Below are 57,671 nucleotides of genomic sequence, written 5' to 3'. Positions count from 1 at the left end.
CAATGACGAGAACGACGATCGGAACGACGAGATCCCGGACTTTTCCGTTCGTATGTTCGTTGACCTCTTTTGCCATCCCCATCGGTGTTCCTTTTGAGGCATCAAAAAGTTCACCTTTCGCGGCACGGTGTTCATGTTGTTTCATCGGTCCGACAGAGACGCCAGAGTAAGCGATGTAAAGTGTTAACAGTAACGCGAAAATCGCATAGAAGTTCATTGGAACGATCATCATGAAGGCACTAAACGCTGAGTAATCCGTAATCGAGTGCGTCGTTAAGATACCGGCGATGATGGAGATGATAAATGCTCCCCAACTCGAAAGCGGACTGATGACACAAACAGGTGCAGCCGTTGAGTCAATCAAATAGGCAAGCTTTGCTCGTGAGACACCGCGGCGATCTGTTAACGGACGACTAACGTTTCCGACAGCGAGACTGTTGAAGTAATCATCGATGAAAATCAAGATACCGAGTCCGAAGGCAACTAAGCGTGCACCACGCGCCGTTTTGACGTGCGTAGCAGCCCATTCACCGAAGGCGCGAGCGCCACCTGATGTCTGAATCAATGTGGAAAGGACGCCAAGCAATAACAAGAAGACAAGTAATAAGACGTTCCACTCGTTCAAGGCACCGTCTGCCCAAAACAGGCTGAAGATGTTCTTGCCGAGATAGGTTACCGTATCGATCGGGTTAAAACGGTGGAGTAACAGGGCGCCGACGAGAATGCCGACACCTAACGAAAGAACGACCTTTCGCGTAAAGATGGCTAATAAGATAGCTAGTAAAGCAGGTACAAGGGCAATGATGGAATCTGAATAGTTGACCATGAAAAATATCCTCCTCTTTAATAAATGGCTTAAAGATGAGACCCTGCGGCACAAAAAAAGCAAGGGCACCGGCAACAAAGCCGACACCCTCGCTGGATGCGTCTTTCTTAGCCGAATTGGAGCGCTCCATACAATTGTTATGTATGGCAATCGATCGGGTGTTTCCCGAATCGACCAACGACGGCATGCTCGACACATACTGTCATTTCGGCGATGTCACCTTTCCTGTAGTCGTCTTCGTTGTCATCCTCGGACTAAGTACTAATTGAAATCGCGCCTCTACCTCATCGATAGAATAGTCATATTCTGTTCTTATGGACACTTTATCATGTATTTCAGAAGCGATTCAACCATATATTCTGATAATTTAAGATAAAGTTGTTTATTCGGCAAAATGTTGAATGAGCTGTTTCATCAAATAGGCTTGGTTTTCCTCGAATTGTTTTTTTCGATGACCGTTCGCGCCAGATGGGTGGGGGAAGCCGGAAAGAAGCTGATGCTGTTCGATTCGTCCATCATGAATCAATCCGCGGACTTGCGTCTCGACGACCCGACCAAGCGGAATCAATAGCGCCGGTTCGCGTAATTGATTGATTTCAGCGACGAAGTGTTCTTCCGCGTAGTGCCTCAATAAAGGGCTGCGATTGATCTTCGGTTGATGACCCGAGTAATTCTTTTCGCGATAAAAGACGGGTTGCTTTAACAGTGACGTCGGTTGCAATAATTTTTGATGTTGATGAAATAAGCTAGCCGTCGTCTCGATTCCGAGCAATGCTGGAAGTTCGAGTGTATCGAGCATCTGAACGAGGTTACGTCGCATCGTTCCAGCAAAGCTTGCTGTATATTTGACGAGGCGTGCCGTCTCTTCTAATGAAACACCATGATGGAGTGCGTCCGTCGCTTCTTCGAAAGCGATTCGCATCTGTTCAAAACCTGGTGTGATCCCGATGATGACGACTTTTGCTTCAGCATTGACATATTCTCCAATCGGAGAGTAATAGACGGTCAGTTCGTTCTCCTGTTGCAATAAAAAATCATCCGTCCATAATTCATCACGTCGTAACGTACGATCATCAGGTAAGCTACGAATGGCTTGTTCAAATATAGTTAATGAATTCATGAAGGACCCTCTCTCTCTGTAATGGCACTATGATAACAAATAATACCATTTGAGACAATTCAACCCTTTCACTATTTGTGTATAGGTATATAAAAAAGGACTCAAGACGAGTCCTTTTAGTAAATCATGCGCGTTCTTTGACCGAGGCAACTTCATAGGTCAGAATCTCGCTGCCGAGCATTGGCGATTCTCCTGCCTCACTACTCGCAGGTCGACTATGTGACGCTTTGAAATCGTCACTCTCCCGCCATGCTTGAAAACTCTTCATGTCTTCCCAGTACATGTTGACGTTCATCTCATCATGTTCTTCGATGTTTTGCGTCAATAAGACCTCGACGCGGATGAATCCGTCCATCGTATCAAGTCCACTTGGACGCGTAAAACGAGGAGCGAGAGCTGCAGCCATCCCTTTTTTGACTTTAATCCGGTTCGTAACGACGATCATCATGAAATCCCCTTTCAAAAAACGAGTAACGTACTTCTTCAGTATAGTACGATGAAGGCAAGAATGCCGGAAAGAAGGAACAAACGACAATGAATGAACAGGAATATGATCAACGATTACGAATCGAGACCATTGAGATGCAACACCTTTACGGTGTGTTTAGTCACTACAATCGATATGAACCAACGCCTTATGCGGCACTAGACGAATTATGCGAAACGTATCTGTTTCAAAAACAGGACACTGTCATTGATTTCGGGTGTGGGAAAGGGCGTTTGAACTTTTACTTACACGACCGATTCGATTGTTCCGTCATCGGAATCGAGATGAACGGACAATTTTATGAGGACGCGCTCCAGAATATGGTGAACTATCAAAGTCGACGGAAGCGACGTTCCGGAAGTGTACGATTTGAACAAGCGTATGCCGAGCAATACGTCATTCCGGAGGATGCGAACAAGTTTTATTTCTTTAATCCATTCTCTTCTCAAATTTTCATGAAAGTAGTCGATCACATCTTAAGTTCGGTCGAGCGGTCCTCGCGCTCGGTTGATCTCATCTTGTATTACCCGACCGATGAATACCGGGAATATTTAGAGCGACATACCGTATTCGAGCAAGTCGATGAGATTCGATTACGAGACCTCTATGAAAAAAATCATGACGAGCGGTTCGTCATCTATCGCTTTGATCCGAACAAACTGCTTCAAAACGGGTATGAATACAGTGATGAGAAAAATAGGGGATGAGGAGGTCGGATGATGATCCGTTTGGAGCATGTCACGAAAGAGTTTGCACCGGGGCGTGGGATATTTGATGTCAGTTTTACAGTTGATCCGGGTACGATATTCGGTTTCATCGGACCAAACGGATCTGGAAAATCAACGACACTCCGACATTTGATGGGACTACTGGCTGCGGACGATGGAAAGGCGACGATCGGTGGTTTTGATTGCTGGAAGCAAAGTAAAGAAGTGAAGCAATTGGTCGGTTATTTGCCGGGAGAAATTAGTTTGCCTGGAGACATGACGGGAGCAGACATGCTGGATTTGATGCAACGACTACACCGTAGCGATCCGGCACGGCGACAACTGTTGTTGAAACGCTTTCCCTTTGAGACGAAGACAAAAATCCGTAAGATGTCAAAAGGGATGAAACAAAAACTGGCACTTGTCGGTTGCTTTATGAAGGACGCACCCGTCTATCTCCTTGATGAGCCGACCAGTGGACTGGATCCTTTGATGCAGGAGCGTTTTTTAGAGTGGATCGAACAGGAGAAGCATGCTGGAAAAGCGATTCTGATGAGTTCACACCACTTTCCGGAGATGGAAAAATCGTGCGATCGAGCGGCTTTAATCAAAGCAGGGCGCATCATCGTCGAATCGGATATTCATGAGTTGGTTCGATCGAGTCGAAAGACATACACGATCGTCTTCCGAACGGAGGTGGAGGCGGCACAGTTCGCGATGCAAGTCGGTGTTGAATCGAAGCGGCTGGAAGTCAGTTTTCAAACGGACGAGACACTGAGCTTAAATCAGGCGATCGCTTATTTGACCCAGTATGATGTACGGCTGATTCGTCCGTCAGCAGATGATTTAGAACAGGTCTTCTTGCATTATTATGGAGAGGAGGAATCGTCGTGATAGTGCTGATCCGCTCTTTATTCAAGCAGGTCAGAAAGCCCGTGCTTGCTTACGCGATTGGAACGAGTCTCTACTTATTGATGCTTGCGTTGCTTTATCCATCGATGATGAAGACCGGTTTGCTAGAAGCGAAGCTAGAAGCGTTACCTCCGGAGGTCTTAAAAGCATTTCAATACGATAAGGTGACAGGATTCGATAATGTACTGGATCTGCTCGGTGGGAACTATTATGGACTGATTTTTCAAGTCATTGCGAGTCTATTCCTGCTCTCATTAGCAGCGCGCCTCGTTGCGCGACCGATCGACAACGGAGAGCTGATCGTCTATCTCGCAGCCCCGATCACACGGAATGCGTATACGTTTGCTGTCGCGATCGTCATGGGTATCGCAAGTATGGTTCTCGTAGGACTGAATGGACTTGTCTTGATGGTGGCTGACTGGTGGATGACAGATATTTCAATCAATGACGTCATCTTATGGCGGATTCAACTCAATGCGCTATTGTTACTCTTGGCGATCGGTGCCTTTACGTTATTCGTTGCGACGTTATTTGATGAAGAACGTCGTGCTTTTTCGCTTGCTGGTAGTGTACTGGTTCTATCGATCGTCTTGACGATTCTGTCGGAACTAAGTGACAAGACTGAGTGGCTCCGTTATCTATCCGTCTTCTCCTTATTCAACACGACGCAACTATTAGAAGGAACCGATCATTTTCTTCTTCACTCCATTCTTTTACTCATCCTCTGTCTCGTGTTCTTGACCGGGGCATTTGTTCAATTCGGGCGTCGGAGTCTGTCGATTTGATCGAAAGTGGCGTAAAAACTTTACAGAAAGTGAACATTTAGGATTTGAACGTTGCGTCACGCGCTGATTTTTACTAAGATAAAGGAATGTTGTAGTTCTGGAAAAAGAAATGAGGTCTTTCGAAATGAATAAACCATCCATTTATGGATTAACGCTTGAGCAGATGACAGAATGGTTATCGAATCAAGGGCACAAACCATTCCGTGCCAAACAAGTATGGGACTGGCTCTACCGTAAACGTGTCACGACTTTCGCGGAAATGACGAATGTCAACAAGGATTGCCTTGAGTTGTTAGATCAGAGTTTTACGATTGACTCGATGACAGAAGCGGTCAAGCAAGAATCAGCAGACGGAACAATCAAGTTCCTTTTCAAATTATATGATGGCAACTTGATTGAAACGGTTCTGATGCGTCATAAGTACGGTCTTTCTGTCTGTGTTACGACGCAGGTTGGCTGTAACATCGGCTGTAGCTTCTGTGCAAGTGGTCTCATCAAGAAGAGCCGTGACTTGTCAGCAGGCGAAATCGTCGAGCAGATCATGAACGTCCAGCATCACCTCGATGCCGTCGGTAACGAAGAACGTGTCAGCCACGTCGTCGTCATGGGTATCGGTGAACCGTTCGATAACTTCGACAACATGGTCGACTTCTTGAACGTCATCAAGGACCACAATGGTCTTGCGATCGGCGCGCGTCACATCACGGTTTCAACAAGTGGTTTGGCAGACAAGATCTACAAGTTTGCTGACTTGAAACTCCAAGTCAACTTAGCGATCTCACTTCACGCACCAAACAATGAATTGCGTACGCAAATCATGAAAATCAACCGGGCGATCCCGCTTGAGAAATTGATGCCAGCGATCGATTATTACGTTCAAACGACGAACCGTAAAATCACGATCGAGTACATCTTGCTTCGTGGCGTCAACGACCAAAAAGAACATGCAGTCGAACTCGCAAAACTGTTCGAAGACAAACGTCACCTGACGTATGTCAACTTGATTCCGTACAACCCAGTCGATGAGCACGGTCAATATCAGCGCAGTACGTCTGAAGATATCACGACGTTCTACGATACGTTGAAAAAGAACGGCTTGAACTGTGGTGTTCGTCTCGAGCACGGAACAGACATCGATGCGGCATGTGGTCAATTACGTAGTAAGCAAATCAAAAAAGATAAAGTAGCATCCAAATAATTCGTTGGGCTTCTCATCGTTTCGGTGGGAAGCTTTTTTTACGATAAGAAATGAGGACATTCTATGACACGTACACGATTCAATGATTTTAACTTAAGCACACCGATTCTCGATTCAATCGAGCAACTCGGCTACACGACACCAACCGAAGTTCAACAATCCGTCATTCCGGTCGTACTATCTGGAAAAGATGTCATCGTCAAATCACGGACGGGGAGCGGAAAGACGGCATCGTTTGCGATCCCACTGTGTGAACTCGTCGAGTGGGAAGAAAATAAACCACAAGTTTTAGTCTTGACGCCAACACGTGAGCTGGCTTTGCAGGTCAAAGAAGACATCATGAACATCGGTCGTTATAAGCGGATCAAAGCGACTGCCGTCTTCGGCAAGCAACCGTTCCGCGGGCAAGTCACGGAGCTCAAGCAAAAGACACACGTCGTCGTCGGTACACCGGGTCGCGTACGCGATCATATCGAGCGGGGCACGTTATCGCTTGAGAAAGTCCGTTACGTCGTCTTAGATGAAGCGGATGAAATGCTGAATATGGGCTTCTTAGATCAAGTCGATGCCATCTTGTCCGAGTTACCAAAAGAGCGGATGACACTATTGTTCTCTGCGACCTTCCCAGAAGACATCGAACAGTTGAGTGACCGTTACATGGAGGCACCAAAACGGATCGAAGCGGGTGAAACCGTCGTCTCAACGATTATGCATAGTTATATTCCGGTGACGGATAAGACGAAGTTCGCCATTTTAAAAGATGTCCTGGTCGCTGAAAACCCGGATCGTTGCATGATCTTCTGTCGGACGAAAGAACACGTTGATTTCGTCGCGAATGGTCTACGCGCACATGACTATCCGGTTGAAGCGATCCATGGTGGGATGGAACAAGACGATCGACTTGATGCGATGAAAGCCTTCCGTGCCGGGAAGTTCCGAATTCTCGTCGCAACAGACGTCGCAGCACGCGGCATCGATATTGAAAACATCACGCATGTCATCCAGTATGATCTCCCTGTCGAACGGGAAAGTTACGTGCACCGGACCGGTCGGACGGGACGTGCAGGAGCAGCAGGACAAGCGATCAGTCTCGTCACGCCGGCAGACGAACGTCGTCTCAAGGAAATCGAGCAGTATCACGGGAAGCTGACTCGTCGCCAAGCACCGACAGAAAAGGACTTGATGCGGACAGCGGATGCGTTCGAAGAGAAGATGGCGACGGAAGATACGCGTTCTTCGAAAACGGAGCAGCTTGATGCGGACATCATGAAATTGTTCTTTAACGGCGGGAAAAAGAAAAAACTCCGTGCCGTCGACTTCGTTGGAACGATCGCGAAGATTGAAGGCGTCACAGCAGACGACATCGGCATCATCTCGATTCAGGATACGTTGACGTATGTCGATATCCTCAACGGGAAAGGTCCGCTTGTCCTCCGGGCGATGAAGACGACGAAGGTCAAAGGGAAACAATTGAAAGTGTACGAAGCATTCAAGAAATAAGACAAGCCGGTCGTTCTCCGCTTAGGCGAAGAGGGACCGGCTGTTTTGTGTCAAGGCATGTCCGAGATGAATTCCGCTTGCGGCTGCTTGGGCAAGCGAGTGCGTTGCACCGGAACAATCCCCGATTGCATAGACACGGGGACATGTCGTCTCAAACGTTTCTGACGTCTCAAGCATAGGTGCGTAAAACTTACCATCTAATCCGTAAAGTAACGTATCTTCCGGAAGTTCCGTCTCAAGGAGTCGCTCAAGACGCTCCAAAAAACCGTCTAAGACGAGCAGGTCTTCCGCAGGCACTTCCACGTGTAAATCTCCAGGGGAAGCAACTAGCGAAGGGATGATTCCGTTATGAAGCAATTGATCCGTTGTCGTCGCTTGCGATTTTCGAAAATCACCGAGTCGTTGAACGAGAATGCGATCCTGTCCTTGATTGATTCCTCCGATAATGCACGTGGCATACGCATTCGCTTTCGCTAGTGTCGAAAAATAACGCGGGAGAAATAGTGTAAAGTTCAGATTTGTCGAACCGTCTGCCGACTCGTGGACATTTTGACCATCCGGCATGACGAGTCCTTCTTGATATTTGCGGATGATCCGTCCGCGCGGATTCATGCAATAGGTGACGGCTTGACCGTAAGGCGAGTCGTAACCGAGCTTCGTCTCGAACGTCTCCTGTAACAATGTCCGAAATAGTACTTCATCCGTCTCAATCCGCACCCCGAGATCAAGTCGAGTCCGCTGTGGGGTGACACCAAGCGTCGCTAATTGGTGCAACGTAAAGTCCGCACCAGAACGACCCGTCGCGAACACGATTCGTTGACTGACGAAAATCTCGTCCGCTGTTTTGATCGCAAACGGCTCCGATTTCGTAATTTGCTCGATCGTCGTTTCGAACCGGACATCGAGACGTGGTAATAAGGCGTCTTCAAACGCTGTGAAGACGGCAGCGGTTCGTGCCGTGCCTAAATGACGGACGGTCGTCTCGACCGTGTGCAGACCGGCGCGACGGGCACGAGACGCTACAGTAGGGGAATGCGTCGAGTATGTCTCGACTGTACCTCCACCATATGTACATAAGAGATCATCGACTTCTTGGAACAGTCGTCGTGTTGTCTCTTCACCGATTTTTGAGACGAGTTCGCCGCCGAATCCCGTCGCATAATTGAACTTTCCTTCTGATTTGCCAAGCCCTGCGAATCCAAGATACGCATCTTCTGTCGTTCGTTCACGGATTGGTTTTCCGGCGTCAATCAATAAGACGCGTTGCCCATCTTCAACAAGCTGATGGGCGAGGAAAATTCCTGCCACACCGGCTCCGATAATCGTCACATCATACATCACTGACAGCTCCTTTTCTTTGAGTATACAAAAAAGCCGGATTCCTATGAAAGGAATCCGGACTAGGTGATATCGCTTATTTCCACTCTGCGATGTCAGCGATTGGTAGACGAACCGATGGGTATCCTGCGTCCACTGCTTTACCGATTGAAAGCAACATGACTGGGAGATAACGCTCTTTTTCAAGACCGAATGCTTCTGCGATTTGGTCTTTCTCGTAACCACCGATTGGGTTTGTATCGTAACCGTGTGCACGAGCAACGAGCATCAATTGCATCGAAACGAGACCTGAGTCGATCAAGATGCTATCACGTAATGTTTCAACGTCTTCTGGACGGTAGAAACCTTTGATAGCTGGTACTTGGCGATCACGTACTTCTTGTGGCATAAGCCCTTTTTCAACAGCCATGTCGTAGATTGTCTCGATGCTGTCGACCGCGTTCATGTCACCGAAGACGGCGATGACAGCAGAAGATGTCTCGACTTGAACTTGGTTGAATTTCGCGAGTGGTGCGAGTTTCGCTTTACCTTCTTCGCTATCGATGACGAGGAAACGCCATGGTTGCATGTTAACTGAAGATGGAGCAAGTGTTGCTTCTTCAAGGATTTGTGTCATTTCTTCTTTTGAAATTTTTACGTTTGTGTCGTAGTTGCGAATCGAGCGGCGTCCTTTGACGATTTCCATGAAGTCCGTTGTTGTTTGAGTAGTCATAATTATTCAATCTCCCTTGTGTGTTTTCTCTTTTTTATAGTGTGAAAAACTTATTTCCAGTCTGCGATATCGTTGATTGGTAGGCGAACCGATGGATATCCAGCGTCGACTGCTTTACCGATCGATAGCAACATGACCGGTACATAGCGCTCTTTTTCAAGACCGAATGCTTCCGCGATTTGATCTTTCTCGTAACCACCGATTGGGTTTGTATCATAACCGTGTGCACGAGCGACTAGCATCAATTGCATCGAGACGAGACCCGAGTCGATCAAGATGCTGTCTTTCAAATCGTTCGCCGATACACTGCTGTACATCCCTTGGATCGCTGGTACTTGGCGATCGCGTACTTCTTGTGGCATGAGTCCTTTTGCAACAGCTGTATCGTAGATGTTCTCGAGTTGATCAACAGCGTTCATGTCGCCGAAGACGGCGATGACAGCAGAAGATGTCTCGACTTGAACTTGGTTGAATTTCGCGAGTGGTGCAAGTGTTGCTTTACCTTCTTCGCTATCGATGACGAGGAAACGCCATGGTTGCATGTTGACGGAAGAAGGTGCGAGTGTTGCTTCTTCAAGGATTTGTGTCATTTCTTCTTTTGAGATCTTCACGTCTGTATCGTAGTTACGAATCGAACGGCGTCCTTTGACGATTTCCATGAAGTCTGTTTGAGTTTGCGTTGCCATATTAAATCGACTCCTCTTTTAATTTAGGTAATGTGTCGGCGTTCGCTTCGATGCGTTGAATCATCTCAGCTAACGTCCGTTGTTCTTCAGCGGAGAATCCTTCGAGTAAGTTCTCGAGGAACTCATCTTTTTGTTCGCGTAATCGTGCGATGCGCGTCGCCCCTTGTTCCGTTAAGGAAACAAGAATCACCCGATTGTCAGCGGCTGAACGCTCACGAGCAATCATCCCGGTCGATTCTAGGTGTTTGAGGTGACGGGTCACCGCCGCGTGATCGACATTGACGCGTTTTTGCAATTCTTTTTGACTGATCGTTTGATCGACTTGTAGTTGAGCAAGTAGATCCATTCGCGTCTGACTGAAACCATCCGTACAGAGATCGAATTTTTGAGCAATCGTCTTATTGACGGAGACGAGTGCATAGATCAAACGTCCTTTTTCGTTGCAGGAAATACTCAATCCATCACATCCTTCCCTTCGTTCGAAGAAACCTTTGACGTATCAAAGATTGATATGTAAACGAATATAACGTGTTTATTTTGGTGACGCAACTTATCTGCTTCTGACATAAAAAAAGATATCATTCACGCAGAATGATATCGAGTCAGGCGACTTAACTAATTTGGCGTTCAGACGCTGAAAGTCCTTTTGCATCAATCGCTGCAATGATCCGGCGGAAATAGAACAACCAAAATTGCAGGAACGGTCCGATTAAGAAAATCGAGAGGACCGTACCGAAGAAAACAGGTCCCCCAAGCAACCAGCCAATGCCGCATGCCGTAACTTCCATGATCGTCCGCATCAGACGAATCGACGTTCCAAAGCGCTCTGCAAGTGTCAATGTCAACCCATCGCGTGGACCGGCCCCGTATCCGACAGCGACATACAGACCAGCGCCCATTCCAATGATAAAGATGCCGAAAATCAGCCAGAGTGTATTCAACCAGATCGATTCAAAAGACGGTAAGAGATGAGAACCAAGAACAAGATTCATGAAGACACCGACGAAAATCGCGTTGACGAGCGTTCCGATTTGCGGTGTGACACGGTCTAACGCGTATTTAACGAACACGAGTAAGAGACCAACAAGCAAGATGATCGTTCCGACGGATAGTGGTGTCTTCTTTTGAAGACCGAGATGCAACACGTCCCACGTCGAGACACCGAGTTCAGCCGTGATCATCATCGATGAGCCAAGAGCGAGTAAAAATAAACCGAGTAGGAAGAGTCCCCACTTTAACGTAGCGCGTAACAACCAGGAAGCGCGATGACGCGTCATGTCTGGCACCTCATTTCTTAAAAATAATTGATTCGTTAACTGTATCATGAGGAAAGTGGAAGAAGAAAGACGAAATTTTCCGTTTTTTCCATCTTAAGAAGGAGGGGAAGGTCAAAAGAGAAACGTATACTGAAGAAAAAGGAGGGATAGAATGAAAGCGATCCGGCACCTGATTCGTTTTACATATATAGAAGCCGTCTGTTGCGTCTTTCCCGTGATGATTTTCGCAGCGCTTGCTCTTTCACGTTATCTTCCTACTGAACCGGTTGCTCGATACGATCTCCTGTTGCTCTGGTGTATTCTCGTCCAAATCGTCTTACTCGTCACGCGTTATGAAACGATGGAAGAATTCAAACTGATCTTATTGTTTCACGTCATCGGTCTAGCACTTGAACTGTTCAAGGTGAACGTCGGGTCTTGGAGTTATCCGGAAGACGCTTTGACGAAAGTGGCTGGTGTTCCCTTATATGCAGGATTCATGTATGCAAGCGTCGCGAGCTATGTCTGCCAGGCGTTTCGGCGATTTCAATTACGATTCATAGCATTTCCTCCCCCGTGGCTTGCGATTAGCGTCGGCAGTCTCGTCTATCTCAACTTCTTCACCCACCACTGGATCTTCGATGCACGCTGGCTATTGATGGTCCTCGTCGTCCTTGTCTTCTATAAGTCTTGGGTTCATTTTACGATCGAGCAGACGATCTACCGGATGCCGCTCGTCCTGTCCTTTTTACTGATCGCCTTTTTCATTTGGATTGCAGAGAATATCGTGACGTTCTTTAAAGGCTGGGTCTATCCGCATCAAGAAGGAGGCTGGGCAGTCGTTGATCTTGGAAAATTGTCTTCTTGGTTCCTGCTTGTGATCATCACGGTTTTAATTGTCATCGTTGCAAAATATAAGCGTCAGGATCCGGCTGTGGAAATTCAGCAACGTACCTAAATAAAAAAACAACCCGGTTATTTTTTTGAACTACTTCCACGTTTTTTCGTTGCTATAGTGAAAAAAACGCAAAGGAAGTGGTTACGGATGATGCAACAGGTGTTGGAACGAGCAACTGAATTGGTACAGATGAAATTAGCAGTCGTGGAGCGGTATGAAGATTGGCAACTCTGGCTCGACGAAGTGAACGGAATCGATGAATGGGTCAAGATGTCAGCGTATTATGCACCGCGCGATGTTCAAGAAACACTAGTCATCGACGAAGTGAAACGAGAGAAGCAGACCGTCGTAATGCCACCACAAGTACCGATCGAGCCAGTACGCAAGCAACGTTATGCCTATACGTTTCAGCGGGGATTAAAAGGCGGTACTTTACTAGAGTGGTCCGGCAGTCATATTTCAGAACGAGACGTCCGCGATTGGAATCTCGAGCACGGCATGGAAGTTCGGGTCCGTGTCGATCATCAGGATGATCAAAAAACGATGTGCCGTGTTGAAGCCGTCGTCTCGACGGAGCGAATGAGAGAAAATCCGGAACGTGTCGTGTTTGAACAAGCCATCGTCAAGGCACATGGAATCATTGAGGAAACGGTGAATGGTCCACTGCAAGATGAGTCGGACAGACCGTTTTATTATGTCGTACCAGTAGAAGACATGCGCTATTTCCGACTAGAAGCAGGACAACTCGTCGATCTCGCCATGTGGCGCGGACGGAAAGATACACTAACGATTGCTTGGAAACATCCGTTCACGTATGAAGAGCCGATCGTCAACACATCATCAAACCGTCCATCTGAGGTCAAGCAACCGGTAGTGAAGACGCCTGTGACAACGAAAAAGTCAAATCGGTATGCACGAAAAATGAAACGACAAACGGTTCCGAAGGCTAAAAAAGTGCAGCGGCGCATTCGTGTTCAAAAAGAGCGAAAGATCGAACCAATCGTGACGACAGCTGTACCTGGACAATTGATGGATTTCGTCGATAAGACACCGCTTGATTTCACGCGCTTCACAGGTATGCGCCTCGTCATCGTTGGAAACGAACAACAAACGGCTGTTTATCGTGAGTTCTTTGCGCCAACAGGAATCGAATTGATTCATCTCGCAGGAGACGCACAGTCTGCGAAAAAGATTGCTTGTCTCTCCAAAAAGACGGATGCCATCGTCGTCGTGACGAGCCGTGTCTCTCATGCGGCGAGTGCACATGTCATTGCACAGGCGAAAAAACATGGTATTCCGTTCGCGATGGAACGCCTCGACGGTCGACGATCGCTATATACAGCGTGTGAACGACAACTTGAGCGTGCTTGGCTCAACCAGCAACGAGACGGGAAATTATTGAAAAAAGAGTGAAACATTAGAAGAATTCGACCGTAAAGTAAGGTGAGAACTTATTTTTCAAGGAGGACCTTACTCATGTCATCTCAATTAAAAAAAGCAGCGAAGGAGTCGCTCAGCGGTCGTTGGGGATTTGCAGTCCTAGCATTCCTGCTGTTTAGTATCATTCAGGGTGTTCCTAACTTATTTGGATCGGATATCGATGAGCCGTCAAATAGCATGGATCTCGTCGTAATGTTAATATCGATTTTACTGATTCCATTAGGAGTCGGTTGGACATGGATTGCCATGTCGATTGCTCGTGGAGAAGAAGCGAAAGTGACAGGTCTATTTGAGCCATACGGGATGTTCCTGAAAGTGGTCGGGCTCGCAATCGTTCAATTCATTTTCATTGCACTTTGGACGTTGCTCTTGATCATTCCAGGGATCATCAAATCGTTCTCTTACTTGTTGACGTTCTACATCCTTCGGGATGAACCATCGATTGGTATCCTCGAGGCAATCACACGCTCGCGTCAACTCATGGACGGTCATAAGATGGAAGCATTCTTACTCTTCCTATCATTCATTGGTTGGGCATTACTCGTGATCGTTACTCTTGGTCTTGCTATCCTGTGGGTCGGACCATACTTCAGCGTCACACTAGCCAAGTTCTATGATCGTGTTCGTGGTGAACAAGCACCAGAGCAGACATCAGATTTCGTCGCACCATATTAATACCGGATCCCGACACTACGTCGGGATTTTTTTATGCTCGAAATAATTCCGATTGGAAAAGACGGTTTAATGGTTGCTTTAGTTCAGTGAATTTTGTACGATGAATGCAACACATCTTATCTAGAGAAGTCGAGGGACTGGCCCGAAGACACTTCAGCAACCCCGCTGTGGCGGAAGGTGCTACTTCCAGGAAGGGATACCTTCTGAAGATAAGAGCGGACAGGACAAGATACCGTCGCTCTTTTCGAACTTCGAAAAGAGCGTTTTTTTATGATAAGGGGGACGATGGAGTGGAGTATGGTTTTTGGTTACCGATTTTTGGGGGATGGTTACGTAACGTCGAGGATGAACAGATGCCACCGACATTCGATTATGCAAAACAAGTCGCACAAACAGCAGAACGGATCGGCTTCTCGACGACGTTGATCGCGGAATTGAACTTGAACGACATCAAAGGCATCAAGGAACCGAGTCTTGAGGCATGGACGACGGCAGCTGCGATTGCTGCAACGACAGAACGCTTAGAAATCATGACAGCGGTTCGTCCTGGGTTCCATAATCCAGCGACGACGGCGAAGATGGCGGCAAACATCGATCAGTTGAGTGGTGGACGCTTTACGCTCAACGTCGTTTCGGCGTGGTGGGCAGAGGAAGCCAAACAATACAACGGTATCTTCACAGCACACGATGAACGCTATGCTCGGACGGAAGAATTCGTCACGGTCATGAAAGGATTATGGGCAGATGCGTCACCGTATAGCTTCTCCGGTAATCACTACACGATCGAGCAGGCGGAACTTCATCCGAAGCCCGTCCAGCGTCCAGGCATCAAGCTCTACGCTGGTGGAGAGAGTGAAGCTGGAAAGCGGACAATCGTCGAACACTGTGACGCTTATGTCATGCACGGGGGCACGGTCGAAGAAGTAGCCCATAAAATCAACGATATGAAAGTACGCCGGGAATCGACGGGACACGCACCGCTCGAGAGTTTCGGTCTTGCTGCCTACATCATTTGTCGGGATACGGAAGAAGAAGCGCTTCTTGAGTGGCAACGCATTACGGACGTCAAGGAAGACAGCGCCGGTTATGCCGGTTATCAGGATTTCATCAGTAAATCGCAACTGGAGCAACAGGTCGAGCGAAACGATTATTCCGTCTCGAACCGTGGTCTAAGACCGAACTTGATCGGAACACCAGAACAAATTGCGGAACGCATTCTAGCGTTCGAAGCCGTCGGTGTCACGTTACTCTTGTTACAATTCTCACCACAACTCGAAGAAATGGAACGCTTTGCTCGTGACGTAATGCCACTGGTCGAAGCGAAACGAAAGGTAGGTCAACAATCATGACAAAAATTCATATTCTCCACGAAAACCAAGAATGGACGGACCATCTCATCAAACGTCTCGAAGAACTTGAGTTACCGTATGAAGAGTGGCATCTAAATGAAGGAATCGTTCCACTCGATGAACTACCGCCAGAAGGCGTCTTTTACAGCCGGATGAGTGCCTCTTCGCATACACGCGGGCACCGTTACGCGCCGGAGTTGACGGAAGGGGTCCTTGCTTGGTTAGAAGAACACGACCGGACCGTCTTCAACGGAACGCGTGCGCTCCGCCTTGAAGTCAGCAAAGTCAATCAGTATACAGCACTACGTAAAGCAGGCATCCGTGTACCAAAGACGACGGCTGCAGTCGGACGTGATCAAATCGTGCAAGCGGCAAAAGAGATCGGCGTTTCGTCATTCATCACGAAACACAACCGTGCCGGGAAAGGTCTCGGCGTCCAGTTATTCCACTCAATTGAAGCACTTGAAGCCTACCTCGATGGTCCGACATTTGACGAACCAGTCGATGGCATCACGTTGATTCAAGAGTACATCCAAGCACCAGAACCGTATATCACGCGCTGTGAGTTCGTGGGTGGAAAATTCGTCTACGCGGTCCAAGTCGATACGTCGGAAGGATTCGAACTTTGCCCAGCGGATGCGTGTGTGATTGACGACCTGTTTTGCCCAGTTGGTGAAGAAGCACCGCAAACGCCGATGAAGTTCCAAATTGTTGAAGGCTTCGATGATCCGATCATCCAAAAGTATGAAGCCTTCCTCCAAGCGAACCAGATTGCGGTCGCAGGCATCGAGTTCATCAAGGATGCGTCAGGTACGATCTATACGTATGACGTCAATACGAATACGAACTATAATTCGGATGCTGAGGCAGCTGCAGGACGCTACGGTATGCTCGAACTGGCCAAGTTCCTCGGTGCAGCCCTTGAAACAAGCACAGTAAAATAAGAATCTGCTCCCGCCCTGTCACCGGACGTTACAAGACCGGATGACAGGGTATTTCTATAGAAAAGGGGGCGGATCTATGATTACGTGGAGAGAAGAAAGACAGCTCGACATCCCGATTGAGGAAGCATGGCACTTGTTTGATCACACGCGGCTGCAACGTCTGATTCCGAACGTCGTCCAGCACGAGGTAATCGAACGAAAACCGGGTGTGGTCGGTTCGACGTATCGTCAAACGTACATGCAGGGTAACCGACTTGAAACCTATATCGTGACCGATTTGGCTTATACGAACGAACCTGACTTCAAACAAAATACGATCGGATTTACGTTGGCTAAAATATTCAAGATCGAGATGACCTTTACACTCAAACCACTCGGACCTGATCGATGTCTGTTGATTTATACAGGGAAGAACGAAGGAGCCAATTTTGTTGGAAAGAGTCTGTTGTCGCTGGGAGGCGAGCGAGAGAATGAGAAAATCGTTCATGGGCTGTTGCAACGTGTCGAAGAAGAAGCGGCGAAACAAAAGAAGAACAACGCATGAAAAAACGGATTCCCGTGCCTGGGAATCCGTTTTAGCATCTTATCGATTCGTATATGATTTTTGACCGCTCGTTAAGCCGGATAGATGACCAATACGCATACCGATTCCATCTTTCATCGACTGTTCACGTACTTTTGGATCAACTAAAAGATCAGTTACCGACTGCTAATTTTAAATATAAGTATTGTGATTAAACTTTCGTTTCATCAAATGATTATATCGTTACGATAGTAGGCGCAAACGGGAAATCTGAGGATCATTTTGCATCTCATTCAGTGGTCGAAATCGAACAGCTCGTAATTCTTGTTGATCAAGTGGTAGTTCAGGATCAATCCCGAGTTGAAGTACAGAACTATTCGTGACACGTCGGACGAGAAAACACGTCTCCGTTCCTTGATCGATCGAAATCTCGTAGAGTTGTCGTTCGACCGTGACGTGAAGATGTGTCTCTTCTAATACTTCACGTACGATAGCTTCTTCTTTTGTTTCATTGCTCTCGACACCTCCGCCCGGTAACGTCCAAAATGTCCGGGAAGGCGTGTGTAACTCGACCATTAGGATCTGTTGCTCTTCAATCAACGCCGCGCATACGCGATGCCGCATATCGCATTCCTCCTTTAATGTGTTCAAAAAAAGAGACCGAAACGACAGTTCCGGTCTCTTTTAAAATCATTGCGCGTATAACGCTGTTAGTTGCTGTTGGATCGTATCATTGTTCAAGTACTCATCGTATGTCGTTTCTTTATCGACGATACCGTTTGGCGTCAACTCGATGATCCGGTTCGCGATTGTTTCGACGAACTGATGGTCATGCGAGCTGAAGAGCATTGCGCCTTTATAAGCGATCAAGCCATCGTTGAGTGCCGTAATTGATTCGAGATCCAAGTGGTTCGTTGGATCGTCGAGTACGAGGACGTTAGCACCGCTGAGCATTGCTTTTGAAAGCATACAACGGACTTTTTCGCCCCCAGATAAGACAGAAGCTTTCTTCATGACTTCTTCTCCTGAGAAGAGCATCCGACCGAGGAATCCACGGAGGAACGTATCGCTCTCATCTGCCGGCGAATACTGACGGAGCCAATCGAGAATCGTTTTATCCGAGCCTTCAAAGAATTCCGAGTTGTCTTTTGGCAAGTACGACTGCGAAGTCGTAACGCCCCATTTGAACGTACCGCTGTCCGGTTCCATCTCACCCATAAGGATTTTGAACAGTGTTGTGATTGCGATATCACTCTGGCTGATGAACGCGACCTTATCCGTTTTGTTCAATGAGAAACGAACGTTATCAAGGACTTTGACACCATCGATCGTCTTCGAGATACCGTCGACCATCAAGAGATCATTTCCGATTTCACGTTCCGGTGTGAAACCGACGAACGGATAACGGCGTGACGACGGACGAATGTCATCGAGTGTGATTTTATCAAGCAATTTCTTCCGTGACGTCGCTTGTTTCGCTTTCGAAGCGTTTGAGCTGAAACGCGCGATGAAGGCTTGAAGTTCTTTGATCTTCTCTTCTTTTTTCTTGTTTTGGTCACTTGCCATACGTGAAGCAAGCTGACTTGATTCATACCAGAAATCGTAGTTTCCGATATATAGTTGAATCTTACCGTAATCTAGATCCGCCATGTGCGTACAGACGTTGTTCAAGAAGTGACGGTCGTGGGAAATGACGATGACCGTATTCTCAAATCCGATTAGGAATTCCTCGAGCCATTTGACGGCTTTCAAATCAAGTCCGTTCGTCGGCTCATCGAGTAAGAGAATGTCTGGTTTACCGAACAACGCTTGGGCAAGCAAGACTTTGACCTTTTCCGATCCTGTCAGCTCAGCCATCGTTTTCGAATGAAGGTCTTCTTTAATGCCAAGTCCTTGAAGAAGCATTGCTGCTTCCGACTCCGCTTCCCAACCGTTCATTTCAGCGAATTCACCTTCGAGTTCAGCAGCACGCATGCCGTCCTCGTCTGAGAAGTCTTCTTTCATATAGATCGCATCTTTTTCTTTCATGACTTCGTAGAGACGTTTGTGTCCCATCATAACCGTTTCGATGACTTGGAATTCTTCGTATTCGTAATGGTTCTGACGGAGAACGCCTAACCGTTCGCCTGGTGTGATGATGACATCGCCTTGTTGTGCTTCGATATCACCAGCGAGAATTTTCAGGAATGTCGATTTACCGGCACCATTCGCGCCGATTAGACCATAACAGTTACCTGGTGTGAATTTGATGTTGACGTCTTCGAATAATTTTCGGTCTGCAAAGCGAAGACCGACGTTTTGTACTGTAATCATATAGAGATGAACCCTCGTTTCTAGTAAGTGATGTGCTCATTCGAGTGTACCACAAATCGTGATCTGTCGTAGAGCAGGCAAAGTTCCCTCCATATTAGGACAGAAATTAAAAATAAGCAACCAGACATTTTAAAAAATGAAACATTTTCCAGATGAATGCGTAGAACAAGATAAGGAATTCGTTAGAGGAGGGGTTAGATGGCCATCTTTTTCACATTATTGTTTTTCGCCCTCATCGTTTTGCTTGGCATGGAACTCTACCGCTATATCCAAGAAAAGATCGATAAAGGAGATTCAGAATGAGAGAAATCAAACCGAAGAAAAAAATTCGCCCATCGATGATCATCGCTGGTGTGCTCGTACTAGCGTTGCTTGCAACAACGCCGTTCATCGTTGAACAAATCGAACCTGGACAAGTTGGTGTCGTCTATACACCGTCAAGCGGTGTCAAAGATGAGACGTTATCGCAAGGCTGGCATGTTGTTTCACCGATCACACGAGTGACGGAGTATCCGATTCGGACACAGACAAAAGCACTTGAGAACATGACGCTTGCGACCAAGGACGGAAAGAACATCGTCGTTGACTTTACATACAGCTTCTCCGTCTCACCGGATAAGGTGACGAAAGTCTTCAATAAGTTCGGACCGATTGAAATCGATGAGATTGCAAAAGGGTATCTGAAACAACGTCTCTATGATGCATCGCGTGAGCAAATCTCGAAAGTTACTGTCCTTGAACTGTTCGGTGAAAAATCAGGGAATGTCTCGACGAGCATTCAGACGCAGTTTGCAGAAGACGTCAAGGACATCGGTTTTATCATCGAAGATGTCGCACTCAGTGCGCCGAAACCAGATGAAAAGACACAGGAAGCAATCGATGCGCGTGTCAAAGCGTCGCAGGAACTCGATAAAAAGAAAACGGATCTTGAAATCGCTAAAGCAGAAGCAGAGCGTCTTCGCGTAGAAGCGAAAGGAGCAGCAGATGCCCGTTTGATCGAAGCCCAAGGTTTAGCAAAAGCTCAAAAAGAACTACAGAAGACACTGACAGAAGAAATGATTCAATACGAAGCTGTCAAGAAATGGGACGGGAAGTCACCACTCGTCAGTGGATCGGGGAGTATGGTCCAACTACCGATTCCAGATGCTACAACAGAAGAAAAGAATTAAAACTCGATGTGCTTGGAGACAAGCACATCTTTTTATTTCATTATAATAAATCAACTGACTAAACCTTTATTGGTACTAAATTTTATTATATTAATAAATAACGATACATTTTTTATCTTTTAAATTCCATTTTAATGGTTTATTTACCTTATTCAGAAGGTAGATAGAGATATAGGTCAATAGAAATAGGTCATAAGGATGGGAGGGGTGCATTTGTATCGAAATCGATCGCCGAATCTTTTTATCATCTTAATGATTCTACTGGCAACAAGCTTTCCGATTCCGCACAGTCATGCGACGACTGAGGAATTCGAGATTCCAGACCCTTTGACGTCATCGTTTTGTGAAGAGACGTTGAGTGATCCAAAGAAAAAGGACTTGTTGGAAAAAGAGGAAATTGAACAATGCGAAGAGCTTGTAGAAGTAGAGAAGACGCCATCAACCGAGAGTGAAGACCCATCAACACCCGAGACACCTCCAACCGAGAGCGAAGACCTACCAACACCTGAGACACCTCCAACCGAAAATGAAGATCCACCAACACCTGAGACACCTCCAACCGAGAGTGAAGACCCACCGACACCCGAGACACCTCCAACCGAGAGCGAAGACCTACCAACACCTGAGACACCCCCAACCGAGAATGAAGATCCATCAACACCTGAGATAGCTCCAGATGAAGAGGACAATGAAGTTCCCGAGCAGCCTGATTCTGAAGAAGAATCATCGAGCGAAATTACAGCACCTGTCTTAAATCCAATTAAACCAAGACAAGAGAAGCAACAAGCGGTTGCACCGACACTTGCTGGAGTAGCACTGCTCGGAACATCAAGCTTAGATGCTTCCTATAATGGAACGACTCAAACGATTACATTAGAAAATACTGTTTCTGGATTGTTGAGCTTAAATTTATCAAGTGGATATATTATTTTTCGACTACCACCAGAAGTGATGCGAAGTATTGAAACGAGTTCCGTCCAACTGCAATATCGCTATAGTGGATTACTTGGGATTGGAACGCAAACGAGAGATGTGACAGCAATAATCGATCGAACAAATAACCAAATCTATGCTGATGTTAGCTCTTTATTAAAGCTATCTCTTCTAAGTAGCGATCGATTCACCTTATCTTTCAAAGTTGGAAATTTACCAGTCGGAGTCGATAAAGTCTACACATTTCGGAGTGTTTTAGCAGAGGGGTTAGTCGATTTAAATGTTTTAAGTGGTGGTACGGCAACAGCAACACTTGGAATCGGACCAACATTCAACTTAATCGTACCGGATACGTTAGACTTCGGAAGTCATGAGTTGACAGGACGTGAGAAAATTATTCCTCGCTTGTCTCCAATGACGATTTCTATTTCGCATGAAAATGCAGAAGGTTACAACTGGAAGTTACAAGCAAGTCTCAGTCGTCCTTTGACGAGTAAAGAAAATCATGTGTTAAATGATGTTCTTTATTTTAAGACAACTTCCAAAACTCAATTGTTACAAGCGACTGCTATTGAAATCGCAACAGGAACGATGTCGGTAAGCTCGAATCAGACACCGTTAACCTACGCAGAAAACGAAGGGATTATTCTCGACTTAACTGGCAAATATCCAAAACCTTCATCGTATAGCGCGGACATCCAATGGAGTTTAATCAATGCACCATGAAAAGGAGAGAACAGAGATGAAGAAACGTTTCGCTGTTTCGACGGTATTGATGAGTACGGCTTTGGTTTTAGGAACAACCACTGCATGGGCGGCGACTTCTACTGGCGAGTCGACGGCAAAAATTACGTTCACGTCGAATGAAGCACCGGTCATCGTGGATCCAGATGATCGGGATCCGAACAATCCATATGAACCAGACAAAAACGGCGGAAATACCCCTACAGGAAATACTGGAGCATTGACACTCGACTATGCACCTAACTTTGATTTTGGATCAAACGAATTGCTTTCCAATAAAGCTGAGTTTAAGGCGACCGATCAAAAACCATTTCTCCAAGTAACGGATCGACGGGTTAATCGGACAGAATGGGAAGTAACCGTGAAGTTGGGAGACTTTATAGATGGAGGTGGAACACCCTCGTTAATAGGTTCGACGTTATCCATTGATGCCGGTACTGTTCAAACATTAGTGAATGTATCAGGATTCGCGGCACCTACGACAGGAGATATAACATTGACACCAGGAAATGCAGGAGATGCGCAAACGATATTAACATCCCCAGAAGGAACGTTCTCAACTTGGCAAATTTACTGGAAGGGTAACGGAACCGATAACGATTACATCAAACTCAATGTACCAATCAATTCTCAAGTGCAAGGCACACACACCGCAACACTCGACTGGACGCTTACGGATGTCGTGAATTGACTTGAAAGCAGGTGAAGACAAAGATGAAACGATGGGGAGCCAGTTGTCTTGCTATACTACTTTATGGATTGTTATTCTGCGTCATACCTTCGACTAGTTTTGCAGAAGATCGCGTCAATTTTTCGATTGAAGCCGTTCCGAATGCCTACCAAGTGGATTCTGGTGTCTCGTACTTTGATTTACGTATGACGGCAAAACAAAAGACGAACATTCAAGTTCGGATTTTCAATCACGGACCTGATGATCATACGTTTTTGACATCAATCCGGAATGCAACGACGAACGATAATGGTTTGATCGTTTACGATCAAAAGAAACCGGTCCCGTTAGCTCCGACTTCGTTGACGGATCTCATTCAACCGAACGCGACATCGACGTTCATCAAGGGCGGCGAATCGAAAGTCGTTTCTTTACCACTTGAGATCGTGAACGATTTAGACGGTACCTTGTTAGCTGGTGTTCGGGTCGAGAAGAAACCAGAAAAAGAAACAGCTGAAAAAAATACAATCGGTATTCAAAATCGTCACTCTTACATCATCGGTTTGAAAGTCCGATCTTCGATTAAAGATCTGGCGCCCGAGATTACGTACGAAGGGGTAGAGGCAAAGTCGTCTTTTTCTAGACCGACTGTCTTTGTTAAGCTAGCCAATCAGGCACCGACGATCAGTCAGCCTATGAAGTTCGAAGCCGTCGTCACGCAAGGCAAAAAAGTCGTCGTTCGGAAAGCGACGGAAGTTCGATTTGCTCCGTCGATTTATATGAGAACACCGATTGAAACGACAGGAATCTTAGAACCAGGTACGTATCAAATTAATATCCGTGTTGAAGGAAAAGAAAAGACGTGGAAGTGGAAAGACAGCTTTAAAATCACGAAGCGCCAAGCAGACCAGATGAAAGAACAGATGCCTGAGCGAGAGATTGAGGAAAATTCCAACTCCTTCGTCGGTGAATGGTCGAAGGAACTCATGATTGCCTCGACGTTGATTATCTTTTTGCTGATTGGTTACATCTATCGCTTGAAAAAACAACAACGCCAGACATGAAAAAAAGCAGATTCTCAGCGCTGAGAATCTGCTTTTTAATTAGCGCGAAGCTTGTTCAAATCCTTGAGCGATGGTAATGATCACTTGTGTTGCTTTGACCATATTATCGACCGAAATGAATTCAAACTTGCCATGGTAGTTCTCGCCACCGGTAAAGATGTTCGGTGTCGGAAGACCCATGTATGAAAGTTGTGATCCATCCGTTCCACCACGAATTGGCTTAATAATTGGTGTGATGTCAAGCGACTCCATCGCTGCATGAGCGATATCAATGATGTGCATGTGGGGTTCGATTTTTTCGCGCATGTTGTAGTACTGATCATGTAAATCGATTTCGACACTGCCGGCGCCATACTTTTTGTTCCACTCATCGACAAGGGCAGACAAGAAATGTTTCCGTCCTTCGAACGCCTCACGATCGAAATCACGAATGATGTAGTCGAGCGTCGTTTTTTCGACAGAACCGTCAAAGGAAATCAGGTGGAAGAATCCTTCAAAACCATCCGTGAATTCAGGAGACTCTTCTCCAGGAAGACGATCGTGGAATGCCATCGCATGTTTCTGCGAATTAACCATCTTATCTTTTGCTGTTCCTGGATGAACATTCGTTCCGTGGAAGACGATTTTTGCCGCCGCCGCATTAAAGCTTTCGTATTCGAGTTCACCTAGCGGACCGCCGTCGACCGTATAAGCATACGTGGCATCGAATGCTTCGACATTGAATTGATGCGGTCCACGACCGATTTCTTCATCTGGCGTAAAGGCAACACGAATACGACCATGTTTGATTTCTGGATGTGAAATCAAATGATGCATTGCTGTCATGATTTCTGCGATTCCGGCTTTATTATCGGCACCGAGTAATGTCGTACCATCCGTTGTTATTAAGGTATGACCAACATAGTTGTGTAGTGCCGGAAAATCAGTTGGCGACAGGATGACGGACGGTACTTCACTTAACGTGATTGGATTTCCGTCATATGCTTCCACGAGTTGCGGACGGACATTCGTACCTGTAAAGTCCGTTGCCGTATCCAGGTGAGCAAGGAAACCAATTGTCGGAATGTCTGCATCTGTATTAGCGGGTAACGTCGCCATGACATAACCATTGTCATCGACCGTGACCTCTTCCATGCCAATTGTCTTTAATTCTTCTACGAGCAAACGAGCCAGTGTCCATTGCCCTTCAGTTGTTGGAACAGTTGTACTCTCATAGTTCGACTGTGTATCGACTTTCACGTATGTAGTTAGACGATCAATCAATTCTTGTTTCAAATCAAAAACGTCCCTTCTCGTCATAAGATACCTTCATCATAGCATGAACGACTAATGTGAGAGAATTCTGAATCATGATAGACTAATAATGAAAAAGGGGGAATTCTTCATGAGAGCATTCGTAGTCGATCGGTATGGAAAAGACGCATCACTTACAGAAAAAGACGTCACACCTGAAAAAGCGGGGAAACACGAATTACGGGTTCAAATCGAGGGGTCGAGCATCAATCCACTTGATACGAAGATGTTCTTCGGACATGTGGCGGCGGCTTCGACGACTGGAATCCTCCAGGGCGATGTAACGGGGAAAGTCATTGAGATCGGCGAGGGTGTGACGTCTTTTTCTATCGGCGATCGCATCGTCGCATTCGGTGGCGGACTTGGTACACGTGCCGGTGCGCTAGCGGAAGAAATGCTTGTACCTGAACAGATGGCAGTCTTACGACCGGAAGGGGTCTCGGCTGAGGTTGCTGGTTGTTTACCGGTGATTGGGTTGACGGCGATGGAAATTTTAAAAGAGCGGATCGCGATTACCCCAGGCATCCGTGTTTATGTAGCAGGTGGAACGGGTGGAGTAGGACATCTTACCGTACAACTTGCTCGTCATTATGGATGTGACGTCACAGCGAGCGCCTCTTCTGACGAGAAGGCAGCTTGGCTAGAAGCAAAAGGGATCCGCGTTCATCGGTACAAGGAAGAATCGGCTGAAGCGTTGCTAAACCGACTGGATCTGGACGGATTCGACGTCATCATTGATACAGTCGGCGGTGACCATTTACAAGAATCGTTCATACTCGCAAAAGAGCGGGGACGCATCATTTCGATCGCGACACGGACGACACAAGATTTAACGATGATGCATAGTAAAGCCTTGTCCCTTGAAGCTGTGTTCGTCGCGCTTCCGTTACTGAAAGGAAAAGTAGAGGAGATGAAACAACAGCAACGTCACTTATCAGAACTTGTTCATTTAGTGGAAGAGGGTGTCATCGAGATTCGGATTGAAGAGCAGATTCCTTATGAACGCGATGCGTTAAACGATCTCTATCAACGATTTGATCAAACATCACATTTTGGTAAAGTAAGTGTCTATCCAACTCATAAAAAATGATTCTCCATTCATTTTACATTTCCTGTTAAAATTATAAAAAAATCCGTTACTGAAAAATTCAGTAGCGGATTTTTTAGATAACAGATCATTTACGGCGAACAAGAATGCTTTTTGGAGCGAGTTGTGGCATGGAAGGAGGAGTCGGGAAATCTTTCTGCTCCGGTTGCTCCCACACGACTTCGAATTTTTGACGCAATTTGTTGAAAGCCTGCTCCACAGCTTTTTTCAATTGTGACGCATCAAGAGTAGGACTATCTGTCGTAATCGCAAGCAGTCCTCCGCGATTCGTCAGATGAATGACTTTTTGGATCCAAAGGGCGAGATCCTGTTCGGTCCGAAACTGACGTGTCCGTGTATTGACTTGTACAGGCGGATGGAACAAGACAACGTCAAAACGAGTCTTTTTATCCGCTTGTTCGATGTAGTCGAACGCATCCTGAACTAAAATCTTCTGTTTCTCAGGAGTAAAACTATTCAACATCAGATTATCTTTTGTCTTATTTCGACTACGTGTCGAGAAATCAACGCTTGTCGTTCGAGCAGCTTCACCATAAAGGGCAGTTACTGTCAGCGTTCCTGTATCGGAAAAGAGGTTAAGCACGGTCTTTCGTTCGACGGAATCGAGAAGGATTCGGCGAAGTTCACGTTGGGCGATGTCAAAACCAGTCCGCATACCAGCGTCCAAGTCATATTCATACAACACACCATATTCTTGTGCGACTTCAGGAAAATCGCCTCGTTCCCCCTTCAAAAAGTCGTCGCCTTTGACCGGTTGAAGATCGACGAGGAAATCTCGTTTTTCATAAATGCTTCTATAATTCAGTAGTGATTCAAGAGCCTCAAGAATCAGTGGGCGGAATGTATAGATGCCTTCATTTTCGAATGTAATGAGGTAATGATGATCATAACAGTCGATCGTCAAACCACCAATACCATCCCCAGCACCGTTAAAGATACGGAATGCTTCTGAATACTCTTCAAAAAATTCATTTCGTTTGTCTAACGCTTTTTCAAAAAGTTGTTTGAAGAAGGCGACATCAATCGCTTTTTGCTCGTCCATTGAGAGAGTCCAACCGACACCTTTTTCCTGCTTGCCAAAATAACCGGTCGCGAGGTATTCTTTATGTTCTGTCATCAGATGAAGCAGTCCGCCTGCCTCTTTGACATGGTGCAAAGCTTCGAACATTTCCTTGCGTAACGCGGGATACCCGCTTTGAATCGATTCAATCCATTCTGGTTTGACGACAACTGGATAAAGTTCACGGGGCATGTTAGTTTCCTCATTTCTACTTGTGGATAAGTGCCATAAGTATACCATAAATGGGGTTATCCACATGTGGATAACTGGATATAAATAAAACCGCTATTCTTTGTATAAGTCAAAGGAATAACGGTTTTTGTTATGATAAGCAGAGAACTGAAAAATCTATAATGATTTGGAGTGAAACATAAAAATGAAAAAACATATTCAAGTCGTAGGGGCTGTCATTCGCAATGATCATAATGAAATATTGTGTGCACTTCGTAGTAGCCAAATGTCATTGCCCAACTTATGGGAGTTTCCTGGGGGGAAAATTGAGCTACATGAAACGCCTTCACAGTCTTTAGTTCGCGAGATCAATGAAGAATTAAAATGTAACATTAAGGTCAAACAACCAATCGAAAAAACGACGTACGAGTACGATGCTATTATTGTTACACTGCATACGTTTGAAGCTGAAATCGTAACAGGAGAACCGATTGCCGTAGAACATGCAGAGCTTCGCTGGGTATCTGTTTCAGACCTTGATCAGCTTGAATGGGCCCCTGCTGATATTCCTGCAGTTGAGTACATTAAGAAAGAGTTTGCCACTCCTTAAACAGTTCAATTGATAGTGGAGAATGAAGTGACCAAGTCACACTAATCGGTTTAGAACCTGTACTTTGAAGATGCTTTAACTGGCCAAAGTATGTGAACGGTAGCGCTCTTCCTTGTTCTTTATCTGCTTTGCGCATGAACAAATGAATACGAATTCCTTCGCTCTCATGGTTTTGATATAAAGTACCCGCTTTACCTGTAGCGGTTGCATTGCTTTGAGACTGCCAGTGGAAACGATATTGATCTAAGAAATAATCGTTATATTTTAGTTGCTCATCAATGGCTTCATCTTTGTGTAAATTCACGAATAAAATGTAGTCGTCACCAGCTTGAGCTACGCCTTCACGCCAAGAACCTTCCTGACTTGGTGAACATAGGAGACGTTGGATAACAGAACGATTGTATGTTTGATGTAATAGAAACGCCTGATCTTCGATCAACCAATTAATTCGATCTGGTAGTTGGTGAAATGCAAGTAGACCTGCTTGGATAAAATGCATCATATATGAACGTAATTCAGTTAATTGTTGAAGTGCTTGAACGACTGTATTTGAAAAGCGATAGCGTTCTTCTGATACAGCATCTAGCAATTGAATACGATCATTTTTAAACGCAGTAGACCAGCGTTTAAAAAGATGATGAATAATTGGTCGCTTTGAAAAAGAGTGATTCGGTGATAAGGCGAATTCTTTGAAAACTTCTTGTTCAATATCTTGTACTGAAGCAGAGGGGTGATGCAGTAAATGTTTTAAAATTAGTAAGCTGAAGGGCTCACGAATTGGAAATAGTCCTTCGAGCTGTTCAACAATTTTGCGTGTAGTGTCATCGAGCAATAAACGTAGTTCTTCATCGGTAGCATGTTTTTCAAGTTGTTTAAGACGTAATGTACTTCTCCATTGCTGAACAATACTTTCAACAGCTGGCGCCTCTTTATGTGTAACTAAATCATTTAAACTCGGAGGATTTCCGATCATGCGTGTCAGCCTTTGATAACTTTCACGGAGCTGTTTGCTAGCTGAAAACTCTATTTTTTTCATTTGTTCAATAATAAATCTTTCTGTAATTGAATCTAGAATGGCTAAAGAACCTTCCGGTAAAATCGGAAAATGCTGTTTTACAGCAGTAGCAATTTTATAACGATCAATAGAATGAAACGATTGTTGACCAGACAACACAAGCGGTGCAACAAAAGCCTTTTGACTATTTCCGATAAAATCTAAAATCGTAACAAATTCTTTTGAGCTATGTTTACGTAAGCCTCTCCCCAATTGTTGAATAAAAATTGTAGGAGACTCCGTTGGACGTAAAAATAGCATTAGATTGACTTTTGGAATATCGACTCCTTCGTTAAACAAGTCAACTGTAAAAATATATTGCAGTGGATCTTGATCGTCCTCTAGTCGGCGAATGGCCTCTTCGCGTTCATCTTCGGACTGTTTACTTGTAACGGCCATTGCTTCAATCTGATGTCGTTTAAATTCTTGCTCCATAAACTCTGCATGATTGATATTGACGCAGAATCCTAATCCAACAGCCTGATTACCACTAAACCCAAATTTACGAATCATTTCAACAATATAATCTGTTCGTGTTGATCGTTCGAGTGCAACAACAAGATCTTGTTCTACATAAAAGCCGTTTTGCTGAGGAATAAGAGAATAATCAATCGATTCATCATCTTGAATCCCAAAATAATGGAATGGTGAAAGTAAATCTTGTGCTAAGGCATCATACAGACGAACTTCGTAAGCGACATTATAGTCAACAAGCTGGAAGATATTTTGACCATCCATTCGTTCTGGCGTTGCCGTTACGCCAAGCAAAAATTGAGGTGTAAAATAGTTAAGAATGTTTTGGTAAGAAGCAGATGAAGCGTGATGGAATTCATCAATAATGATGTAGTCAAACGTATCCTGTAAAAATTGTTTGAGATGAACCTCTTTTGAAAGTGTTTGAACGGTAGCAAAGGTAAATTGTGCATCTTGAATTTGTTGTGATCCTGAATATCTACCAAATGTATAACTTTCATTTGAAAAAACTTGCCTAAATGTATTCTCAGCTTGTGATAGTAACTTTCCACGATGTGCAACAAATAATACTTTTTTAGCCTGAGCTTGACGGACATCAAATGCTGCTAAGTACGTTTTCCCCGTTCCTGTTGCCGCAATGACCATTGCTTTTTTTTCTTTTCGCTCGCGCAAACGATTCAGTTCTTCTAAAGCTGGAATCTGCATGAGGTTTGGTTCAATAACGGTGTAATCGACAGCGGGTTCGGCAACTGTATCGCGGATAGAAAATGATCTTATAGGTGGTGTTTCTTGTTGGTACTGTTCGTATTGAACTAATAATTCTTCTGTACATATAGTCGCTTCGTGGCTGTTCCAAAGCTGTTCAAACAAGTTTTTCGCTTGAGTGACTAATGTTGTGACGGGTGTAGAAGGTATGCGAATATTCCATTCCATGCCGTGCGTTAAAGCTGATTTTGATAAATTAGAAGATCCAACAATAGCACTATCCAACTGATCAGGACGTGAAAATAAATAGGCTTTCGGATGAAACGCATGATTTTTTTTAATCGGTTCATAAATTTTTACTTCGATATTGCTGAATTCCATCAACTGTCGGATAGCCTTCGCTTCTGTAATATTCATATAGAATGAAGTCAAAATACGAATTGGTTTGTTTTGAGCTTCTGCTTCTTTTAAAGCTGGGACAAGCGTTTGGATTCCAGAATGTCGTGTAAAACTTACCATCCAATCAGCAGCAGATGCTGTCCACAATTCTTGATTGATGTGATGCAATAACTGTTCTTGTTCAAGTTGGCCAGGAGCAATGAGTTCCCAAGCACGCAAAGAATTTTTATATTGTGTAGGTAAAGCATGAGTTGTGCTAGTAGTGAGTTCACGATGAAGCGGCGAGTCGATCGGAGGTTGATTTAAATGAAGGAGCCATTCATTGACCGTTTCAACCATTTGATCAGGTTTATCTTGTTTTTGTAAATGGTCTAAAGATTGATATAGTACTTGATTAAGGTGTGTAAGTAATTCTGTTGTGTAGTCATGTGCTGGTACAGAGACACTTGTTGTATCAGATTGTGAGTTAGTTTCAGTTGAAGAACGTAGTGTTTCATAATAAGACATGGTTATCCTCCGAATGATAGTAAATGGTATTTATAATGAGTAAATCATCAATAATATACCAATAAATAGATAAATAAAGTAAAAAATCATCGTTTAACTAAAAAGTTAAACGATGATTTTTGTTTATTAATTTGAGATTCGCTCCACAACAGCCTCAAGCGATACTTTTACATTACCAGCTAGTGCCCGCGTAATCATACACGAACCTTCCGCTTTTTCAGCGAGACGTTGTGCCTTCTCTACATCACGATCCGACAGATCGGCTGGTAATAAGAGAGTAGGGCGATGAATAATCGCGTCGTAAGTGAAGACACCGTTCGTAACATCGACGATACCTTCAGATTCCATCGTTAACGAAACCTTTGGAATGTGACTACGCTCAAGCATCGCGGCAAGCGTGATGATGTAGCACGTAGCAGCTGCCCCAAGTAACATCTCATCTGGATTCGTACCAACTCCTGGACCATCCATGGCGTCCGGAATTGAGATTTTTGTTTTTAGTTCACCCGTCTCGATCTGACCAACATCATTGCGATTGCCCGGCCAGTCTGCGGTTAAATGAAAATGGTGCTTCATGATCAATCGCCTCCATGCCTCCATCATACGAAGTTCAGCATGATTTTTCGCCTATTCTGCTCATGTTCATAAAAAGAGAACGATCAGCTAAAAATTTGGTCGATCTTTTCGATATCTTCTTGCGACAACTGAACGTCTAATGTACGCAACGTATCCGTCACCTGATCTGGTCGTTTTGCACCAGGAATGATGGCATCGATACCGTCCTGTGCCAGATACCACGCGAGTACGATGTGTGCGACTTCTGCATCGTGTGCTTCTGCAATCGGGCGCAGTTGATCGACTTTTGCGAGGTTTTGTTCGAAGACATCTTTTTGGAACAAGGGATCGTTTTTTCGTAAATCGTCAAATGTCGTCTCTTTCGTATATTTCCCTGCCAATAATCCAGCAGCGAGTGGGAAGTACGGGACGAAGGACATACCGTTCTCAACGATGTACGGGAGTAACTCTTTTTCCGCATCCCGTTTGAATAGGTTGTATTCTCCTTGATAGACGTCGACGTGTCCGTCTTTATTCGCTTCCTTCAGTTGTTCGAGTGAGAAATTCGAGACACCGATTGCGCGAATCTTTCCTTCTTTTTTCAGTTCAGCAAGTGCTGCGACGGCTTCGTCCTTTGGTGTCGATTCATCCGGAAAATGAATGTAATACAAATCGATATAGTCTGTCTGAAGACGTTTTAAACTCTCTTCGACCGATTGACGGAGAAAGTCTGGTGAATTGTTCATGACGACGTTTCCGTCAACGAACTGATGCGCACCTTTCGTCGCGAGCACGACATCTTCTCGAGCGACTGTGTCGTTCCAGACCTCACCGACGAGTTCCTCCGAACGTTCTGGTCCGTAGATGAAAGCTGTGTCGAGGAAATTGATTCCTTGCTTCAAAGCGACACGGACGAGATCGCGTCCGGCTTGCTCATCGAGATTTGGATACAAGTTGTGTCCACCGACAGCATTCGTACCGAGACCGATGGGGTGAACGAATAATTTAGATTGACCGAGTTGAACATGTTTTGTCATGAAAATGACCTCCTTAAACGATATCGAGTGGTTCTTTTTTTGTTGGTGCTGGGAATGCTTGATCAAGTGCAACCAGCTCTTCCTCTGTCAAATTCAGGAGCGCGGCGCGACCGTTGGCTTCGACATGATGTGCTTGTCCTGCTTTAGGAATTGCGATGACGTCACCTTCACGCATCGCCCAAGCAAGTAAAATCTGTGCCGGTTCAACACCATGTGTCTCAGCGAGTTCCTCAACGGTTGGATGATTCAGGAGTTGATCGCGTAGTGAACCACCTTCAGCTAGTGGGCAATACGCCATTACTGGAATACCATGTTCGCGTAGTAACGGTAGCAATTCATACTCGATTCCGCGTGATCCGAGATGATAGAGTACCTGATTGACAGCGCATTGATCACCGTTTGGCAGTGCCAACAGTTCTTTCATGTCTGATACGTCAAAGTTTGATACACCCCAACGGCGAATCTTGCCTTCCTGTTTTAAAGCTTCCAGTCCTTCGACGGTTTCTTCAAGTGGAATGTCACCACGCCAATGAAGAAGATAGAGATCAAGATAATCCGTACCGAGGCGTTCAAGCGATTCGGAACAAGCTTTTTTTAACGCTTCCCCACCAGCGTGATGCGGGTAGACTTTCGAGACGAGAAAGACTTCTTCTCGTCGATCAGCGATCGCGTCACGAATCAATTCTTCAGAAGCACCTTCTCCATACATCTCTGCCGTATCGATGAGTTCCATCCCACTGTCGAGACCGACAAGGAGCGCTTCGATTTCAGCCTCATGCTTCTCCGACTCTTCCCCCATGCGCCATGTACCTTGTCCGAGTGCCCGAACGTGCGTCTGATCGGGAAGCGTCACCGTTTTTTGCTTTAATGCAGCGAGTATCAACGTCTTTTCTGTTTCGTTCATCGTTCTTCCTCCTTTAGTAGAGAGACAATAGTAGGGTTTACCACGCGAACTCGGAACAAAAACGTCTTCTTCAAGAGAAGGAGACGTCACCAATGTTCAAACAAGGGACCGTGATCACCGAATACAGGATCTTGAGTAGGACGCCTCACCTGACGAATACGTTGAAGATTTTCCGGGCGTTCACTTGTTTGACCTGTCAGGGTGTCGTAATCTTGACCATCCGGATAGGCACCGATTACTCGAAAGTGTCGACTTGTATCAAGTGCTTTATGGCCCGTACCGGCAGGAAGTAAGAGAACATCGCCACTCGTCAAAGTGAAGGTCTTACCGAGCGGACCACCCAGCTGAACGGTTGCATGCCCTTCGAGAATACCGATCACTTCATGGGCGATACTATGATAATGATGAAAGTCAAAAATGCCATCCACCCAGCTGTTACGCCAGTCATGTGCATGGAAGGTCTGTTTGATGTGTGATGGCTCTTCAAATGCATGCCGATAAATCAACACCGGGAATGTCGGGTTGTTCGGAATGTGACCGTCATCCTCAAAATAAAATACCTCAACGCGCATCTTCGTTGCTCCTTTCTCTGATGTGGCACAAAGTAATAATTACATCTGTAATTACCCGTAATTAAATATCATCAATCGTCCGAGCATCTTTATGGCGTAACGAATTCGGAGGTGCTAAGATGCTTAAGTTAACGAAATTACAAAGGAGGCTTTCCGATGATCGCCATCGAAGCAAAATTAGAAGTACAACCCGCAAAACGAGAAGAATTTTTAGAAGCAACTAAAACACTAGTGGCAGGATCACGTGCTGAAGCAGGTAACATCAGCTATGACTTGTTCCAAAGCACAGAAGACGAAAATGTCTTCATGATGATTGAAAAATGGGAAGACCAAGCTGCAATTGAAGCACACAACACGAGTGCCCATTTCGGACAATTCGTTGCGTTTGCTCAAACGGCTCTTGCTAAACCATTAGACGTTCAATCGTTCCAAGCATAATCATAAGAGATTGACGTAACACATAAGGAAGGTATTCGGGGTTCATGGCCTAGAATACCTTCCTTTTTTATTTCATGCGACACGGTTGATCAAAGCCTCTACTTTTAACGAAACTTTAAGTTAGCAGTATTCCACTTTTCTTTTACAATCATATGACATTTCATTGAAACTGTTAGTTTTTCCCTGATTAGGGCATTATTCTTATAAAGACACAAAAAGGAGGCTTTTATCATGAATGAACGAACGAATGCACCAGGGTCGAAGCGATCATTCTTCAAGATGCCTCATACATACGCCATTATCATGGCAATTCTCATCATCTCAGTCATCTTGACGTATACACTTCCAGCAGGATAATTCGATCGTGAAAAGCAAGATGGACAGACTGTCGTCATCGATGGTACATATCGCGCGGTAGAGTCTGCGCCTGTCAATCTCTTTGGTTTATTTGAAGCAATTCCGCAAGGCATGGAAGCGGGTGCTGCGATCATTTTTTACATTTTCTTAGTTGGCGGTGTCTTCGGTATCATTCGTCAAACCGGTGCTATTGAAGCGGGAATCAATCAATTAATCCGTCGATTTGGTCAAAAAGGGCACATCATGATTCCGATGACGATGTTCGTCTTTTCGATTGCCGGAGCAACGATTGGTATGGCAGAGGAAACGATCATCTTCGTGCCGATTGGGATCATGTTAGCGCGTGCCCTTGGATATGATGCGATGACAGGAGCCGCGATTGTCAGTCTAGGGGCGGCGGTTGGTTTTGCCGGCGGGATGTTGAATCCGTTTACGGTAGGTGTCGCTCAATCAATTGCGGAAGTACCGCTCTTTAGTGGTCTTGGGTATCGAACGGCTGTGTATATCGTATTTTTAGCGGTGACAATTCTTTATGTCATGAACTACGCACGGAAAGTCAAACATGATCCGGCGCGCAGTCTTGTTTATGATCTAGAACAACGTCGTTCGGAAGAAGCAGCGACGACGATTTCGCGCTTTTCGAAACGTCATGCTTTCGTCTTACTGGTTTTAATCGGTGGGATCACGCTCAATGTGATCGGAATCTTTGAGTGGGGCTGGTATTTGACGGAATTAACCGCATCCTTCTTGATCATCGGGATGATTGCGGGAATCGTTACGCTTGGTGTGAACGGTACGTTCGAGAGTTTGATTGACGGCGCAAAAGCCGTAACGTTCGGCGCGTTGATTGTTGGATTTGCTCGTGCGATTGTCGTCATTCTCGAAGAAGGACGTGTTATCGATACGGTCATTTACGGCTTATCAAATGCCGTAGGACATTTACCGACGTTCTTTGCCGTCATCGGGATGTACGCCGTGCAATTGATTACGAATTTCTTCATTCCATCGGGAAGTGGACAAGCGGCGACGACGATGCCCATCATGGCACCATTGTCGGATTTACTGGGAATCGAGCGTCAAGTGGCTGTCTTAGCATTCCAATATGGAGATGGACTGACGAACATGATTTTCCCGACGAGTGCTCATTTGATGGCATTTCTCGCAATCGCAGGCATTCCGTACGAAAAATGGCTTCGTTTCGTCTGGAAGCTTTTCGCGATCTGGATTGCCTTGGCATGTGCCGCCTTACTACTTGCCGTGACACTTGGCATTCAATGAAGTCTACCTTCCGGACAGATGTTCGGAAGGTTTTTCAGTTGCAGGAATCGGGAAGCGTTATCACGAACGGAATAGGTAATGACTAAAGGGGGAACTGAAGTGACATATTCAATCGTTGGGTATTGTGAAAAAGAACAAGCATGGGGCGTTGCCGTTCAGTCGAAGTTTTTAGCCGTCGGGAGCGCTGTTCCGTTTGCGAAGGCGGGAGTAGGTGCTGTAGCGACACAATCGTTTGCAAATACGACGTATGGTCCTGAAGGATTACGGATGATCGAACAAGGGGCTTCAGCAGACGAAGTACTGCGTCGATTGACGGAAGCAGATGAAGGACTAGCGGATCGTCAGGTCGGGATCATCGATGCTACTGGAAAGAGTGCGACATTCACGGGAGAAGGATGTAATGACTGGGCAGGTGGTATTGCCGGGAAACATTTTGCAGCGCAAGGGAATATTCTTGTAGACGGTAATACGGTGAAAGAGATGGCACGTGTCTTTGAATCAACGCAAGGTCCGCTTGCAGAACGTTTATTGCGTGCGTTAGCAGCAGGTCAAGCAGCAGGTGGGGACTCACGCGGAATGCAGTCAGCGGCACTTCTCGTCGTCAAGGAGGGTGGCGGATACGGTGGATTCAACGACCGCTATATTGATTTACGCGTTGACGATCATCCGAGTCCGATTGAAGAACTCGAACGCATCTATCAACTGCATACCCTTTATCTACAACCGAGTAAGCCGGAAGAAATCAAGCCGATTGATGACGCCTTAGAGTCAGAGTTGATGGATAAGTTGTTATCGCTTGGTTACCGCGGTGATTTCGAAGACGCGTTCCGAACGTATCTGCATACGGAAAACTTCGAGATGCGCGAACAAGCGGATCGTGCGATTGATACACGTGTTCTCGCATATATTCGATCTCAATGAAAAAATGACAGGATGGACCGCGGTCCATCCTGTCATTTTGTTCATACTTGTGTCGACTGGGCGCGAATCGGTACTTTGAATCCGGTCGCGATGAATCGTTCCATTTCCGGTTCCGATTTAGCGTTCAAACCGACTGTTCCGTCTCCTTTTAGTGCTACGTTCGTCAGCTTGACGTGAGTGATGTCTGGACCGATCGTAATCCCATGTTTGGCGGAATCTTCAATGCGGATATCACGAAGGCGCACGTCTTCAGCCCCGTTTTCTCCACCAAAGATTTGGATGTCTGTTTTCGCTTGACGGAATCCGCTCATCTTCAACTGACTGATCGTGACGTTCCGTGCCTTATATTGAATCCCAATCATCGGTTGTTCTTGATAGTCATAATACGGATCACCGAGCACCGTGAAATCATGAATGACGACATTACGATAAGCAGAAACGACGAGTGCGCGCGGTTTTGAATTCGCATATAGCTCCGTATATTGAGGTGTCTGAGCGATCAAACGCGTTGCGATGATATTATAAGCCGTCTGAGACGTCGGATCAGTTGCTTGATGATGTCCGATGTGTCGGAAGTTAAAGGCGCGATGATCATCAATCGATAGGTGTCCGACGATTTTGACGGTCGAGGCAGCAGAAGAGGTCGCATGTGCCTTAATCTCAAGTCCACCGAAACAACGACTTGTTGCGTTGTTGAACAACCAGACGTCGCGTGATCCATCATCGATCTCGATTCCATTTGAATTGGAGAAGCCTTCTGCATGGGCACGTCCACTTGGATCATGCATGAAACAGTTCGAGATGAAGAGGTGATCACTATGATGCGTCGTAATCCCGTCATCTCCGAATCCAGAACCGGTCAATCCATCGAACCAGATGAATGAACTACTTAAATTTGCTCGAGCTCCGTCTCCATTGTAATTGTAATACGGTGTCGAGATATCAAAACAGTGAAGTCCCGGGTTGACGGCCTCGACATCAAAGACCCAGCCATAGGTGACATGCGCATACGTAAGACAACTGGAGTGATTGCCCCATGTGCTACTTTTTTTCGCGTCACCGATGCGCTTAATGTTCCAGTCAAGTGTCATTTTCTCGACGAGTAGGTGATGATTGCCGAGAAGATAATTTTGGTTCGTCACGAGACGACGACCTTTGGGTGCGTCATCGTGCATCTTTAAAATCGTTTTCCCTTTGCCGGCTCCTGTTAAGATCGTATAACTAGGCAAACGAATTCCCCGAACGATGTACGTACCGGCTGGGACATGGACTTGTCGATGTCCATCACCGAGTGCGTCGATGAATGCTTGTGTATCATCCGTTTGTCCATCACCGACTGCTCCAAAGTCAGTGACATCGACGGTTTCGACATCGCTGATCAAATGTTCGAACTCATGATTGAGCCGGCCGAACCAACTTGGTCGAATCTCATCGCGTGGCGTTACAAAAGCCGGTGTCAGCGGTAGAATATGTTTATCACGATTCGTCAAAAATAATGGTGAGATCATCGAACGAAGTGTCCGACTAAGATTAGGATCACGTCGTGGTGCGATGAATGGACTATCATGTAGCAGTTGTTCCGCTTGTCGAACTGCTTGTTCGTTGGTTGACGTTTCAACATATTCCTGAATCAACGCCGCATTTTGATACGGATCATGCGTGTGATCGAGTTTTAACATGAAATGGTTCCCCTCTCTGAATAGGTCTGTCTACCTTTTCCCCTCTCCTTACACAATCATTCCTCGTTTCGATACATCCATAAAAATACATGTAAAATTCTTAAATGGATTATAATGGATGTTAAAAGGGGGTCTTCTGATGTCACTTCGCAAACGACTCATAACGGGTATCGGACTGATTTTGCTAATCTTAGGGATTGGTAAGCCACTGACAGAAGCGGCTGTTCAAGCACTGAAGCCAAAAGCGGTTCAGACGTCTGTGGTCGAAACGAATGGATCGTGTAAACCGAACTGCAATAGAAACGGCAAGCTGTTAAATATTCCGTTTCTTTCGTGGTTGCCTAAAAAGCAAATGAAGAACGATGAAGATCTATGTGTTTGGGACACGAATGAAAAGCCAAAGAAACAGAAAGACCTCAAACCGAAAAAGAAAAAGAATAAGCTCATCGTTGTAGGGGTTGAAAATGCTAAGCGAGGTACGAACGAAAAAGGGGGATCGTCCTCATCGATGTTACTGATGAGCCTGCTTGTTTTACCTCTAGTCATAATAGGTTATATCGTTTGGCGAAAACGTCGAAAGACCAAGAAGCAGGACGAGGAATCGATAAGAGCCGACATCCCGTTACAGCCCTTATCCAACGACTTTGTTTTAACTGAGAATCCGGTCGAGCTACCAGATGCCTGGATTCGCAAACAACTCATTCAGTTCAATCACATACTCCCGACCCGCTCACGACGACATGATACAGAAACACTTCAGGAATGGTGCCTGCGGATCGGATTCAAACCGTCACATATCCTAATAAAAGCCTACCTCTTAGAACGCTACACAGAACGAACTGCTACGATATCGGAGATGGACAAGCAAACGATTCAGGGAGAATTTGGTGCCTTCGTCCATCAATTTGATTGAAACCTTTTGAAAGGAATGACGTAAATGGAACAGGAAAGGGGAGATGATGATGTACCTAGCAGATGCCGTGAAACTAAAGAGTATTTTGAGGAAGCAACTCGATCAGCTAATCGAAGAAATGGATCGCGTCGCGTTCATTGATTTAGAAAAGGGAGAAGCACTCCCCGCGCAACAAGGACGGACTTTAATCGACGTCGAAGCCGCGATGGACATCGTGCGTCACGATATGCGAGTCTTGGATCGTCTCGTCTATTCAGCGAATCTAAACACTGTGATCGTGACAGATGAAGGAGAAATGCCGCTCGTCGAAGCAATCGAATGGGCTACCCAATTACGAGCGAAAGCACAAAATTACCAGATGCTTGCAAGTCGACCGAAACGCGAGTTCCAATATGGATTCGAAGGGACGACGGTCATTCGCCATGCCTTATTCGATCCCGATACTTATCGCCTAAAAGCGGAGGAAGTGGAGCGACAAGCGCACAAAGTATCAAATGCGATTAATGCCGCGAACTACCAGACGACGATCGATTTTGATGGTGGACGTTACATGTAGCTCCTTGGCGTGGTGAGACTCCACGTCAAGGGGAGGGGACGGACCTCAATTTTCCTCTGTGGAGAAGAAATGGCGACGGCAAACCGATGACCATGAACCATTGACAGATTGACCTGTTACCTTTGACCACCTATGGAACCCTGATGCTTTTTCCGTCCCCGATCCCTGCCGTTTCTTTGAGAAACGGCAGGGATTTTTAGTGTGTCGATGGAAACAACAGGGTATAGAGAAGCACAAGAGAAAGGAGAGAAATCATGGAACACACTTTTTCAGCCTTCGTCGTACGAGAAGTGGACGGATCGTATAAGGGAACAATCGAGACGAAACGTGTCGACGATTTACCGGAGGGAGACGTCCTGATTCGTGTCACGCACTCATGTGTCAACTATAAGGATGCTTTATCGATGTCGGGTAATCGAGGGGTGACAAAATCCTATCCGCATACACCAGGCGTTGATGCAGCAGGATACATCGAGCAGACGACAGATGAACGTTTTCAAACGGGTCAAGCCGTCGTTGTCAATGGCTTTGATTTCGGGATGAACACTTCAGGCGGATTTCAAGAATACATACGTGTGCCGGCCGATTGGGTAACGCCACTCCCGGAAACAATCCGTCCGTTAGAAGCGATGCAATACGGAACGGCAGGATTGACGGCGGCGCAATCGGTTGATGAATTGTCACGAATCGTCTCGAAGGATGCAGGACCGATTCTTGTAACAGGTGCGACGGGCGGTGTTGGTACGATTACGATCGCCTTACTCATTCGCTTAGGCTATACGGTACACGCCGTGACCGGTAAACGCGCAGAACAAGAACGGCTGCTAAAAAAGGGTGTGGCTGAGGTGTTAGACCGCACTACGTTCTTAGACGAAACGGTCCGTCCATTAAAAAAAGGAACATATGCTGGTGTCATAGATACGGTAGGAGGACCATTGCTCGCGTCCGTCATTCGCTTCGTACAATATAGTGGTGTCGTCACGACGTGTGGGAACGTCGGTGGGGCAGAAATGACGTTGACAGTCTATCCGTTCATCCTACGTGGCGTCCGCTTGATTGGAATCGATGCGGTACAAACACCAATCGCCTATCGTGAAGAGCTATGGCAACGTTTAGCGAGTGACTGGCAGGTCGATCTTGCGTCAGAAGTCGATGTCAAAACACTAAACGATTTACCTGAAATCGCAGAAGCCTTGCTGACTTCACGTCATCGTGGTCGAACTGTCATCGAAATTTAAATCTTTCGAGTAAACATTGGTGGTATAGTGGGGAAAAACTGTGTCGACTTTTTCAGGAGGAACCATACATGAGTGAACACCAACAAGAACAAGAACGACAGTCTCGACAAGAAAGACGGAAACAAAAACGAAATCGTCGAGGGATTGCCTTTGGTGGTATTCTCGCGACATTATTCATCGTCGGTGGTTGGTTGTATATGTTGACGAATAACGATGCTTCTCAAGCAACATCAACACTCGAGAAGCCGAAAACGACGGATCAAGCAACGAAAAACGATGAGTCGAAAAAAGAAACAGCAACAACGGATGATAAAAAAGAAGCGAAAAAAGAAAAGAAGAAATCAAAGAAAAAAGCAGCAGAGTATGCGCAAGCGGCTTGGGTAACGCGTCCGTTTGCGAACGTCTACGGCGATGCGAGTCGTAGTAGTGTCATCTACAAAGCAGATTTAGGTGATGTCTATGAGGTACTGGATGCGAAGGACGGCATGGTCCATCTCAAACTCAATGACAGCATCGAAGGATACTTACCGGAAAGTGATGTTCGTTTGGAAGCACCAAAAGGGACGTCAGACGAAGCCGTTCTTGCGGCGCTCTCGCAAGCAGTCGCCAACCAACCGATCGACAAGCCGGAGCAATATCTCGGAAAACCGATCGCTGAATTCGAAGCGAAGTATGGTGCTGTCGGGAATACACAACAGGATGCTGTCAATACGTATTACTTCTCGAATGCTGGATATCTGCTCGTCGTTTCGGATGGAATCATTGAAGCGATCGACTGGACGAATGCTTCGACTGGTGGATTATCGACACTGGGTGAACCCGTCGTCGATACGAGCTACGGTACGTGGTACGAAGGAGAATCCTTACAACTAAAAGTGTTCCCGGATAACGGAAAGATGCGTTTACGTCTTGCGCGTGATCCTGGACAAGAATGAATGAACGGCGGATTCGCTTGAAGCGAATCCGTCCTTTTTTGCGCAAAAAACCTCCCGAGTCCGACACTCGGGAGGAAATATGAAAATCCTTTGGGAGGAGATTTTCTTAGTAGACGCCTACTGCATCAAATGATTTTGCTGCAGCTGTTGCTTCTGCACTTGTTGAACCATAAAGGTCTTTCGCCGATTGAACGACTGCTGCACGGAGTGAGCTGAAGTTCGAGTTCGGAGTCAAGTACACGTTGAGAGCACGGTAGTAGATCGCACCGAGTTTCGGTACGCCGATTCCTGTGACAGATACGTTGTAGAACGTTCCACCGTTACCGAGGAGGTAAGCCGCTTTGTTGATGATACCAGAGTTGATGTGGACACCACCGTTATCTTGTGTACCTGTGTAACGTTTAGAGTAGTGATCTGGATCGCCGTAAGCAGCTGGGTTAGACATCGAACGGAGGGCGTCACCGCTGACTCCAGGTGTGTAGATGTCTTCTCCTACGAGCCAGTCGAAGTTCGATCCAACTGTATATTCAGCTACTGTACCCATGATATCTGAAACGGCTTCGTTGATCGCACCAGATTCGTTTTGATACACGAGACCAGCTGTGTATTCTGTGACAGCGTGCGTCAATTCGTGAGCGACGACGTCAAGTGCGCCTGAGAGTGCGACGAATGTCGTGCCATCTCCGTCACCATAGACCATCTTCGTGCCATCCCAGAATGCGTTGTTGTAGTTCGTTGAATAGTGGACCGTTGAGTTCAAGCGTGCACCAGCGTTATCGTAACTGTTACGACCATATGTGTTTTTATAGAAGTCATATGTTTTTGCAGCGTTGACGTGTGCACTGACAGCAGCGCGGTCATATGTTGCGTTGAAGACGTTATCTGCATCTGCCCAGAGTGTTCCCGGAAGTGATGTCCGGTTTTTCGCGTCGTATGTGTAGACACCTTTTCCGCGCGTCGTATCTTGAAGATAGTATTTCCCAGCACTCAACGTCGTGTTGAATGTTGCGCTTGTGCCAAGTACTGTCGTACCTGTTGCGTGAGCGAGTTGGTCGAACTTGTTAAGTACTTTACCTGAGTTCGCATCGATGAAGTATGTCCAACGTGATGGCTCTTTGCCAGCGAGGACAGTCGATGTGACTTTGTATGCATAGACAGCATCATCTTTTACTGGATAGATGACGAGTTCTGCTTTTGGAGCGACTTCGAATTTAGAAGCCTTGATTGCTTTTTGATAAAGTTTGATCGCTTTCTTTTCAGAGAGCGTTGCTTTTTTCGCGAGACCTGGTTTTCCTTTGACGTTGATCGCATCGTTTACGACTGCTTTCAAAGTACCGTCTTTCGCGACGTTCCCGACGACGACACTACCAAAGACAGGGACGCCATCCACTTCTTGTTGGAGACGTACGATCTGTGAAGATCCGTCTTTTTCGACGTTCTGAACAGCAAAGTCACCTTTTTTGTTCACGAAATCTTTAACGATCGTTGCAGCTGGTTCTGACGAAGCTTTCGTGAGTTTACCAGCTTGAAGACCTTCTGCACCTACGACCGTAGGAACAACAAGTACACTTGCGACAAGCGATGTAGCGAGAAACTTTTTCAAAATAAATCGCCTCCTTGTTTGGGTTGAGTCTAACTATGCCAAAGAATTAGAGAAGCGAGAATAAGTCATTCGAATTAAATCGAATTTTCTGAATATAGTCCGTAGTACCTGTACTGAAATATTAAGTGTGAAAGATATTTCAACGCAAAAAAAGAACCATTCAAGAGAATGGTTCATCGAATCCTTTGGTAGAGATGATGGACATCGTCTCGTGTCTCATCAATCTTAAAGTCATGAGGATCAAGTTCAATCCCTTGTTTTGAGGCAAAGCGTTGAATCTTTTCGAATGACTTCCAAATTTCGATATCGGGTCCTTCATGTTTCCAAAAGACATAACGCGCAGCAGGGATCCGGTGACCTTTCATTCCTTTTGGAATACCGTCGAGTGATGCAACAGGATACCCGACACATTGCGAGTATTTGGTTCCGTTTCGTTCGAGTGAGATATCGAGCGGATAGCTATCTGGTTTCGCAGGAATCTCATGCGAACGTCTTGAAAATTCACGCCAGAGTTCCGGCATCAACGTATGCAGTTCGTTTTCTTCACATGTCAGTCCAAGACCGACAAAATAAAATTCATGACGTTCCACGATTTTAGGATGCATGAGAAACTCCTTTCCGTACTTATGACACGTCTTCGATCGGCGAACGTTTCAAGTCTAGAAAAAGACGCGTAAAGGTGGCGTCCCACTGTGTACCCATGCCCTCTTCCAAGATGGATAAAGCTTTTTCCACTGGCATTCCTTTTCGATAAGGACGATCGGATGTCATCGCATCATAGGCATCGGCAATCGCCATGATTCGACCAAAGAGTGGGATGTCCTCTCCTATAAGACCTTCCGGATACCCCTTTCCGTCGTAGCGTTCGTGATGGTACTTTACCCCAGGAAGAATCGGTTGTAACGTCTTTGGAAGCTGAACTTGCGATAGAATGTGCACGCCGATCACTGGATGTTGCTGAATGGCATGAAATTCTTCATCGGTGAGGCGTCCTTCTTTCAATAACACATCGTCTCGAATCCCAATTTTCCCGATGTCATGCAACAGCGCTGATTTACGTAATAGTTCGATTTGTTCGTTCGATAGATTGGCAGCGGTAGCGATTTCGACTGAATAGGCAGCGACACGAACGGAATGACCGGCTGTGTAAGGATCGCGGGCATCTAATGTCGCGGCAAACAAGGTGAACAAACTATCTAGTAACTGTTCGTTTTCCGCATCACGCTTTTTGATACCTTCCATCATCAAGTTAAAACCAGAAACGAGGTGGGAGAACTCGTCCGAATAGGGATTCGGTAACGAGACGAGTCGATTGCTTTCGACATCTTGAATCCCTTGTTGCAGGGTGACGATCGGTTTGCGAATATTTTCATACAGAAGAAGACTACAAAACGTCGCAACGGATAAGATGACGATTAAAATGAGTGTCGCCCAACTCCAGTAAGAGCGAAGACTTTCATTTTCCGTTAACTGGACAGCAGAGGCGAGAACGAACAGCATGACGGGAAAAACACCGATGATCAGTGTACTGATCAGCATTTTTTGCTTTAGCGTGACGACCGTCGTTTTTTCAGGAAAATCAAATTCGTGTTCGAACGCGTATTTTTCTAACGTAAGTAGCATGCGTTCGGTAACACGATAAGTAAGAAAAAACTCAATTAAAGCATGAAGGATGGCGACGAGGACCGCACCAAAACAAGCAAGACCAATTAAATAGTACGGCATCTGTAACCACCCTTGAGAGATCGCCAGGGCTGTCAGAAGTGAAGCAGGAACGGAAAGACCTAAAAAGTGTGGTCCCATGATGCGCTTTACAGTCAGTATCGGAAAACGATGTGTCGTTTGATAGGCCTCTTGAAACGAGACGAGAGAAGGAATATCGTTTTTGAAAAAGCGGCGTAAGGAAGCGACATGTCGGGAGTAGAGCATGTATTCCAGTGAAAACATCAGGCTGACGGACGCAGCCATGATACCGATTAAAATCAATTGTTCTATTCCGGTGAAGGTAAGCGTCTCGAAAATAAATAGGCAACCGACGCCGAAGACAGCGACGAATGAACCAATCAGATAGTTTCTAAGTAAATGACGTTCAAAATGTTGTAAAGGGCTCATTGGATCCTCCTTATGGTAATCAGAGTGCCTTCAGCGTAACGTTTTCTAAAATGAGAGAAGCGTATTTTTTTGAAAAAGAGGTGAAAGAATCCTTTGAAAATCATTTAAAATTACTACCTAAAAATAGGTATGGTTACAAAGCACTAATTGTCTTAAAAGCAATTGATTAACGAAATAAAATAATCTATGATTTGAATATTCAGAAAAGTATAGTAATCACATGCTTTTCACTACTACATAGGGGGTCAATTCACGTGGGAAAAAAGAAAAAGCTTAGCCTAGCCGTTCTATCTGGAATTACGGCAGCTGCTTTTGCTGTTGGTCCGGTCTTACCTGGTGGGCAGGTAACGTCCGTACAAGCAGCAGAAAAAGTAGCACCTGGTGCACCGATGGACTTGAACACGGTCGATCAGGATCGATTAGCAAAAGTGCTTGAAAAACGTGGGGTCATCTCAAAAGCAGCTTCAGCAGAAGCAAAACAAAAAGCCGTTCAAAAGTATCTAGATAAAAAGGCGAATGGAAAACCGGCCGTCGATCATGACCACGATCATGAATCAAATAAAGAAGCAGCGTTTGATAAGAAAACAAAAGACTTCTTAACAAAACAAAAGGAACAACTTGCTAAACAATTGAAGAAAAAACACGACAACTACAAAAAAGGCAATCCGAATGGCTTCGTCAAAGTTGATAAAGCAAAACAGGCAGCCTATAACGGTGCTACACGAACGGATAAAGTCCTCGTCCTCCTCGTCGAGTACAGCGACTTCAAGCACAATAATGTCGTTCAAGAGCCTGGATATATGTATTCGGATGACTTCAACCAAAAACATTATCAAGATTTAATGTTTGGTGATCAAGAGTTCGAACTCTTCAACGGAGACAAAGTAAAGACGTTCAAGCAATATTATGAAGAACAATCAGGTGGTAGTTATTCGGTAGATGGTACGGTGTCCAATTGGTTGACTGTTCCTGGAACAGCTAAAGATTATGGTGCTGACAGTCCTGTGAGTGGAAATGATAACCTTCCTGGCGCAAAAGGCCCACGCGGTCTCGTCAAGGATTCCTTGAATGCAGCTGTTAAAGCCGGCATTAACTTAGCCGATTACGATAAGTTCGACCAGTACGATATGGACGGCGATGGCGACTTGAATGAGCCAGATGGTCTCGTCGATCACTTGATGATCATTCATGCTGGTACAGGACAAGAAGCAGGCGGCGGTAAGCTCGGTGACGACGCGATCTGGTCACACCGCTGGACACTTGGTAGCGTGTATCCTGTAGCGGATACGACGGCAAGCGTCAATTACTGGGGCGGAAAAATGGCTGCTTATGATTACACAGTTCAACCAGAAGATGGCGCGGTCGGTGTCTTCGCGCACGAATTTGGTCATGATCTAGGACTTCCTGATGAGTACGATACACAGTATACAGGTCAAGGTGAACCGGTCGCTTCATGGTCGATCATGAGTGGTGGTAGCTGGAATGGTAACATCGCCGGAACAGAGCCGACAAGTTTCTCGCCACAAAACAAAGAGTTCTTCCAAAATGTGATGGGTGGAAACTGGGCGAACATCCAACAGATTGATTTTGATTCACTTACTAAGGCAGGAACGGCATCGTACCTCGACCAGAGTGTAACGAAATCAAAAAATCCAGGTATCATCAAAGTCAACTTACCAAAAAAACCGGTAAAAGGTATCACGCCGGCTTACGGTAAGAAGTATTACTACAGTACGAAAGGTGACGATCTTCATACGTCGATGACTTCACCAGAGTTCGATTTGACGAATGCAAAAGAAGCGAAGTTCGACTTCAAAGCCTTTTACGATGTTGAATTTGATTACGATTACTTGACAGTCACAGCTACTGCTGACGGTCAATCGAAAGTCATCGATAAAATTGGTGATCAAGATACAGATGGCGATCAGCGTGCCGAATCAACAAAAGGAGCATGGGTCGATAAATCATATGACCTGAGCGAATTTGCGGGTAAAAAAGTCACGTTGAAATTTGAATACGTGACAGATGGTGGACTTGCACTAGACGGATTTGCACTTGATAACGCGAAGTTGACAGTTGACGGTAAAGTCGTCTTTGAAGATGATGCAGAGGGTACTCCTAAGTTCACTCTAGATGGTTTCGTTGCTTCAGACGGTTTCTCTTATGCAGATAACGCGTACTACCTCGAATGGCGTAACTATGCAGGCTCGGATAAAGCACTCGAGCATGCACGAGGCGTTAAGTACAACACAGGTCTTGTCGTCTGGTATGGCGATTCAAGCTTCAACGATAACTGGGTTGGCGTACACCCAGGTGAGGGATTCCTCGGAGTCGTCGACTCACATCCTGAAGCAATCGTTGGAACACTCAACGGTAAGCCGGTCACGACAGGAAGCACACGTTACCAGATCGCAGATGCTGCTTTCAGTTATGATAAAGCACCTGCATGGCTCATCGATTCGCCATCACGTGGACTCTATGACTACAAAGGTCTCCCTGGTGTGACGAAGTTTGATGATTCGAAATCGTACATCAACCAGTTGATTCCGGACGCAGGGAAATTGCTTCCGAACAACGGGCTGAAGATTCAAGTCATCGGTGAAGCGAAAGATAACTCTGCTGGAGCAGTCTGGATCCACCGTTAAAAACAGAAGAACAGGTTCAGTTTCGGCTGAACCTGTTTTTTATTTTGATTATGTATAAGAAGTGGAATCAATTGGAAAAAACATTGGTCTGACAACTTGACTTTTAAAGCGCATCCATTCTATACTTACGTTAGCTTAATATTGTTATTGTCATTACGGATTCACATCGTGTCACGAACAATCTTTTCGTTGCTCCATGTATTTCGGGACAATAATGAATTCTTTTCATATGCCCAGCATATGTATTAAGTAATTTATTTTTGGAGGTTGTTCCCATGAACACAGGTAAAGTAAAATGGTTTAACGCAGAAAAAGGTTTCGGTTTCATCGAAGTTGAAGGCGGAGAAGACGTATTCGTACATTTCTCAGCAATCACTGGTGAAGGCTTCAAAACTCTTGACGAAGGTCAAGAAGTTGAGTTCGAAATCACTGAAGGCGCACGTGGAGCACAAGCTGCTAACGTCGTAAAACTTTAATTTCAACTATTCAATCGTCCCTTTTCGGAGGGACGGTTTTTTATTAGACTAATATCTTGAATTCAAGATAAATATGAGATATACTCCAATTACCAAATCATTGACAAGGAGTGAGGAAAATGGAATTACTCGGAATTCATCATGTATCGATCTTAACAGGCATGGCGGAACGCAATTATCAATTCTACACACAAATACTTGGCATGCGTCTGATCAAAAAGACTGTCAATCAAGATGACACGACATCGTATCATTTGTTTTATGGAGATGCGGAAGGGAATCCAGGAACAGACTTGACGTTTTTTGATATTCCGCATCTTGGAACGGGCGTACCGGGGGCATCGAGTATCTCTTCGACATCGCTTCGTGTCAAAACAACGGCTGCACTTCATTTTTGGAAACAACGTTTTGAAGCGAAAAATGTGGATCACGATGAAATCGTCGAACGAGCAGGGCGTCGAACACTCGCCTTTCGCGATCAGGAAGGAACACGTTTGATTCTTGTTGCGGAAGATGGTGAGGTAGGTGTCGCAGGTGGTGTACCGTGGCCGCAAAAAGAGATTCCATCGGATTATGCCATCGTTGGACTGGGAGCCGTCACATTGACGGTCAACGATCCGACGTTGACGATCCGTGTACTGACGGAAGTCATGGGATTCCGAAAAGTAGGTTCTTATCCATCTTTAGCAGGTGACTTTGCACCGATTGAAGTCTATGCAACCGGAGAAGGTGGTATCGGAGCAGAGATTCATATTGAGGCACGTCCAGATCTCGACCGAGAACGTCTAGGTCGTGGTGGTGTGCATCACGTCGCGTTCCGAGTGCCGAACAGTGATGAATATGAAAAGTGGGTCGAACGCTTGAATGCCTATCACTTACCGAACTCCGGTAAAGTCGATCGTCACTATTTCCAAGCTCTTTACTTCCGGGAACCGAACCATATTTTGTTTGAACTCTCGACTGATACACCGGGATTCGCGACGGATGAGTCGGTTGAAACGTTAGGGGAGACGCTTGCATTACCACCGTTTCTTGAACCAAAGCGAGCTGCTATCGAAGCACGGTTACGTCCACTCGAAATCTGACAATCCTGTGACACAGGTCACAGAAGGATCGTCCATCCCGTATACTAAGAACAGGAATTAAGAAAAAGGAGTGACGGGATGTTAAGAACTACGCTTGGGCAATTCCGAATGATTGCGATACTAGAAGGAATCTCGTTTTTAGTCTTACTGTTGATTGCGATGCCGTTGAAGTATATGGCGGATATTCCGCAAGCCGTTTCAGTCGTGGGTGCACTTCACGGTGTCTTGTTCGTCATGTATGCACTCTGGCTCGCAGTCGTGAAATTCAAATACGATTGGTCGATCGTCAAGGCAGGGATTGCGTTCATCGCATCATTCATCCCGTTTGGTACATTTGTGCTCGACTGGAAGCTAAAACAGGAAGCAACAAACGCGTAAATTGTGTATACTGAATAGAGCACGGCTGTGGATAACTGTTTTTGTCTATGCGAAGCAGGTTATCCACAGCTTTTTTCTGTGGATAATTTTTAGGAGGATATATCATGTCAACATTTGAAACATTACACATCAGTGACCTGTGGATAAAAAAATTACAAAAACAAGGCATCAAGGAGCCGACACCGATTCAAGAACAAGCGATTCCGTCATTACTCGAAGGACGCGACTTGATTGGACAGGCGCAAACGGGAACAGGGAAGACGTTGGCGTTTCTCTTACCCATCCTTGAGCAAATTGATGTCGAATCACAAACGGTTCAAGCATTGATCGTCGCACCGACACGTGAACTTGCGCGTCAAATTGCCGACGAGACGCATAAACTGATTCGGAATACAGAGCAGTATCGTGCGCTTGCTGTATACGGCGGACAAGACGTCTTTAAACAGATTCAACGTCTCGGTCGGATGCCACAAATTATCATCGGAACGCCAGGACGGATACTCGATCATGTCGGTCGTGGCACACTTGATTTAAGTGAATTACGGACGCTTGTTTTGGATGAAGCAGATCAAATGCTGCAAATCGGTTTCTTGCCAGAAATCGAAGACATCATCGAGGCGGCACCGGTTGATCGTCAATTCGTCATGTTATCTGCAACGATGCCACCGAAAGTAGAGGAACTGGCGAAAACGTATTTGCGTAACCCGGTCGAAGTGCAAGTAGAAGCGGAAAGCATCACCGTAGAAGCGATCGAGCAGTTCGTCGTTGAGACGACGGATCGCCGCAAACAAGCGACACTGCGGACGATGCTTGACGAGATGCGTCCGTACGCAGCCATCATTTTCTGCCGTACACAACGTCGCGTTAGTAAATTGAACGAAGAAATGCAGATGCAAGGGTATCCGACGGATGAATTGCACGGTGGACTAACGCAAGGGAAACGGGAAAAAGCGATGGCGAAGTTCTATCAAGGAAAAACACAATTCCTGATCGCAACAGATGTCGCTTCGCGTGGACTTGATGTGACAGGTGTGACACACGTCTTTAACTATGATTTACCAGATGATGCGGAAAGTTACGTTCACCGGATTGGTCGGACAGGACGTGCTGGGAACGACGGGATTGCCGTTTCGATCGTGACACCAAAAGATGGTCGGACGTTCCGTGATATGGAGCGGGAATTGAACATCTCGGTCACACCAATCGTCGTCGAATTGTCTGAAGAAGCGATTCGCGCACAGCACGACCAAAGCAAAGGAACTCGAAAAGTGACGGAAGGACGTGGAAACACACGTCGTTCGAACAACCGTCGCCCAGGACGTGCACATCGTAAGTAATATAGAAACAACATAAAAGAGCCGGTCTACTTCTCTCATCAAAAGAGAAAATAGATCGGCTCTTGTTTTATTTGGCATACACCATCTGACCACCGAGATGTCCGGTATAAGCAAGTAATCCGCTACCGACGATGGCAGCAACGAAACTGAGTAATAAAAACATTTTTTTGTTTGAGCGGTAACCCAATAACAGAAATAACAGCGAGACACTAAAGGCAATCAGACCGAACAACGCGTCACTGATGTGCAACTACGACAAGGCGCGGTCGCGACATCGAACCGTGTCTATCGATCGTGGAAGACGGACGGACAGACGCATCATCATTTGTTAGATGGACGAACAGGACGCCCGACGAAAAGCCCGATCCTTCAAGTGACTGCATCTGCACCACAACTCTATGAAGCGGAAGTCATGACGAAGCTTGCCTTTCAGATGACAGAGGCAGAACGTCAAGAAAAGCTGTTTCGTTGGTTTCCAAAAGGACGATTACTGATTTTGGATACTGCTGGGGAATGGCGAAGTGAACAGAAGGGAGTGAGTGAGATATGGACTGGATGAAATGGTTGTTCTCGACATGGACGATGATTCGATTGAGTGGATTAAGTGGACACTTCTTCATGACGATTTCTGTCTTAGCTGGATTGCTCGGTTCCTACCCGGCACTCAAAAAACAAAAAGCACGACTGCATCACGTGCATTTATATAGTGGCTGGGCAGGTTTACTCGCAATCGTCTTACATGCGACGCTCATCATCGTCGATTCATACGCACCACTGACGATTTTTGAGGTCCTGATTCCGGGGCAAGCTTCTTATGAACCACTCTGGAATGCGCTAGGAACGATCAGTCTCTACTTATTCGGGTTCGTTCTCGTGACTTCGGATTTCTTAAAGGAGACGCTAGGCAAGACGCTTTGGAAATTGACACACTGGCTCGTCTTACCTGCTTGGCTATTAATGACGGTACACGGTCTACTCATCGGTACGGATACGGGAACTCTGTTTACGACGATTTGGTACGCTGTCTCAACACTGACGATGTTTACGCTCGTCCTATACCGGATGCGGATCCGTCCTGTTCAACGGACTCGAACTTCAGCAAAAGAGCGCTCAGTCGTACGCTGAGCGCTCTTTTCATTGTCGTGCGAGCCAAGACGTCCATTCGTTAAAGGCAGCATCCCGATTCTCGATATAGTTGTGATCACTATCGACGATCGCTTCCTCAAACGGGCTGTCTGATAGTAGTAAGTCATGATGGAGTGCTTTGATCGACGTTTCGTCCCGTTCTGACGTCATAAGTAACATCGAGCGATCGGCTAGACGTTCTTTTAGCGTCAGTAAGTTCCAAGTCGTATGATGGTGCTTCAACTCGTCTAGTAACGCGTCAGCAACGGCACCATTTAGGAAAGCAGCTCCACGCTCGAGTACACCGTGTAGCGCAGCTTCGTATTCTGGATGTTCAAGGACGAGCTGACCGACGAGACCGAAATTAAACGGAGAGATCCCGACATAATGTGCAGCCTCTGGTGTCTCAGCAAAAGCATGCAGACCGGCGAAGCCGCCCATGCTATGACCAACGACGGTAATCTGATCTGCCTTGATGCCATGTTCGGTAGTGAAAGACTCTGAGCAGACGTACTGTAATGTGGCAGTTGCGTCTTCCAAAACATGCTGGAATCGGAATGTTCCGGGACTTCCAATCGTTCCACGATATGACGTGACGAGTACATGGTATCCTGCGCTTTGAAGTTGAACTGCCCAGTCCATATTCAACTGTTTCCCGGGAAATCCGTGGAAGAGGACAATCAGTGGAGCATCCTCTGTGTGTTCAGGTGAATAGAGACGGACAATCAACTGTTCTGAACCACCGCTTGGAACATGGAGATAGGATAGTGTTGCTTTTTTCGTGATCGTTTCCAAAAAAACACGCTCCTTCATAATCATTTTCTAAGTCTTAGTGTGCGTGAAGATGCACAATCATGCAATGATTAAGTGTGTGAACTAAAAAGATGGGATACCCTTTTGGGCATCCCATCTTTTGTAAAGCATCGCTTAGAATACTTTTGTCGTCCATGATTCACAGTTCCATAAGTCTGTCGCAACAGCTTCATAGAATTCTGGTTCGTGTGAGATCAACAAGACTGTTCCTTTGTACTCTTGTAACGCACGTTTTAATTCTTCTTTGGCTTCGACGTCCAAGTGGTTCGTCGGCTCATCGAGTACGAGGATGTTCGATTCCGTATTCATCAATTTACAAAGACGGACTTTCGCTTTTTCCCCACCGCTGAGCACTTCGATTTTCGATTCGATGTGTTTCGTCATCAAACCACACTTCGCGAGCATGGCGCGGACTTGTTGTTGTGTCAGAGACGGGAACGTATTCCAAATCTCTTCGATACACGTATTCGAGTTCTTCTCTTTAACTTCTTGTTCGAAGTACCCGATATGCAGGTTTTCTCCTCGCTCAACGACACCAGAGACAGCTGGAATTTCACCGAGCAAACTCTTGAGCAACGTCGATTTACCAATTCCGTTCGCACCGTGCAAGGCAATCTTCTGCCCACGTTCGATCGTCAGATCGAGAGGACGAGAAAGTGGCTCATCGTATCCGATGACGAGACCTTTTGCTTCGAACATCAATTTACTTGGTGTCCGTGCTTGGAGGAAATGGAACTCTGGTTTTGGACGTTCTTGCGCAAGTTCAATAACATCCATCTTATCGAGCTTCTTCTGACGTGACATCGCCATGTTCCGTGTCGAGACACGTGCTTTGTTCCGAGCAACAAAATCCTTCAACTCAGAGATTTCCTGCTGTTGACGCTTAAACGCAGACTCGAGTTGTTTTTTCTTCGCTTCATGGATCGTGACGAAGTTGTCATAGTCACCGACATAACGATTCAATTCTTGATTTTCCATATGATAAATCAAGTTGATGACACTGTTAAGGAATGGGATATCGTGCGAAATCAAGATGAACGCATTCTCATATTCATTCAAGTAGCGTTTCAACCATTCGATATGCTGGACATCGAGATAGTTGGTCGGCTCATCGAGTAAGAGAATGTCTGGTTTTTCAAGGAGAAGTTTAGCAAGCAGGATTTTCGTCCGCTGTCCACCACTGAGCTCCTGTACATCCCGATCGAGTCCGATCTCATCGAGACCAAGACCGCGCGCGATTTCTTCAACTTTTGCATCGATCGTATAGAAGTCGTTATTCGTCAAAATATCTTGTAAGACGCCGACTTCTTCGAGCATCTTTTCAAGTTCTTCTGGCTCGACTTCGCCCATTTTACCGTACAAATCATTGATTTCCTGTTCGATGTCGAACATGTACTGGAATGCGCCTTTAAGGGCATCGCGAATTGTTAATCCTTTTTCAAGGACAGCGTGCTGATCCAAATAACCGACGCGTACATGCTTTGCCCATTCGACTTTTCCATCATCCGGCTCAAGTTGAGACGTAATGATGTTCATGAACGTCGATTTTCCTTCACCGTTCGCACCGACGAGACCGATGTGCTCGCCTTTTAACAGGCGGAAGGAGACATTTTCGAAAATGGCGCGGTCACCGAATCCGTGACTTAAGTTAGATACCGTTAAAATACTCATAATTGCTCCTTATTTCATGAATTCCTGTGACTTAGACGCCTGTCCGTTTTTTCTGGTTGTTCGCTTTTTTCGTCTGTTGGCTCGTCAATTGTTTCGTTTGTGTCCCTTGTAAGCCGGTCGGACGTTTTGTTTGCGCTTGTTTTTTTGCCTTCAAGCGCTCGATCATTGCCTCTTGCAATGATAGTTTTTTTGGTTGTTCACTCATGTTCGTTCACCTCGATTGATTCGTTCTTACCTTCTAGTATGCCAAAAAAACGTCTCTTGGAAATGAAGAGACTTGATTTTACTTCTTAAAGTGTATCTGCGAGATAAACGACGTAACAATTGCGATCGATATCGATTTCACAGCTATCACGCTCGAAAATGCCGTGACCTTCGACTTCGATCTTGTCCTTGATCAAGAAACGCATCGCTTGAACATGGTTCGGAACCGTTGATGTTTTTAAAAGCGGTTGGGCACTATCTGATAGATACTTTCTGAATTCAATGTGGATTTGATGAGGTGGATACACGCGCTCTTCCGTTGCACGGGGCGATGCTTTGATATGGTCGACGATCAATTGATCGTATTCGCCTGCCATTTCATTGGAACGAAGCTCATATTGATGTCCTTCGATGATATGGAATTCACAGAGTTGATGGGCGATGATCTCTTCTGGCTCAATTGCATAGCGATCGTATTGATAAATCGGATGGAATTCATCATTTTCTTCAACATAATAGGCAAGTGACATGCGTAAATCCTCCTTTTTGTTCTATAGATACTATTACCACGTTCGGAGAAAAAAAGTTCCGGTAGAACAAAGAAACTTTTCTCTCTGAAAAAGCGTATACTATCCATAACGAGAGTAAATGGAAAGGGGACTGAGACGGTGAATTGGATGAAACAAGCGACATTAGCTGCAACACTGTTGATTGGAACGACACTGAGTGGTTGCGGATCGGATGATGCACGAGCGGAACGACCAGACGATCCGGATTGTGATGACTATGAATACGATAATGATGAAGGCGTTTGGTACTGTGATGATAGCTCGTCGACCCATTCAGGATTCTATTACTGGGGTGGTAGTTATTTCGCATCCCGTGCCTTGATGCATAGTGCGATGCGAACAAAAGGATATACGCCGAAATCAAAAGCAGTGAAAAGCTATAACACGAAGACAAAAGGATTCGGAACAGGCTCGTCTTCCGGCTTTTTCGGCGGATGAACAAGCGGCAAACGTTTTATGGAGACATTGATCGTTTTTGGGATGTGTTGGACGGGGAACCGTACGCTGTGACGGAAATCATGCCCATCTCGGACGAACGAATCGATCAACTGCATATCGCAGCGCAAGAAGTTTACCAGATATTTGAGAAAGTGCTTCCGATTCTTCGGTCGATGGATGATGAGGCGCTGCTCGAGCTTGG

Annotated in this window: 58 protein-coding genes, 1 pseudogene and 2 riboswitches (2 of these 61 cut by a window edge); of the genes and pseudogenes, 33 read left to right on the top strand and 26 right to left on the bottom strand. The window is 45.7% G+C overall.

The window, feature by feature from the left end; genetic code table 11:
• The 3 genes from P401_RS0114015 to P401_RS0114005 form a co-directional block, all read right to left on the bottom strand.
• Positions 1–826, bottom strand: partial view of a Na+/H+ antiporter NhaC family protein gene (locus P401_RS0114015; protein WP_029342979.1) — the 5' portion only. 758 nt of this gene lie to the left of the window's left edge; the window shows 826 of its 1,584 coding nt (coding positions 1–826); it begins with the start codon at positions 824–826; the stop codon falls past the left edge of the window.
• 111 nt (positions 827–937) lie between these two features.
• Positions 938–1,116, bottom strand: a riboswitch (Lysine riboswitch).
• Between the two features lie 92 nt (positions 1,117–1,208).
• Entirely contained in the window at positions 1,209–1,946 is a 738-nt protein-coding gene (locus P401_RS0114010) for a uracil-DNA glycosylase family protein (protein WP_029342978.1), read from the bottom strand.
• A gap of 124 nt (positions 1,947–2,070) precedes the next feature.
• Complete coding sequence (locus P401_RS0114005) at positions 2,071–2,391, bottom strand: heme oxygenase (RefSeq protein ID WP_023469797.1); 321 nt, start codon at positions 2,389–2,391, stop codon at positions 2,071–2,073.
• 89 nt (positions 2,392–2,480) lie between these two features.
• Here P401_RS0114005 and P401_RS0114000 point away from each other — a divergent pair, with 89 nt between their 5' ends.
• From P401_RS0114000 to P401_RS0113980, 5 genes are all read left to right on the top strand, one after another.
• Positions 2,481–3,140: an SAM-dependent methyltransferase gene (locus P401_RS0114000; RefSeq protein ID WP_051656321.1), complete on the top strand. Its 660-nt coding sequence runs from the start codon at positions 2,481–2,483 to the stop codon at positions 3,138–3,140.
• A gap of 12 nt (positions 3,141–3,152) precedes the next feature.
• Complete coding sequence (locus P401_RS0113995; RefSeq protein ID WP_029342976.1) at positions 3,153–4,034, top strand: ABC transporter ATP-binding protein; 882 nt, start codon at positions 3,153–3,155, stop codon at positions 4,032–4,034.
• On the top strand, positions 4,031–4,837 hold the full coding sequence (locus tag P401_RS0113990; protein ID WP_029342975.1) for an ABC transporter permease subunit: 807 nt from the start codon (positions 4,031–4,033) through the stop codon (positions 4,835–4,837). The genes P401_RS0113995 and P401_RS0113990 overlap by 4 nt, the downstream gene beginning before the upstream one ends.
• Before the next feature lie 124 nt (positions 4,838–4,961).
• Positions 4,962–6,035: a dual-specificity RNA methyltransferase RlmN gene (rlmN, locus tag P401_RS0113985; RefSeq protein ID WP_023469793.1), complete on the top strand. Its 1,074-nt coding sequence runs from the start codon at positions 4,962–4,964 to the stop codon at positions 6,033–6,035.
• Positions 6,036–6,098: 63 nt separating this feature from the next.
• Complete coding sequence (locus P401_RS0113980) at positions 6,099–7,535, top strand: DEAD/DEAH box helicase (protein ID WP_029342974.1); 1,437 nt, start codon at positions 6,099–6,101, stop codon at positions 7,533–7,535.
• A 21-nt stretch (positions 7,536–7,556) separates the two neighbouring features.
• Here the strand turns inward: P401_RS0113980 and P401_RS0113975 are convergent, their stop codons facing one another.
• The 5 genes from P401_RS0113975 to P401_RS0113955 form a co-directional block, all read right to left on the bottom strand.
• Positions 7,557–8,873, bottom strand: a complete 1,317-nt coding sequence (locus tag P401_RS0113975) for an NAD(P)/FAD-dependent oxidoreductase (protein ID WP_029342973.1) — start codon at positions 8,871–8,873, stop codon at positions 7,557–7,559.
• Positions 8,874–8,949: 76 nt separating this feature from the next.
• Positions 8,950–9,585, bottom strand: coding sequence for a nitroreductase family protein (locus tag P401_RS0113970; RefSeq protein ID WP_029342972.1), 636 nt, complete (start codon positions 9,583–9,585; stop codon positions 8,950–8,952).
• 50 nt (positions 9,586–9,635) lie between these two features.
• Positions 9,636–10,271: a nitroreductase family protein gene (locus P401_RS0113965; RefSeq protein ID WP_029342971.1), complete on the bottom strand. Its 636-nt coding sequence runs from the start codon at positions 10,269–10,271 to the stop codon at positions 9,636–9,638.
• 1 nt (position 10,272) lies between these two features.
• Complete coding sequence (locus P401_RS0113960; RefSeq protein WP_029342970.1) at positions 10,273–10,728, bottom strand: MarR family winged helix-turn-helix transcriptional regulator; 456 nt, start codon at positions 10,726–10,728, stop codon at positions 10,273–10,275.
• A 154-nt stretch (positions 10,729–10,882) separates the two neighbouring features.
• Positions 10,883–11,548 carry a YczE/YyaS/YitT family protein gene (locus tag P401_RS0113955; RefSeq protein WP_029342969.1) on the bottom strand — a complete coding sequence of 222 codons (666 nt, stop codon included), beginning with the start codon at positions 11,546–11,548 and terminating at the stop codon, positions 10,883–10,885.
• 151 nt (positions 11,549–11,699) lie between these two features.
• On the opposite strand from P401_RS0113955, the gene P401_RS0113950 reads away from it, so the two are divergent.
• From P401_RS0113950 to P401_RS0113925, 6 genes are all read left to right on the top strand, one after another.
• The gene (locus P401_RS0113950; RefSeq protein ID WP_029342968.1) at positions 11,700–12,485 is read left to right on the top strand and encodes a DUF817 domain-containing protein; all 786 of its coding nucleotides are present in this window, start codon (positions 11,700–11,702) and stop codon (positions 12,483–12,485) included.
• 87 nt (positions 12,486–12,572) lie between these two features.
• The gene (locus P401_RS0113945; RefSeq protein ID WP_029342967.1) at positions 12,573–13,838 is read left to right on the top strand and encodes a DUF2325 domain-containing protein; all 1,266 of its coding nucleotides are present in this window, start codon (positions 12,573–12,575) and stop codon (positions 13,836–13,838) included.
• 63 nt (positions 13,839–13,901) lie between these two features.
• On the top strand, positions 13,902–14,540 hold the full coding sequence (locus P401_RS0113940) for a DUF975 family protein (protein WP_029342966.1): 639 nt from the start codon (positions 13,902–13,904) through the stop codon (positions 14,538–14,540).
• A 113-nt stretch (positions 14,541–14,653) separates the two neighbouring features.
• Positions 14,654–14,756: riboswitch (SAM riboswitch) on the top strand.
• 74 nt (positions 14,757–14,830) lie between these two features.
• The gene (locus tag P401_RS0113935) at positions 14,831–15,889 is read left to right on the top strand and encodes an LLM class flavin-dependent oxidoreductase (RefSeq protein WP_029342965.1); all 1,059 of its coding nucleotides are present in this window, start codon (positions 14,831–14,833) and stop codon (positions 15,887–15,889) included.
• Positions 15,886–16,833, top strand: coding sequence for an ATP-grasp domain-containing protein (locus P401_RS0113930; protein WP_029342964.1), 948 nt, complete (start codon positions 15,886–15,888; stop codon positions 16,831–16,833). The genes P401_RS0113935 and P401_RS0113930 overlap by 4 nt, the downstream gene beginning before the upstream one ends.
• 76 nt (positions 16,834–16,909) lie before the next feature.
• Positions 16,910–17,377 (top strand): SRPBCC family protein, encoded by a 468-nt coding sequence (locus tag P401_RS0113925; protein ID WP_029342963.1) that lies wholly within the window; start codon positions 16,910–16,912, stop codon positions 17,375–17,377.
• A gap of 222 nt (positions 17,378–17,599) precedes the next feature.
• Here P401_RS0113925 and P401_RS0113920 read toward each other — a convergent pair whose 3' ends face one another.
• Positions 17,600–17,980, bottom strand: a complete 381-nt coding sequence (locus P401_RS0113920) for an NUDIX domain-containing protein (RefSeq protein WP_051656320.1) — start codon at positions 17,978–17,980, stop codon at positions 17,600–17,602.
• Between the two features lie 66 nt (positions 17,981–18,046).
• Entirely contained in the window at positions 18,047–19,669 is a 1,623-nt protein-coding gene (locus P401_RS0113915; protein ID WP_023469778.1) for an ABC-F family ATP-binding cassette domain-containing protein, read from the bottom strand.
• 299 nt (positions 19,670–19,968) lie between these two features.
• Between P401_RS0113915 and P401_RS0113905 the strand changes: the two genes are divergently transcribed.
• From P401_RS0113905 to P401_RS0113890, 4 genes are all read left to right on the top strand, one after another.
• On the top strand, positions 19,969–20,838 hold the full coding sequence (locus P401_RS0113905; protein WP_029342961.1) for a prohibitin family protein: 870 nt from the start codon (positions 19,969–19,971) through the stop codon (positions 20,836–20,838).
• Between the two features lie 213 nt (positions 20,839–21,051).
• Complete coding sequence (locus P401_RS18605) at positions 21,052–22,497, top strand: hypothetical protein (RefSeq protein ID WP_051656319.1); 1,446 nt, start codon at positions 21,052–21,054, stop codon at positions 22,495–22,497.
• Between the two features lie 16 nt (positions 22,498–22,513).
• Entirely contained in the window at positions 22,514–23,206 is a 693-nt protein-coding gene (locus P401_RS0113895; protein ID WP_029342959.1) for a WxL domain-containing protein, read from the top strand.
• Between the two features lie 23 nt (positions 23,207–23,229).
• Positions 23,230–24,249, top strand: coding sequence for a DUF916 and DUF3324 domain-containing protein (locus tag P401_RS0113890; protein ID WP_029342958.1), 1,020 nt, complete (start codon positions 23,230–23,232; stop codon positions 24,247–24,249).
• 39 nt (positions 24,250–24,288) lie between these two features.
• Here the strand turns inward: P401_RS0113890 and pepT are convergent, their stop codons facing one another.
• Positions 24,289–25,524: a peptidase T gene (gene pepT, locus P401_RS0113885; RefSeq protein WP_029342957.1), complete on the bottom strand. Its 1,236-nt coding sequence runs from the start codon at positions 25,522–25,524 to the stop codon at positions 24,289–24,291.
• Positions 25,525–25,633: 109 nt separating this feature from the next.
• Here pepT and P401_RS0113880 point away from each other — a divergent pair, with 109 nt between their 5' ends.
• Positions 25,634–26,632, top strand: coding sequence for a zinc-binding dehydrogenase (locus P401_RS0113880; RefSeq protein ID WP_029342956.1), 999 nt, complete (start codon positions 25,634–25,636; stop codon positions 26,630–26,632).
• 85 nt (positions 26,633–26,717) lie between these two features.
• Here the strand turns inward: P401_RS0113880 and P401_RS0113875 are convergent, their stop codons facing one another.
• A complete protein-coding gene (locus P401_RS0113875) occupies positions 26,718–27,902 on the bottom strand; it encodes a class I SAM-dependent rRNA methyltransferase (protein WP_029342955.1) in 1,185 nt (394 codons plus the stop codon).
• 184 nt (positions 27,903–28,086) lie between these two features.
• Here P401_RS0113875 and mutT point away from each other — a divergent pair, with 184 nt between their 5' ends.
• A complete protein-coding gene (gene mutT, locus P401_RS0113870; RefSeq protein ID WP_023469769.1) occupies positions 28,087–28,491 on the top strand; it encodes an 8-oxo-dGTP diphosphatase MutT in 405 nt (134 codons plus the stop codon).
• Here the strand turns inward: mutT and P401_RS0113865 are convergent.
• From P401_RS0113865 to P401_RS0113845, 5 genes are all read right to left on the bottom strand, one after another.
• On the bottom strand, positions 28,466–31,630 hold the full coding sequence (locus P401_RS0113865) for a DUF3427 domain-containing protein (protein WP_051656318.1): 3,165 nt from the start codon (positions 31,628–31,630) through the stop codon (positions 28,466–28,468). The genes mutT and P401_RS0113865 overlap by 26 nt on opposite strands.
• A gap of 126 nt (positions 31,631–31,756) precedes the next feature.
• The gene (locus P401_RS0113860; RefSeq protein WP_029342953.1) at positions 31,757–32,209 is read right to left on the bottom strand and encodes an OsmC family protein; all 453 of its coding nucleotides are present in this window, start codon (positions 32,207–32,209) and stop codon (positions 31,757–31,759) included.
• A gap of 80 nt (positions 32,210–32,289) precedes the next feature.
• Complete coding sequence (locus tag P401_RS0113855) at positions 32,290–33,222, bottom strand: aldo/keto reductase (protein WP_029342952.1); 933 nt, start codon at positions 33,220–33,222, stop codon at positions 32,290–32,292.
• Positions 33,223–33,235: 13 nt separating this feature from the next.
• Positions 33,236–34,126 carry an aldo/keto reductase gene (locus P401_RS0113850; RefSeq protein ID WP_029342951.1) on the bottom strand — a complete coding sequence of 297 codons (891 nt, stop codon included), beginning with the start codon at positions 34,124–34,126 and terminating at the stop codon, positions 33,236–33,238.
• A gap of 86 nt (positions 34,127–34,212) precedes the next feature.
• Complete coding sequence (locus P401_RS0113845; protein ID WP_029342950.1) at positions 34,213–34,698, bottom strand: cupin domain-containing protein; 486 nt, start codon at positions 34,696–34,698, stop codon at positions 34,213–34,215.
• A 156-nt stretch (positions 34,699–34,854) separates the two neighbouring features.
• Here P401_RS0113845 and P401_RS0113840 point away from each other — a divergent pair, with 156 nt between their 5' ends.
• From P401_RS0113840 to P401_RS0113830, 3 genes and pseudogenes are all read left to right on the top strand, one after another.
• Complete coding sequence (locus P401_RS0113840) at positions 34,855–35,136, top strand: putative quinol monooxygenase (RefSeq protein ID WP_029342949.1); 282 nt, start codon at positions 34,855–34,857, stop codon at positions 35,134–35,136.
• Positions 35,137–35,367: 231 nt separating this feature from the next.
• Positions 35,368–36,771: pseudogene (locus P401_RS17830) on the top strand (YfcC family protein).
• A gap of 99 nt (positions 36,772–36,870) precedes the next feature.
• Positions 36,871–37,692 carry a DUF1028 domain-containing protein gene (locus P401_RS0113830; protein ID WP_034786151.1) on the top strand — a complete coding sequence of 274 codons (822 nt, stop codon included), beginning with the start codon at positions 36,871–36,873 and terminating at the stop codon, positions 37,690–37,692.
• A gap of 41 nt (positions 37,693–37,733) precedes the next feature.
• On the opposite strand, the gene P401_RS0113825 is transcribed toward P401_RS0113830, so the two are convergent.
• Complete coding sequence (locus P401_RS0113825) at positions 37,734–39,371, bottom strand: glycosyl hydrolase family 28-related protein (protein WP_034786150.1); 1,638 nt, start codon at positions 39,369–39,371, stop codon at positions 37,734–37,736.
• Between the two features lie 139 nt (positions 39,372–39,510).
• On the opposite strand from P401_RS0113825, the gene P401_RS0113820 reads away from it, so the two are divergent.
• The 4 genes from P401_RS0113820 (at position 39,511) to P401_RS0113805 (ending at position 43,013) form a co-directional block, all read left to right on the top strand.
• Positions 39,511–40,284: a hypothetical protein gene (locus P401_RS0113820; protein ID WP_029342946.1), complete on the top strand. Its 774-nt coding sequence runs from the start codon at positions 39,511–39,513 to the stop codon at positions 40,282–40,284.
• Positions 40,285–40,333: 49 nt separating this feature from the next.
• A complete protein-coding gene (locus P401_RS0113815; RefSeq protein ID WP_029342945.1) occupies positions 40,334–40,840 on the top strand; it encodes a hypothetical protein in 507 nt (168 codons plus the stop codon).
• A gap of 254 nt (positions 40,841–41,094) precedes the next feature.
• Positions 41,095–42,078 carry a YhdH/YhfP family quinone oxidoreductase gene (locus tag P401_RS0113810; RefSeq protein ID WP_029342944.1) on the top strand — a complete coding sequence of 328 codons (984 nt, stop codon included), beginning with the start codon at positions 41,095–41,097 and terminating at the stop codon, positions 42,076–42,078.
• A gap of 68 nt (positions 42,079–42,146) precedes the next feature.
• Positions 42,147–43,013, top strand: a complete 867-nt coding sequence (locus P401_RS0113805; protein WP_029342943.1) for a hypothetical protein — start codon at positions 42,147–42,149, stop codon at positions 43,011–43,013.
• 106 nt (positions 43,014–43,119) lie between these two features.
• Here P401_RS0113805 and P401_RS0113800 read toward each other — a convergent pair whose 3' ends face one another.
• The 3 genes from P401_RS0113800 to P401_RS0113790 form a co-directional block, all read right to left on the bottom strand.
• Positions 43,120–44,616, bottom strand: coding sequence for a M4 family metallopeptidase (locus tag P401_RS0113800; RefSeq protein ID WP_029342942.1), 1,497 nt, complete (start codon positions 44,614–44,616; stop codon positions 43,120–43,122).
• A 173-nt stretch (positions 44,617–44,789) separates the two neighbouring features.
• Positions 44,790–45,221 carry a GyrI-like domain-containing protein gene (locus tag P401_RS0113795; protein WP_029342941.1) on the bottom strand — a complete coding sequence of 144 codons (432 nt, stop codon included), beginning with the start codon at positions 45,219–45,221 and terminating at the stop codon, positions 44,790–44,792.
• Between the two features lie 19 nt (positions 45,222–45,240).
• Positions 45,241–46,728, bottom strand: a complete 1,488-nt coding sequence (locus tag P401_RS0113790) for an HD domain-containing phosphohydrolase (protein WP_029342940.1) — start codon at positions 46,726–46,728, stop codon at positions 45,241–45,243.
• A 254-nt stretch (positions 46,729–46,982) separates the two neighbouring features.
• Here P401_RS0113790 and P401_RS0113785 point away from each other — a divergent pair, with 254 nt between their 5' ends.
• From P401_RS0113785 to P401_RS0113765, 5 genes are all read left to right on the top strand, one after another.
• Complete coding sequence (locus P401_RS0113785) at positions 46,983–49,373, top strand: immune inhibitor A domain-containing protein (protein ID WP_029342939.1); 2,391 nt, start codon at positions 46,983–46,985, stop codon at positions 49,371–49,373.
• A 275-nt stretch (positions 49,374–49,648) separates the two neighbouring features.
• Positions 49,649–49,849: a cold-shock protein gene (locus P401_RS0113780; protein WP_023469752.1), complete on the top strand. Its 201-nt coding sequence runs from the start codon at positions 49,649–49,651 to the stop codon at positions 49,847–49,849.
• 119 nt (positions 49,850–49,968) lie between these two features.
• On the top strand, positions 49,969–50,934 hold the full coding sequence (locus P401_RS0113775; RefSeq protein WP_029342938.1) for a ring-cleaving dioxygenase: 966 nt from the start codon (positions 49,969–49,971) through the stop codon (positions 50,932–50,934).
• A 78-nt stretch (positions 50,935–51,012) separates the two neighbouring features.
• Positions 51,013–51,312 (top strand): DUF3817 domain-containing protein, encoded by a 300-nt coding sequence (locus P401_RS0113770; protein ID WP_023469750.1) that lies wholly within the window; start codon positions 51,013–51,015, stop codon positions 51,310–51,312.
• 104 nt (positions 51,313–51,416) lie between these two features.
• Positions 51,417–52,649: a DEAD/DEAH box helicase gene (locus P401_RS0113765; RefSeq protein WP_029342937.1), complete on the top strand. Its 1,233-nt coding sequence runs from the start codon at positions 51,417–51,419 to the stop codon at positions 52,647–52,649.
• A gap of 67 nt (positions 52,650–52,716) precedes the next feature.
• On the opposite strand, the gene P401_RS17825 is transcribed toward P401_RS0113765, so the two are convergent.
• On the bottom strand, positions 52,717–52,899 hold the full coding sequence (locus P401_RS17825) for a hypothetical protein (RefSeq protein WP_051656317.1): 183 nt from the start codon (positions 52,897–52,899) through the stop codon (positions 52,717–52,719).
• Here P401_RS17825 and P401_RS0113755 point away from each other — a divergent pair.
• Positions 52,894–53,208 carry an FAD:protein FMN transferase gene (locus P401_RS0113755; RefSeq protein WP_051656316.1) on the top strand — a complete coding sequence of 105 codons (315 nt, stop codon included), beginning with the start codon at positions 52,894–52,896 and terminating at the stop codon, positions 53,206–53,208. The two genes, P401_RS17825 and P401_RS0113755, sit on opposite strands and share 6 nt — an antisense overlap.
• Positions 53,196–53,774 carry a hypothetical protein gene (locus P401_RS0113750; RefSeq protein WP_029342935.1) on the top strand — a complete coding sequence of 193 codons (579 nt, stop codon included), beginning with the start codon at positions 53,196–53,198 and terminating at the stop codon, positions 53,772–53,774. Before P401_RS0113755 ends, P401_RS0113750 begins: the two co-directional genes overlap by 13 nt.
• A gap of 9 nt (positions 53,775–53,783) precedes the next feature.
• Here the strand turns inward: P401_RS0113750 and P401_RS0113745 are convergent, their stop codons facing one another.
• The 4 genes from P401_RS0113745 to P401_RS0113730 form a co-directional block, all read right to left on the bottom strand.
• Positions 53,784–54,569, bottom strand: coding sequence for an alpha/beta hydrolase family protein (locus P401_RS0113745; protein WP_029342934.1), 786 nt, complete (start codon positions 54,567–54,569; stop codon positions 53,784–53,786).
• A gap of 132 nt (positions 54,570–54,701) precedes the next feature.
• Positions 54,702–56,258 carry an ABC-F family ATP-binding cassette domain-containing protein gene (locus P401_RS0113740; protein ID WP_029342933.1) on the bottom strand — a complete coding sequence of 519 codons (1,557 nt, stop codon included), beginning with the start codon at positions 56,256–56,258 and terminating at the stop codon, positions 54,702–54,704.
• Positions 56,259–56,289: 31 nt separating this feature from the next.
• On the bottom strand, positions 56,290–56,463 hold the full coding sequence (locus P401_RS18710) for a hypothetical protein (protein ID WP_023469740.1): 174 nt from the start codon (positions 56,461–56,463) through the stop codon (positions 56,290–56,292).
• 85 nt (positions 56,464–56,548) lie between these two features.
• Positions 56,549–56,992: a hypothetical protein gene (locus P401_RS0113730; protein ID WP_029342932.1), complete on the bottom strand. Its 444-nt coding sequence runs from the start codon at positions 56,990–56,992 to the stop codon at positions 56,549–56,551.
• Positions 56,993–57,139: 147 nt separating this feature from the next.
• Between P401_RS0113730 and P401_RS0113725 the strand changes: the two genes are divergently transcribed.
• On the top strand, positions 57,140–57,469 hold the full coding sequence (locus tag P401_RS0113725; RefSeq protein ID WP_029342931.1) for a hypothetical protein: 330 nt from the start codon (positions 57,140–57,142) through the stop codon (positions 57,467–57,469).
• Positions 57,466–57,671, top strand: the 5' end (the start) of a protein-coding gene (locus P401_RS0113720; RefSeq protein WP_029342930.1) for a glutathionylspermidine synthase family protein. The gene runs 1,018 nt beyond the window's last position; 206 of the gene's 1,224 nt are visible here — the first part of the coding sequence; it begins with the start codon at positions 57,466–57,468; its stop codon lies off the right edge, out of view. The genes P401_RS0113725 and P401_RS0113720 overlap by 4 nt, the downstream gene beginning before the upstream one ends.

The sequence above is a fragment of the Exiguobacterium acetylicum DSM 20416 genome (assembly GCF_000702605.1).
Taxonomy (GTDB): domain Bacteria; phylum Bacillota; class Bacilli; order Exiguobacteriales; family Exiguobacteriaceae; genus Exiguobacterium_A; species Exiguobacterium_A acetylicum.
Note: the sequence above shows the minus strand (reverse complement) of the source record. Positions and strands in the feature narration are given on the sequence as shown.

Excerpts from the sequence above, each read along its gene's own strand:
- P401_RS0114010 (WP_029342978.1), bottom strand. The coding sequence starts at position 1,946 with ATGAATTCATTAACTATATTTGAACAAGCCATTCGTAGCTTACCTGAT.
- P401_RS0114005 (WP_023469797.1), bottom strand. The coding sequence starts at position 2,391 with ATGATCGTCGTTACGAACCGGATTAAAGTCAAAAAAGGGATGGCTGCA.
- P401_RS0114000 (WP_051656321.1), top strand. The coding sequence starts at position 2,481 with ATGAATGAACAGGAATATGATCAACGATTACGAATCGAGACCATTGAG.
- P401_RS0113995 (WP_029342976.1), top strand. The coding sequence starts at position 3,153 with ATGATCCGTTTGGAGCATGTCACGAAAGAGTTTGCACCGGGGCGTGGG.
- rlmN (WP_023469793.1), top strand. The coding sequence starts at position 4,962 with ATGAATAAACCATCCATTTATGGATTAACGCTTGAGCAGATGACAGAA.
- P401_RS0113980 (WP_029342974.1), top strand. The coding sequence starts at position 6,099 with ATGACACGTACACGATTCAATGATTTTAACTTAAGCACACCGATTCTC.
- P401_RS0113975 (WP_029342973.1), bottom strand. The coding sequence starts at position 8,873 with ATGTATGATGTGACGATTATCGGAGCCGGTGTGGCAGGAATTTTCCTC.
- P401_RS0113970 (WP_029342972.1), bottom strand. The coding sequence starts at position 9,585 with ATGACTACTCAAACAACAACGGACTTCATGGAAATCGTCAAAGGACGC.
- P401_RS0113965 (WP_029342971.1), bottom strand. The coding sequence starts at position 10,271 with ATGGCAACGCAAACTCAAACAGACTTCATGGAAATCGTCAAAGGACGC.
- P401_RS0113955 (WP_029342969.1), bottom strand. The coding sequence starts at position 11,548 with ATGACGCGTCATCGCGCTTCCTGGTTGTTACGCGCTACGTTAAAGTGG.
- P401_RS0113950 (WP_029342968.1), top strand. The coding sequence starts at position 11,700 with ATGAAAGCGATCCGGCACCTGATTCGTTTTACATATATAGAAGCCGTC.
- P401_RS0113945 (WP_029342967.1), top strand. The coding sequence starts at position 12,573 with ATGATGCAACAGGTGTTGGAACGAGCAACTGAATTGGTACAGATGAAA.
- P401_RS0113940 (WP_029342966.1), top strand. The coding sequence starts at position 13,902 with ATGTCATCTCAATTAAAAAAAGCAGCGAAGGAGTCGCTCAGCGGTCGT.
- P401_RS0113930 (WP_029342964.1), top strand. The coding sequence starts at position 15,886 with ATGACAAAAATTCATATTCTCCACGAAAACCAAGAATGGACGGACCAT.
- P401_RS0113925 (WP_029342963.1), top strand. The coding sequence starts at position 16,910 with ATGATTACGTGGAGAGAAGAAAGACAGCTCGACATCCCGATTGAGGAA.
- P401_RS0113920 (WP_051656320.1), bottom strand. The coding sequence starts at position 17,980 with ATGCGGCATCGCGTATGCGCGGCGTTGATTGAAGAGCAACAGATCCTA.
- P401_RS0113915 (WP_023469778.1), bottom strand. The coding sequence starts at position 19,669 with ATGATTACAGTACAAAACGTCGGTCTTCGCTTTGCAGACCGAAAATTA.
- P401_RS0113905 (WP_029342961.1), top strand. The coding sequence starts at position 19,969 with ATGAGAGAAATCAAACCGAAGAAAAAAATTCGCCCATCGATGATCATC.
- P401_RS0113895 (WP_029342959.1), top strand. The coding sequence starts at position 22,514 with ATGAAGAAACGTTTCGCTGTTTCGACGGTATTGATGAGTACGGCTTTG.
- P401_RS0113890 (WP_029342958.1), top strand. The coding sequence starts at position 23,230 with ATGAAACGATGGGGAGCCAGTTGTCTTGCTATACTACTTTATGGATTG.
- P401_RS0113880 (WP_029342956.1), top strand. The coding sequence starts at position 25,634 with ATGAGAGCATTCGTAGTCGATCGGTATGGAAAAGACGCATCACTTACA.
- P401_RS0113875 (WP_029342955.1), bottom strand. The coding sequence starts at position 27,902 with ATGCCCCGTGAACTTTATCCAGTTGTCGTCAAACCAGAATGGATTGAA.
- mutT (WP_023469769.1), top strand. The coding sequence starts at position 28,087 with ATGAAAAAACATATTCAAGTCGTAGGGGCTGTCATTCGCAATGATCAT.
- P401_RS0113865 (WP_051656318.1), bottom strand. The coding sequence starts at position 31,630 with ATGTCTTATTATGAAACACTACGTTCTTCAACTGAAACTAACTCACAA.
- P401_RS0113855 (WP_029342952.1), bottom strand. The coding sequence starts at position 33,222 with ATGACAAAACATGTTCAACTCGGTCAATCTAAATTATTCGTTCACCCC.
- P401_RS0113850 (WP_029342951.1), bottom strand. The coding sequence starts at position 34,126 with ATGAACGAAACAGAAAAGACGTTGATACTCGCTGCATTAAAGCAAAAA.
- P401_RS0113845 (WP_029342950.1), bottom strand. The coding sequence starts at position 34,698 with ATGCGCGTTGAGGTATTTTATTTTGAGGATGACGGTCACATTCCGAAC.
- P401_RS0113840 (WP_029342949.1), top strand. The coding sequence starts at position 34,855 with ATGATCGCCATCGAAGCAAAATTAGAAGTACAACCCGCAAAACGAGAA.
- P401_RS0113825 (WP_034786150.1), bottom strand. The coding sequence starts at position 39,371 with ATGTTAAAACTCGATCACACGCATGATCCGTATCAAAATGCGGCGTTG.
- P401_RS0113820 (WP_029342946.1), top strand. The coding sequence starts at position 39,511 with ATGTCACTTCGCAAACGACTCATAACGGGTATCGGACTGATTTTGCTA.
- P401_RS0113815 (WP_029342945.1), top strand. The coding sequence starts at position 40,334 with ATGTACCTAGCAGATGCCGTGAAACTAAAGAGTATTTTGAGGAAGCAA.
- P401_RS0113810 (WP_029342944.1), top strand. The coding sequence starts at position 41,095 with ATGGAACACACTTTTTCAGCCTTCGTCGTACGAGAAGTGGACGGATCG.
- P401_RS0113805 (WP_029342943.1), top strand. The coding sequence starts at position 42,147 with ATGAGTGAACACCAACAAGAACAAGAACGACAGTCTCGACAAGAAAGA.
- P401_RS0113795 (WP_029342941.1), bottom strand. The coding sequence starts at position 45,221 with ATGCATCCTAAAATCGTGGAACGTCATGAATTTTATTTTGTCGGTCTT.
- P401_RS0113790 (WP_029342940.1), bottom strand. The coding sequence starts at position 46,728 with ATGAGCCCTTTACAACATTTTGAACGTCATTTACTTAGAAACTATCTG.
- P401_RS0113780 (WP_023469752.1), top strand. The coding sequence starts at position 49,649 with ATGAACACAGGTAAAGTAAAATGGTTTAACGCAGAAAAAGGTTTCGGT.
- P401_RS0113775 (WP_029342938.1), top strand. The coding sequence starts at position 49,969 with ATGGAATTACTCGGAATTCATCATGTATCGATCTTAACAGGCATGGCG.
- P401_RS0113770 (WP_023469750.1), top strand. The coding sequence starts at position 51,013 with ATGTTAAGAACTACGCTTGGGCAATTCCGAATGATTGCGATACTAGAA.
- P401_RS0113765 (WP_029342937.1), top strand. The coding sequence starts at position 51,417 with ATGTCAACATTTGAAACATTACACATCAGTGACCTGTGGATAAAAAAA.
- P401_RS0113750 (WP_029342935.1), top strand. The coding sequence starts at position 53,196 with ATGGACTGGATGAAATGGTTGTTCTCGACATGGACGATGATTCGATTG.
- P401_RS0113740 (WP_029342933.1), bottom strand. The coding sequence starts at position 56,258 with ATGAGTATTTTAACGGTATCTAACTTAAGTCACGGATTCGGTGACCGC.
- P401_RS18710 (WP_023469740.1), bottom strand. The coding sequence starts at position 56,463 with ATGAGTGAACAACCAAAAAAACTATCATTGCAAGAGGCAATGATCGAG.
- P401_RS0113730 (WP_029342932.1), bottom strand. The coding sequence starts at position 56,992 with ATGTCACTTGCCTATTATGTTGAAGAAAATGATGAATTCCATCCGATT.
- P401_RS0113725 (WP_029342931.1), top strand. The coding sequence starts at position 57,140 with ATGAAACAAGCGACATTAGCTGCAACACTGTTGATTGGAACGACACTG.